This is a genomic window from Falsiroseomonas sp., assembly GCF_051860665.1.
Taxonomy (GTDB): domain Bacteria; phylum Pseudomonadota; class Alphaproteobacteria; order Acetobacterales; family Acetobacteraceae; genus Falsiroseomonas.
The window spans coordinates 56,536-110,566 of the sequence record NZ_JBHYDM010000003.1 but is presented as its reverse complement, the minus strand read 5'-3'; the positions used below and the strand labels follow the sequence as shown (position 1 = coordinate 110,566).

The 54,031-nt window shown below is 70.9% G+C and carries 56 protein-coding genes (2 of these 56 running past the window's edge); 22 read left to right on the top strand and 34 right to left on the bottom strand.

What is annotated here, in order from left to right:
• The 4 genes from gltA to ACTIF1_RS03985 all read right to left on the bottom strand — a co-directional run.
• A protein-coding gene (gltA, locus tag ACTIF1_RS04000) for a citrate synthase (protein ID WP_439595082.1) crosses the window boundary here: on the bottom strand, positions 1-1,197 show its 5' portion. It extends 111 nt beyond the left edge of the window; 1,197 of the gene's 1,308 nt are visible here — the first part of the coding sequence; it begins with the start codon at positions 1,195-1,197; its stop codon lies beyond the left edge, outside the window.
• Positions 1,198-1,411: 214 nt separating this feature from the next.
• Positions 1,412-1,978 (bottom strand): thermonuclease family protein, encoded by a 567-nt coding sequence (locus ACTIF1_RS03995; RefSeq protein WP_439595081.1) that lies wholly within the window; start codon positions 1,976-1,978, stop codon positions 1,412-1,414.
• Between the two features lie 103 nt (positions 1,979-2,081).
• The gene (locus ACTIF1_RS03990) at positions 2,082-3,578 is read right to left on the bottom strand and encodes a CHAD domain-containing protein (protein WP_439595080.1); all 1,497 of its coding nucleotides are present in this window, start codon (positions 3,576-3,578) and stop codon (positions 2,082-2,084) included.
• Complete coding sequence (locus tag ACTIF1_RS03985) at positions 3,578-4,120, bottom strand: SixA phosphatase family protein (protein ID WP_439595079.1); 543 nt, start codon at positions 4,118-4,120, stop codon at positions 3,578-3,580. The genes ACTIF1_RS03990 and ACTIF1_RS03985 overlap by 1 nt, the downstream gene beginning before the upstream one ends.
• A 114-nt stretch (positions 4,121-4,234) precedes the next feature.
• On the opposite strand from ACTIF1_RS03985, the gene ACTIF1_RS03980 reads away from it, so the two are divergent.
• Genes ACTIF1_RS03980 through ACTIF1_RS03970 form a run of 3 tightly spaced genes read left to right on the top strand, consistent with a single transcriptional unit; the run spans position 4,235 to position 7,121 of the window.
• Entirely contained in the window at positions 4,235-4,957 is a 723-nt protein-coding gene (locus tag ACTIF1_RS03980; RefSeq protein WP_439595078.1) for an SDR family NAD(P)-dependent oxidoreductase, read from the top strand.
• A complete protein-coding gene (locus tag ACTIF1_RS03975; RefSeq protein ID WP_439595077.1) occupies positions 4,957-5,559 on the top strand; it encodes a DUF6134 family protein in 603 nt (200 codons plus the stop codon). Before ACTIF1_RS03980 ends, ACTIF1_RS03975 begins: the two co-directional genes overlap by 1 nt.
• Complete coding sequence (locus tag ACTIF1_RS03970; protein WP_439595076.1) at positions 5,556-7,121, top strand: cryptochrome/photolyase family protein; 1,566 nt, start codon at positions 5,556-5,558, stop codon at positions 7,119-7,121. The genes ACTIF1_RS03975 and ACTIF1_RS03970 overlap by 4 nt, the downstream gene beginning before the upstream one ends.
• A gap of 13 nt (positions 7,122-7,134) precedes the next feature.
• Here ACTIF1_RS03970 and ACTIF1_RS03965 read toward each other — a convergent pair whose 3' ends face one another.
• Positions 7,135-9,006, bottom strand: a complete 1,872-nt coding sequence (locus ACTIF1_RS03965) for a putative bifunctional diguanylate cyclase/phosphodiesterase (protein ID WP_439595075.1) — start codon at positions 9,004-9,006, stop codon at positions 7,135-7,137.
• Positions 9,007-9,188: 182 nt separating this feature from the next.
• On the opposite strand from ACTIF1_RS03965, the gene ACTIF1_RS03960 reads away from it, so the two are divergent.
• The 4 genes from ACTIF1_RS03960 to ACTIF1_RS03945 all read left to right on the top strand — a co-directional run bounded on the left by ACTIF1_RS03960 (position 9,189) and on the right by ACTIF1_RS03945 (position 11,423).
• Positions 9,189-9,938 (top strand): YebC/PmpR family DNA-binding transcriptional regulator, encoded by a 750-nt coding sequence (locus tag ACTIF1_RS03960; protein WP_439595074.1) that lies wholly within the window; start codon positions 9,189-9,191, stop codon positions 9,936-9,938.
• A gap of 134 nt (positions 9,939-10,072) precedes the next feature.
• Positions 10,073-10,216, top strand: coding sequence for a hypothetical protein (locus ACTIF1_RS03955; RefSeq protein WP_439595073.1), 144 nt, complete (start codon positions 10,073-10,075; stop codon positions 10,214-10,216).
• Positions 10,216-10,377 (top strand): DUF3309 family protein, encoded by a 162-nt coding sequence (locus tag ACTIF1_RS03950; protein ID WP_439595072.1) that lies wholly within the window; start codon positions 10,216-10,218, stop codon positions 10,375-10,377. Before ACTIF1_RS03955 ends, ACTIF1_RS03950 begins: the two co-directional genes overlap by 1 nt.
• Positions 10,378-10,451: 74 nt before the next feature.
• Complete coding sequence (locus ACTIF1_RS03945; protein WP_439595071.1) at positions 10,452-11,423, top strand: Bug family tripartite tricarboxylate transporter substrate binding protein; 972 nt, start codon at positions 10,452-10,454, stop codon at positions 11,421-11,423.
• Positions 11,424-11,426: 3 nt separating this feature from the next.
• On the opposite strand, the gene ACTIF1_RS03940 is transcribed toward ACTIF1_RS03945, so the two are convergent.
• From ACTIF1_RS03940 to ACTIF1_RS03920, 5 genes are all read right to left on the bottom strand, one after another.
• The gene (locus ACTIF1_RS03940) at positions 11,427-12,404 is read right to left on the bottom strand and encodes a Bug family tripartite tricarboxylate transporter substrate binding protein (RefSeq protein WP_439595070.1); all 978 of its coding nucleotides are present in this window, start codon (positions 12,402-12,404) and stop codon (positions 11,427-11,429) included.
• Positions 12,405-12,421: 17 nt separating this feature from the next.
• On the bottom strand, positions 12,422-13,429 hold the full coding sequence (locus ACTIF1_RS03935; protein ID WP_439595069.1) for a Gfo/Idh/MocA family protein: 1,008 nt from the start codon (positions 13,427-13,429) through the stop codon (positions 12,422-12,424).
• A gap of 89 nt (positions 13,430-13,518) precedes the next feature.
• On the bottom strand, positions 13,519-14,610 hold the full coding sequence (locus ACTIF1_RS03930; RefSeq protein ID WP_439595068.1) for a type I restriction endonuclease: 1,092 nt from the start codon (positions 14,608-14,610) through the stop codon (positions 13,519-13,521).
• Between the two features lie 107 nt (positions 14,611-14,717).
• On the bottom strand, positions 14,718-15,698 hold the full coding sequence (locus ACTIF1_RS03925) for an ABC transporter substrate-binding protein (RefSeq protein WP_439595067.1): 981 nt from the start codon (positions 15,696-15,698) through the stop codon (positions 14,718-14,720).
• A 4-nt stretch (positions 15,699-15,702) separates the two neighbouring features.
• Complete coding sequence (locus tag ACTIF1_RS03920) at positions 15,703-16,677, bottom strand: tripartite tricarboxylate transporter substrate-binding protein (RefSeq protein ID WP_439595066.1); 975 nt, start codon at positions 16,675-16,677, stop codon at positions 15,703-15,705.
• Between the two features lie 120 nt (positions 16,678-16,797).
• Here ACTIF1_RS03920 and ACTIF1_RS03915 point away from each other — a divergent pair, with 120 nt between their 5' ends.
• From ACTIF1_RS03915 to phoB, 13 genes are all read left to right on the top strand, one after another.
• Positions 16,798-17,742, top strand: a complete 945-nt coding sequence (locus ACTIF1_RS03915) for a 4-hydroxy-tetrahydrodipicolinate synthase family protein (protein ID WP_439595065.1) — start codon at positions 16,798-16,800, stop codon at positions 17,740-17,742.
• Between the two features lie 13 nt (positions 17,743-17,755).
• Complete coding sequence (locus ACTIF1_RS03910) at positions 17,756-19,072, top strand: sulfite oxidase (RefSeq protein WP_439595064.1); 1,317 nt, start codon at positions 17,756-17,758, stop codon at positions 19,070-19,072.
• Between the two features lie 47 nt (positions 19,073-19,119).
• A complete protein-coding gene (locus tag ACTIF1_RS03905; protein WP_439595063.1) occupies positions 19,120-20,436 on the top strand; it encodes a sulfite oxidase in 1,317 nt (438 codons plus the stop codon).
• On the top strand, positions 20,433-20,843 hold the full coding sequence (locus ACTIF1_RS03900; RefSeq protein WP_439595062.1) for a hypothetical protein: 411 nt from the start codon (positions 20,433-20,435) through the stop codon (positions 20,841-20,843). The genes ACTIF1_RS03905 and ACTIF1_RS03900 overlap by 4 nt, the downstream gene beginning before the upstream one ends.
• A gap of 96 nt (positions 20,844-20,939) precedes the next feature.
• Complete coding sequence (locus ACTIF1_RS03895) at positions 20,940-23,693, top strand: autotransporter domain-containing protein (protein ID WP_439595061.1); 2,754 nt, start codon at positions 20,940-20,942, stop codon at positions 23,691-23,693.
• Positions 23,694-23,770: 77 nt separating this feature from the next.
• Complete coding sequence (locus ACTIF1_RS03890; protein WP_439595060.1) at positions 23,771-24,112, top strand: STAS domain-containing protein; 342 nt, start codon at positions 23,771-23,773, stop codon at positions 24,110-24,112.
• Positions 24,109-24,516, top strand: coding sequence for an ATP-binding protein (locus ACTIF1_RS03885; RefSeq protein WP_439595059.1), 408 nt, complete (start codon positions 24,109-24,111; stop codon positions 24,514-24,516). Before ACTIF1_RS03890 ends, ACTIF1_RS03885 begins: the two co-directional genes overlap by 4 nt.
• Before the next feature lie 152 nt (positions 24,517-24,668).
• On the top strand, positions 24,669-25,730 hold the full coding sequence (gene pstS, locus ACTIF1_RS03880; protein ID WP_439595058.1) for a phosphate ABC transporter substrate-binding protein PstS: 1,062 nt from the start codon (positions 24,669-24,671) through the stop codon (positions 25,728-25,730).
• Between the two features lie 90 nt (positions 25,731-25,820).
• Entirely contained in the window at positions 25,821-26,795 is a 975-nt protein-coding gene (gene pstC, locus ACTIF1_RS03875; RefSeq protein WP_439595315.1) for a phosphate ABC transporter permease subunit PstC, read from the top strand.
• A 3-nt stretch (positions 26,796-26,798) separates the two neighbouring features.
• Positions 26,799-27,701 carry a phosphate ABC transporter permease PstA gene (pstA, locus tag ACTIF1_RS03870; protein ID WP_439595057.1) on the top strand — a complete coding sequence of 301 codons (903 nt, stop codon included), beginning with the start codon at positions 26,799-26,801 and terminating at the stop codon, positions 27,699-27,701.
• A gap of 66 nt (positions 27,702-27,767) precedes the next feature.
• Complete coding sequence (gene pstB / locus ACTIF1_RS03865; protein ID WP_439595314.1) at positions 27,768-28,553, top strand: phosphate ABC transporter ATP-binding protein PstB; 786 nt, start codon at positions 27,768-27,770, stop codon at positions 28,551-28,553.
• A gap of 17 nt (positions 28,554-28,570) precedes the next feature.
• Positions 28,571-29,290, top strand: a complete 720-nt coding sequence (phoU, locus tag ACTIF1_RS03860) for a phosphate signaling complex protein PhoU (protein WP_439595313.1) — start codon at positions 28,571-28,573, stop codon at positions 29,288-29,290.
• 12 nt (positions 29,291-29,302) lie between these two features.
• Positions 29,303-30,016 carry a phosphate regulon transcriptional regulator PhoB gene (phoB, locus tag ACTIF1_RS03855; RefSeq protein WP_439595056.1) on the top strand — a complete coding sequence of 238 codons (714 nt, stop codon included), beginning with the start codon at positions 29,303-29,305 and terminating at the stop codon, positions 30,014-30,016.
• A gap of 9 nt (positions 30,017-30,025) precedes the next feature.
• Here the strand turns inward: phoB and ACTIF1_RS03850 are convergent, their stop codons facing one another.
• The 5 genes from ACTIF1_RS03850 to ACTIF1_RS03830 are packed head-to-tail and all read right to left on the bottom strand — an operon-like array spanning position 30,026 to position 34,110.
• Complete coding sequence (locus ACTIF1_RS03850; protein WP_439595055.1) at positions 30,026-31,750, bottom strand: ABC transporter ATP-binding protein/permease; 1,725 nt, start codon at positions 31,748-31,750, stop codon at positions 30,026-30,028.
• Positions 31,751-31,779: 29 nt separating this feature from the next.
• Positions 31,780-32,226, bottom strand: coding sequence for a DUF1499 domain-containing protein (locus ACTIF1_RS03845; RefSeq protein WP_439595054.1), 447 nt, complete (start codon positions 32,224-32,226; stop codon positions 31,780-31,782).
• On the bottom strand, positions 32,223-32,495 hold the full coding sequence (locus ACTIF1_RS03840) for a DUF3253 domain-containing protein (protein WP_439595053.1): 273 nt from the start codon (positions 32,493-32,495) through the stop codon (positions 32,223-32,225). The genes ACTIF1_RS03845 and ACTIF1_RS03840 overlap by 4 nt, the downstream gene beginning before the upstream one ends.
• A 53-nt stretch (positions 32,496-32,548) precedes the next feature.
• Positions 32,549-33,121, bottom strand: a complete 573-nt coding sequence (locus tag ACTIF1_RS03835) for a pyridoxamine 5'-phosphate oxidase family protein (RefSeq protein ID WP_439595052.1) — start codon at positions 33,119-33,121, stop codon at positions 32,549-32,551.
• The gene (locus ACTIF1_RS03830; RefSeq protein ID WP_439595051.1) at positions 33,118-34,110 is read right to left on the bottom strand and encodes an NAD(P)/FAD-dependent oxidoreductase; all 993 of its coding nucleotides are present in this window, start codon (positions 34,108-34,110) and stop codon (positions 33,118-33,120) included. Before ACTIF1_RS03830 ends, ACTIF1_RS03835 begins: the two co-directional genes overlap by 4 nt.
• Before the next feature lie 208 nt (positions 34,111-34,318).
• Between ACTIF1_RS03830 and ACTIF1_RS03825 the strand changes: the two genes are divergently transcribed.
• Complete coding sequence (locus tag ACTIF1_RS03825; RefSeq protein ID WP_439595050.1) at positions 34,319-34,684, top strand: response regulator; 366 nt, start codon at positions 34,319-34,321, stop codon at positions 34,682-34,684.
• Positions 34,685-34,707: 23 nt separating this feature from the next.
• Here the strand turns inward: ACTIF1_RS03825 and pcaG are convergent, their stop codons facing one another.
• The 13 genes from pcaG to mepA form a co-directional block, all read right to left on the bottom strand.
• Positions 34,708-35,253: a protocatechuate 3,4-dioxygenase subunit alpha gene (pcaG, locus tag ACTIF1_RS03820; RefSeq protein ID WP_439595049.1), complete on the bottom strand. Its 546-nt coding sequence runs from the start codon at positions 35,251-35,253 to the stop codon at positions 34,708-34,710.
• Complete coding sequence (pcaH, locus tag ACTIF1_RS03815; protein ID WP_439595048.1) at positions 35,250-35,957, bottom strand: protocatechuate 3,4-dioxygenase subunit beta; 708 nt, start codon at positions 35,955-35,957, stop codon at positions 35,250-35,252. Before pcaH ends, pcaG begins: the two co-directional genes overlap by 4 nt.
• A 3-nt stretch (positions 35,958-35,960) precedes the next feature.
• On the bottom strand, positions 35,961-37,118 hold the full coding sequence (gene pcaDC / locus ACTIF1_RS03810) for a bifunctional 3-oxoadipate enol-lactonase/4-carboxymuconolactone decarboxylase PcaDC (protein WP_439595047.1): 1,158 nt from the start codon (positions 37,116-37,118) through the stop codon (positions 35,961-35,963).
• A 137-nt stretch (positions 37,119-37,255) separates the two neighbouring features.
• Positions 37,256-38,464, bottom strand: a complete 1,209-nt coding sequence (pcaF, locus tag ACTIF1_RS03805) for a 3-oxoadipyl-CoA thiolase (RefSeq protein WP_439595046.1) — start codon at positions 38,462-38,464, stop codon at positions 37,256-37,258.
• Positions 38,465-38,516: 52 nt separating this feature from the next.
• Positions 38,517-39,842, bottom strand: coding sequence for a TRAP transporter large permease (locus ACTIF1_RS03800; RefSeq protein WP_439595045.1), 1,326 nt, complete (start codon positions 39,840-39,842; stop codon positions 38,517-38,519).
• Complete coding sequence (locus tag ACTIF1_RS03795; protein WP_439595044.1) at positions 39,843-40,355, bottom strand: TRAP transporter small permease; 513 nt, start codon at positions 40,353-40,355, stop codon at positions 39,843-39,845. It abuts the gene before it with no gap.
• A 47-nt stretch (positions 40,356-40,402) separates the two neighbouring features.
• Positions 40,403-41,446, bottom strand: coding sequence for a TRAP transporter substrate-binding protein (locus ACTIF1_RS03790; protein ID WP_439595043.1), 1,044 nt, complete (start codon positions 41,444-41,446; stop codon positions 40,403-40,405).
• A gap of 78 nt (positions 41,447-41,524) precedes the next feature.
• Complete coding sequence (locus ACTIF1_RS03785) at positions 41,525-42,133, bottom strand: 2-dehydro-3-deoxy-6-phosphogalactonate aldolase (protein ID WP_439595042.1); 609 nt, start codon at positions 42,131-42,133, stop codon at positions 41,525-41,527.
• Positions 42,124-42,999: a 2-dehydro-3-deoxygalactonokinase gene (locus ACTIF1_RS03780; protein WP_439595041.1), complete on the bottom strand. Its 876-nt coding sequence runs from the start codon at positions 42,997-42,999 to the stop codon at positions 42,124-42,126. Before ACTIF1_RS03780 ends, ACTIF1_RS03785 begins: the two co-directional genes overlap by 10 nt.
• 71 nt (positions 43,000-43,070) lie before the next feature.
• Positions 43,071-44,411, bottom strand: a complete 1,341-nt coding sequence (locus ACTIF1_RS03775) for a hydrolase (RefSeq protein ID WP_439595040.1) — start codon at positions 44,409-44,411, stop codon at positions 43,071-43,073.
• A 46-nt stretch (positions 44,412-44,457) separates the two neighbouring features.
• Positions 44,458-45,330 carry an ABC transporter permease gene (locus ACTIF1_RS03770; RefSeq protein WP_439595039.1) on the bottom strand — a complete coding sequence of 291 codons (873 nt, stop codon included), beginning with the start codon at positions 45,328-45,330 and terminating at the stop codon, positions 44,458-44,460.
• The gene (locus ACTIF1_RS03765; RefSeq protein WP_439595038.1) at positions 45,320-46,129 is read right to left on the bottom strand and encodes an ABC transporter ATP-binding protein; all 810 of its coding nucleotides are present in this window, start codon (positions 46,127-46,129) and stop codon (positions 45,320-45,322) included. The genes ACTIF1_RS03770 and ACTIF1_RS03765 overlap by 11 nt, the downstream gene beginning before the upstream one ends.
• Before the next feature lie 160 nt (positions 46,130-46,289).
• Positions 46,290-47,162: a penicillin-insensitive murein endopeptidase gene (mepA, locus tag ACTIF1_RS03760; protein ID WP_439595037.1), complete on the bottom strand. Its 873-nt coding sequence runs from the start codon at positions 47,160-47,162 to the stop codon at positions 46,290-46,292.
• A gap of 176 nt (positions 47,163-47,338) precedes the next feature.
• Here mepA and galE point away from each other — a divergent pair, with 176 nt between their 5' ends.
• Positions 47,339-48,340, top strand: coding sequence for a UDP-glucose 4-epimerase GalE (galE, locus tag ACTIF1_RS03755; protein WP_439595036.1), 1,002 nt, complete (start codon positions 47,339-47,341; stop codon positions 48,338-48,340).
• Positions 48,341-48,494: 154 nt separating this feature from the next.
• Here galE and ACTIF1_RS03750 read toward each other — a convergent pair whose 3' ends face one another.
• The 6 genes from ACTIF1_RS03750 to ACTIF1_RS03725 all read right to left on the bottom strand — a co-directional run.
• Positions 48,495-48,827 carry a hypothetical protein gene (locus ACTIF1_RS03750; protein ID WP_439595035.1) on the bottom strand — a complete coding sequence of 111 codons (333 nt, stop codon included), beginning with the start codon at positions 48,825-48,827 and terminating at the stop codon, positions 48,495-48,497.
• A gap of 11 nt (positions 48,828-48,838) precedes the next feature.
• Positions 48,839-50,275, bottom strand: coding sequence for an HlyD family type I secretion periplasmic adaptor subunit (locus ACTIF1_RS03745; RefSeq protein ID WP_439595034.1), 1,437 nt, complete (start codon positions 50,273-50,275; stop codon positions 48,839-48,841).
• Positions 50,272-52,029, bottom strand: a complete 1,758-nt coding sequence (locus ACTIF1_RS03740; RefSeq protein ID WP_439595033.1) for a type I secretion system permease/ATPase — start codon at positions 52,027-52,029, stop codon at positions 50,272-50,274. The genes ACTIF1_RS03745 and ACTIF1_RS03740 overlap by 4 nt, the downstream gene beginning before the upstream one ends.
• 14 nt (positions 52,030-52,043) lie before the next feature.
• A complete protein-coding gene (locus ACTIF1_RS03735; RefSeq protein WP_439595032.1) occupies positions 52,044-52,484 on the bottom strand; it encodes a hypothetical protein in 441 nt (146 codons plus the stop codon).
• A 103-nt stretch (positions 52,485-52,587) separates the two neighbouring features.
• Positions 52,588-53,601 carry a glycosyltransferase family 2 protein gene (locus tag ACTIF1_RS03730; RefSeq protein WP_439595031.1) on the bottom strand — a complete coding sequence of 338 codons (1,014 nt, stop codon included), beginning with the start codon at positions 53,599-53,601 and terminating at the stop codon, positions 52,588-52,590.
• Positions 53,598-54,031 carry the 3' portion of a GtrA family protein gene (locus tag ACTIF1_RS03725; RefSeq protein ID WP_439595030.1) on the bottom strand. Its footprint extends 16 nt past the window's final position, so the window shows 434 of its 450 coding nt (coding positions 17-450); the start codon falls outside the window, past its right edge; it ends in the stop codon at positions 53,598-53,600. The genes ACTIF1_RS03730 and ACTIF1_RS03725 overlap by 4 nt, the downstream gene beginning before the upstream one ends.

The window sequence follows — 54,031 nt, the reverse complement described above, 5'->3', positions numbered from 1 at the left end:
GACCCAGCCCACCGTGCGCGCCACGGCGAAGATCACCGTGAACATGCTGGTCGGGATGCCCATCGCCTTCAGGATGATGCCCGAATAGAAGTCGACATTCGGGTAAAGCTTGCGGGAGACGAAGTACTCGTCCTCCAGCGCCACCTTCTCCAGCGCCATGGCGAGGTCGAGCAGCGGCTCATCCTTGATGCCGAGCTCCGACAGCACCTCGTGGCAGCTCTGCTGCATGATCTTCGCGCGCGGGTCGAAGTTCTTGTAGACGCGATGGCCGAAGCCCATCAGCTTCACGCCGGAGTTCTTGTCCTTCACCTTCGCGATGAAGTCCGGGATGTTGTCGACATGGCCGATCTCGGCCAGCATCTTCAGCACCGCCTCGTTCGCGCCGCCATGCGCCGGGCCCCAGAGGGCGGCGATGCCGGCGGCAATGCAGGCAAAGGGATTGGCGCCGGTGGAGCCGGCCAGCCGCACGGTGGAGGTGGAGGCGTTCTGCTCATGGTCCGCATGCAGGACCAGGATGCGGTCCATCGCCTTGGCCAGCGTCGGCGAGACCTTGTATTCCTCGGCCGGGACCGAGTTCAGCATGTGCAGGAAGTTGGCGGCGTAGGACAGGTCGTTGCGCGGATAGACGAAGGGCTGGCCCAGGCTGTACTTGTAGGCCATGGCCGCGATCGTCGGCACCTTGGCGATCAGGCGGAAGGCCGCGATCTCGCGCTGATGCGCGTCATTGATGTCGAGGTTGTCGTGGTAGAAGGCGGCGAGCGCGCCGACCACGCCGCACATGACCGCCATCGGATGCGCGTCGCGGCGGAAGCCGTTGAAGAAGTTGCGGATCTGCTCGTGCACCATGGTGTGGTAGGTGACGCCCTTGCGGAACTTCGCGAGCTGCGCCTCGGTCGGCAGGTCGCCGTTCATCAGCAGGTAGCAGACCTCGATGAAGTCGGAATTCTCCGCCAGCTGCTCGATCGGGAAGCCGCGGTAGAGCAGCACGCCCTCGTCGCCGTCGATATAGGTGATCTGGCTCTCGCAGCTCGCCGTCTCGCCATAGCCGGGGTCGAAGGTGAAGACGCCGAGATCGGCGTAGAGCTTGCGGATATCGACCACATCCGGGCCGACCGTTCCCTTGAGGATGGGCAGGCTGGTACTGCGGTTGGACCCGTCGAGGGTAAAGGTGACGGACCCGTTGGCCGTGACGGTCATGGCGTGCTTCCTCGCAGGCAGGGGGCTCTCAGGCATGTTCACAGATAAAGGTGACGGTCGCCTTACTCGCGCCACCGTTATGGTGCGGCGCAAGATAGGAGCCACTTCGCCCGCTTGGCAACGTGCCGAAGGATCAAGACTGTTTTCCCGCGGAGGATGGCTGCGCGCGGCCGCGAGGACCGCCCGCGGGACGCCGGCCTTGCTGGCCAGGCCCTCAGTTGCGGCGGCGCCAGGCCTCCGGCCGGGTGAAGCTGCCGGCCCAGAGGCCGCGCCCGGCCAGGCGGGCCGCCGTCTCCACCGCCAGCAATTCGAGATCCTCCTCGTCATAGGCGAGCGCCCAGCCGGCGGTCACGAGTCCGGCATTCAGCTCCGCCCCGCCGGCGCTGCAGCGGCCCAGCCCCCGCCCGAAGCGGTCCCGCCCATGCACGCGGCAGAGCACGGAGCGGTTGTTGACCAGGCGGGACAGCGCCTCCGCCGCCGCCGCGCCGCAATCGAACCAGCGGCCGGCGGCATCGGTGCAGGATTGCCCGCGCTCCGGCGCATCGATTCCGGACAGGCGCAGGGTGCGGTCGCCCAGGCGCAGCGTGTCGCCATCCACCACCCGGACCTCGGCGGCAAGCGCCGACCAGTCCTGCTCCCGCGGCGCGGAGCCCATCAGGTCCGGCGGCAGGCCGATGCCGGAGAGGGCGGCGACGATGAGGGCCCCCGCCAGCGCCACCAAGGGGGCGCGCCAGCGGCGAGGGGTGGCGGCGGGGCGAAAGATGCGGCGACGTCGGAACACGGGAATGAATGCATGCTCGGCTGGGTACACCTACGGGTAACCCATGCACCCGGAGGGGCGCAACCCATTCATTATCTTAATATTTAGGCGAAGAAAATTCGTTTCACCTTTGATTCCAGAAGGCTTCCGCCGACAGCAGCGCAGCCCAGGCTTTCCCGGCCCGGGCGCGGGCACGACGCGACCGCGCCAGCACCCAGCCCTCCGCCACGCCGGCCGCCCAGGCACCGTCTCCCGCCGCGATACTCTCTACCAGGGCGCGTGCCACGCTCGAATCATTCGCCAGCCCGAACTGCTCCTGCATCTCCGCCAGGCGCTCCAGGAATCGCCGGCTGCGCTTGCGGCCGAACAGCGGTGCGAAGAGCTCGGCCAGGTAGCGCAGCCGCTTGCCGTCCAGCCGCAGCGCGTGGAACTCGGCATCCGGCAGATGCGCGATGTCCTCCCCCACCGCCTGCATGCGCTTCCAGGCCTTGCCGAGAAGGTGGCTCGCGAGATCCTCCAGCGGCGCCTCGCGCCGCGCCGCCGCCGCCTCATCCGCCTCGGCGTGCCATGGGGCGCGGATGTCGAGCGCCACCGCCTGCCACAGCAAGTGGCGATAGGCCGGGGCCGCCATCAGCCCGCGCAGCGTGGCATAGGCCGCTTCGCGCTTGCGCTGCCCTGCTGCCAGCAGCGCGGCGATGCGGGGCTCGCCGGGCAGCACCTCGGCCAGTTCGGCGCCGAGCCCGGCCAGGAAGACGTCCCAGTCCCGCGCCGGGCCCAGGGTCTGCGCCAGCCCCTTCAGCCCCTGGTCGAAATGCCGCAGCGCCGGCGCATCCGCGGCCGGGCGGAAGGCGCGGAGGGCGGAGCGCAGCCGGCGCAGCGCGACGCGCATCTGGTGCACGCCGCTGGGGTCCTGCCCGGCTTCCGCAACCGGGGCATGCCAGACCAGCACCTCCACCAGATGGCCCAGCAGCAGCCGCAGCGCCGCTTCCACGCCGAGATCGGTCGAGAGCCGCGGCGCACCGAGCCGGCGCGGGCGCAGCGCCGCCTGCTGCGCGAAGGCGCGCGCCTCCTCTGCCAGCGCGGCGCGCGGCGGCAGCAGGGGCAGCGCCTCGGCCAGGGCCAGCATGGTCTCCAGCACCGCCTCGGCCGGGCCGGAAAGCGTCACCCGGGCGATCGGACACTCGCCCGGCAGGCCGGGGCCGAGGCCGCGCAGCACGCCATGCAGCAGGCTGGCCTCCACGGCGCCGGCAAGCGGCACGCTGACGCGGCGCCCGGTGAAGCCGGCCTGTGGCAGCAGCGCGGCGCCCTCGGCGGCCTCCGGCGCCACATCGGGGGCGAGGGTCTCCTCCACCGCGACCGGGCTGCCCGGGCGCCAGGGCGCGCCGGCCTCAGGCAGGGTCCGCAGCAGGCGGCGCGGCGCCCGCGGGCCGGGCCCGGCCTCCAGCGCCAGCCCGGCCTCGGCCAGGGTTCCGCGGGCGGTATCCAGCCAGGTCAGCGCCACGGCGACGGAGCGCGTGCGCCCGGCGCGGCGGCCGGAGAGGGCGGGATGGCGGAAGAAGGTCTGCGCCAGCGCGGGGTCCAGCACCGCCTCCAGCACCAGGGGCGGCTCGGTGGCTGACATCAGGCGGGCAGCTCCTCGGCGGAGGGCAGGTCGGCCGGCTGCAACACGCGCAGCAGCCGCCCGCCGCCGGCCTCCAAGCGGTTCCAGGGCAGGGCGATGGAGAATTCGGTGAGCGTGCCGGTCGGATAGCCATCGGCCAGCCGCCGCGTCATCGGCGTGGCGGCGGCCATGGCGGCGGGGCCGGCCAGCGCCATGGCCAGGTCGTGCAGGCCGGGATTATGGCCCAGCAGCAGCACGCTGCGCGCCGTCTCCCGCACCCCGCGCAGCACGTCCAGCAGGCTGGGCCAGGCGGCGAGGTAGAGGTCGTCCATCGGCTCCACCAGCGGCGGCCCCTCCAGCGGGGCCAGCGCCTCCAGCGTCTGAAGCGTGCGGCGGGCGGAGGAGACCAGCACGATATCCGGCGCCAGGCCGAGGTCCCGCATCGCCGCCCCCATGGCAACAGCCGCCCGGCGGCCGCGCGCATTCAGCGGGCGGGCGTGGTCCGAAAGGCGCGGGTCGTCCCAGGAGGACTTCGCGTGCCGCAGCAACAGCAATTGGCGCATGGTGGCTACAGCATGCCATGCCGGGGGGCGATTGGCGACCGATGCGCCGGATGATGGCTTTTCCTTCACCGTGCCGGGGCCATCTGTGGCCCCTTTGGCTTGGGAATGGATCAAATGGTCGGTCAGGTGCTGGTCTTCGGGGCCACGGGTGGGGTGGGGGCGGCGCTGGCGCGGCGGCTGGCGGCGCGGGGTGCCAAACCCTTCCTGGTGGCGCGGCGGGAGGCGCCGCTGGCCGCGCTGGCGGCCGAGCTGGGCTGCGGCCACATGGCGGCCGACCTGCTGGACCCGGCGGCGCGCCAGGCGGCGGTGGCCGCGGCCGGCAGCCCGCTCGCGGGGCTTGCCATCTGCGTCGGCTCCATCCTGCTGAAGCCGCTGGCGCGGGTGAGCGAGGCGGATCTGGTCGAGACCTTCCGCCTGAACGCCGCCGGCCCGGCGCTGGCGGTGCAGGCGGCGGCGCCGGCGCTGGCGGCGGGGAAGGGATCCGTGGTGCTCTTCTCCTCCGTCGCGGCGCGCACCGGCTTTGCCAATCACGTGGCGATCGGGGCGGCCAAGGCGGCTGTCGAGGGGGCGACGGTGGCCTTGGCGGCCGAACTCGCGCCACATATCCGCGTCAACTGCATCGCGCCGAGCCTGACCCGCACGGCGCTCGCCGAACCCCTGACCCGGAGCCCCCAGATGGCCGAAGCCATTGCCAAGCAGCACCCGATCCCCCGGCTGGGAGAGGCCGAGGATGTGGCCGCGCTGGCCGATTTCCTGCTGTCGGAGGACGCCGGCTGGATGACGGGCCAGGTGATCGGCGTGGATGGCGGGCGCGGCGCCATCGCGGGGCGCGGGTGATGCGCCGGCGCGCGCTGCTGGCCGCGGTGCCGGCGATGCTGGCGGCGGAAGCCCTGGCGGCCCCGGCGGACCTCGCCTTCCGCATCCTGCGCGGCGGTTCCAGCGTCGGCACCCATCGCGTCCGCTTCCGGGAGGAGGCAGGGCTGCTGGAGGCCGTCAGCGACGTGCAGATCGAGGTGAAGCTGATGGGCTTCACCGTCTTCCGCTACAACCACCGCACGGCGGAGCTCTGGCGGGGTGACCGGATGGTCTCGCTTTCCTCCCGCCTCGAGAAGAACGGCACCACCACCGTCTGCGAGGCGCGGGCGGAGGGCGAGGCGCTGGTGCTGCGCGGGCCGGAGGGGGCGCAGCGCCTGCCGGCCCAGGCGGCGCCGCTGACCTGGTGGCGCATGGCAACGCTGCGCCCCGGCGTGCCGCTGATCGACCCGCGCCAGGCGCAGCTGGTGACGCCGGAGCTGCGCATCACCCGGCCGCAGGGCGGTACCCGCGTGGTGCTGGTGGGCGGCGAGGGGGCGGATGTGCTCTACGACGCCGCCGGCACCTGGGTGGGCTTCGCCACCACCGGCGAGGATGGCAGCGCGGTGCGCTACGAACGCGCGTGACGACGCTTCGCCTCGTCCTCGGCGACCAGTGCAGCGAAGGCCTCTCGGCGCTGGAGGGGGTTGCGCCCGGCGATGTGGTGCTGATGGCGGAGGTGCGCGCGGAATGCACCTATGTGCGGCACCACAAGCAGAAGATCGTGCTCGTGCTCTCCGCCATGCGCCATTTTTCCGAGTTGCTGCGCCAGCGTGGCATCAACGTGGACTATGTGAAGCTGGACGATCCGGCGAATACGCAAACCCTGGCCGGGGAGGTGGCGCGGGCGGCGGCGGCGCATGGCGCGAGCCGCATCGTCTGCACCCATCCTGGCGAATTCCGGGTGTTGGCGGATATGCAGGGCTGGGAGAAGGCCACCGGCCTGCCGGTCGAGATCCGGGACGACACCCGATTCCTTTGCAGCATCGATCGCTTCCGCGCCTGGGCGGGGGAGAAGAAGCAGCTGCGGATGGAGTATTTCTATCGCGAGATGCGGCGTGCCAGCGGCCTGCTGATGGAGGCCCCGGACGAGCCCGCCGGCGGCCAGTGGAATTTTGACGCCGAGAACCGCGCCGCGCTGCCCGCCGGGCTGGTGCCGCCCAAGCCGCGCCGCTTCGCCCCCGATGCCCTGACGCGCGAGGTGATGGAATTGGTCGAGCGCGAATTCCCCGACCATTTCGGCAAGTTGCAAAAATTCGGGTGGCCGGTGACGGCGGCGCAGGCGGGGCAGGCGCTGGAGGATTTCATCGCCCATCGCCTGCCGCGCTTCGGCGACTACCAGGACGCCATGGCGGAGGGCGAGGCGACCCTGTTCCACGCCCTGGTCGGCGCCGCGCTGAATTGCGGGCTGCTGCGGCCGATGGAGGTGTGCCGCGCGGCGGAGGCCGCCTGGCGCCGCGGTGATGCGCCGCTGAACGCCGTGGAGGGATTCGTCCGCCAGATCCTCGGCTGGCGCGAATATGTCCGCGGCCTCTACTGGCTGAAGATGCCGGGCTACCGGGACACGAATGCGCTGGAGGCACACCGGCGCCTGCCCTGGCTCTACTGGTCCGGCGAGACGGCGATGGCCTGCATGGCCGCCGCCATCGGCCAGACGCGGGACCTGGCCTATGCGCACCACATCCAGCGGCTGATGGTCACCGGCAATTTCGCCCTTCTGGCCGGCATCGAACCGGCCGAGGTGAATGACTGGTACATGGTCGTCTATGCCGACGCCTATGAATGGGTGGAGCTGCCCAATGTGCAGGGCATGGCGCTGCATGCCGATGGCGGGGTGATGGCCTCAAAACCCTATGCGGCAAGCGGGGCTTATATCAACCGCATGTCGAACCACTGCCGCGGCTGCGCCTATGACGTGAAGCGGCCGACGGGGAAGGGCGCCTGCCCCTTCAATTTCCTCTACTGGGACTTCATCGCCCGCCATTCGGCCCGCTTCGCCAAGAATCCGCGCATGGCGATGCCGCTGCGGACGCTGGCGCGGATGGACCCGCAAAAGGTCGCGGCGATGCGGGCGGAGGCGAAGGCCTTTCTCGATGCGCTGGAGGGTGGGGTGGAGCCGATGCGGGCGGCATCCGGGCGGCTGTTGTAGCGCCCCAAGACAATCACGCCGCGTTGCGCGAGGCCCGGCCCGATTCCTCGGCGATCAGCCGCCGCGCCGCCTCGGCCGGCATGGGGCGGCCGAAGAGCCAGCCCTGGCCCTGTTCGCAACCCTCCGCCGTCAGGATGCGCGCCTGGTCCTCGGTCTCCACACCCTCCGCCACCACCGTCATGTCGAGGATCCGGCCCAGGCCCACGATGGTGGCGACGATCGCCGAAAGCTTCGGGTCGCGCGTCAGCTCCGTGACGAAGGCGCGGTCGATCTTCAGCTTGCCGAAGGGGAAACGCCAGAGATGCGCCAGGCTCGACCAGCCGGTGCCGAAATCGTCCATGGCGATGGAGACGCCGAGCCCCCGCAGGTCGCGCAGCAGGCGCACCACATCCTCGGTATCCTCCTGCAGCAGGCTCTCGGTGATCTCGAGCTCCAGCCGGTGCGGCGAGAGGCCGGAGCGCGCCAGCGCATCGGCCACGGTGCAGACCAGGTCGCCATGGCGGAACTGGGCGGGGGAAAGGTTCACCGCCACGCGGTAATCGCCGGGCCAGCGCGCGGCCTCGGCGCAGGCGGCGCGGATCACCCAGGCGCCGAGCGGCACGATCAGCCCGTTCTGCTCGGCCATGGCGACGAATTCGGCGGGCGGGATCATGCCGCGCGTCGGATGCGGCCAGCGCAGCAAGGCCTCGAAGCCGGTCAGGCGGCGGTCGCGCAGGCGGCGCTGCGGCTGGTAGTGCAGGAGCAGCGCCTGGGCCTCGATCGCCTGCCGCAGGTCGGATTCGATCTCCCGCCGTGCGCGGATCGCCTCGTCCATCGCCGGTTCGAAGCCCCGGATGGCGGGCTCCGGCTGGCCGCGGGCGGCGGAGAGCGCGGCCTCGGCGCGGGCCAGCAGCAGTTCCGCCTCCTCCCCATCCTGCGGCGCCACGGCCAGGCCGAGCTCGACGCCCAGCGTCAGCCCGCCGCCACAGGCCAGGGGCAGCGGCTCGGCCAGCGCCGTGGCCAGGCGCTCCGCCAAGGTGATGGCGTCCTCGTCGCCGATGATGGCGGTCTGCACCACGGCGAAGCGGTCGGCGGAGAGTCGCGCCACGGTATCCTCCCGCCGAACCAGGGTGCGCAGGCGCAGCGCCAGCGCCTCCAGCACCGCATCGCCGGTGGCGCGGCCATGCACCGCATTCACGTCCCGGAAGCCGCGGAGGTTGAGCACGAGCACGCCGACCTGCAGCCCCGCCGGCCGGGCCACGGCCAGGGCGAGGGCCAGGCGCTCGCGCAATTCGGCATGGGTGGCGAGGCCGGTCAGGCTGTCGTGGCGCAGCAGGTAGCGGGCCCGGGCGGCGGCCGCCTCCTCCTGCCGGCCGCGCCGGCCGAGCCAGACCAGCAGCAGCAGGGTGGTGGCGCCGAAGGCGGCGATGCTGGCCTGGGCCAGGCGGAAGGCCTGCCGCAGCGCGGCGCGGCGCCCGGCATCGCGCAGCGAGACCACCAGCCGACCGGCCACGCCTTCGGCATCGCGCACCGGCGCCTCCGCCTGCGGCAGGCGCCCGGGCGGGCCATCGGGCGGCGGGCTCTGGAAGAGCACCTGGCCCTCCGGCCCGAGCAGCTGGAAGCCGGCGATCTCCACCACTTCCGGCACGCCGCCGAGATGCGCGAAGACGGCGGGGTCCGTGCCGCCGGCACGCAGCAGGGCGGGCAGGCCGGGCTCCCGCCGCAGCATCCCGGCCACCAGGGATTCGGTCCAGAGCACCGCGCCGCCATGCAGCACGCGGTCCAGCAGCACCTGGTTCACCCCGATGGCGGCCAGGGTGAGCAGCAGGGCGCAGGCCATCAGCCGTCGCACCAGGCGGTGGACCGTGTCCGTCGGTGGATCAGCCGAATGCGCGGGTCGGGCCATGCGGGCAGTCTGGACCGCATTGGTGAACCTGGGATTGAGAAGCCGGCCGGCCAGGGCGCCGATCGGGGCGGATTTGCCGCCTTGGGGGGCGGCCCGGTATAGCGAGGGCGCACGGAGGCGCGAGGCGGCCCAGGCCGCGGCCCGGGCGCCCGCCGCAGGATCGACAGACGGAGAGTGAGGCCATGGCCGGCCATAGCCACGCGAAGAACATCATGCACCGCAAGGCGGCGCAGGGGGCGAAGAAGGCGGCCGCCTTCGGCAAGCTGATCCGGGAAATCTCCGTCAGCGCCAAGCAGGGCCTGCCTGACCCGGCCATGAACCCGCGCCTGCGCGCCGCGGTGAAGGCGGCGCTGGTGGCCAATATGACGCGCGACACCATCGACCGCGCCATCAAGCGCGCGGTGACCGCCGGGGTGGGCGAGGACTACCAGGAGATGCGCTACGAGGGCTACGGCCCCTATGGCATCGCCGTGATCGTCGAGGCGCTGACCGACAACCGCAACCGCACCGGCGGCGACCTGCGCTCCATCTTCGCCAAGAATGGCGGCGCCCTGGGCGAGACCAATTCGGTGGCCTTCCAGTTCGAGCGCAAGGGCGTGCTGCGCTACCCGACCTCCGCCGCGGATGCCGATACCATGCTGGAGGCGGCGATCGAGGCCGGCGCCGGCGATGTGGAAAGCGGCCCGGACGGCCATGAGGTGTCCTGCGCGGTGGAGGATTTCGCCGCCGTCCGCGACGCGCTGGAGGCGAAGTTCGGCACCGCGGAGGCCGCCAAGCTGGAATGGTGGCCGACCACCACCGTGGACCTGGACGAGGAGCGGGCGCGGGAGGTGCTGAAGCTGCTCGACATCCTGGACGACCACGACGACGTGCAGAACGTCTATGCCAATTTCGAAGTGGATGCGGCGGCGATGGAGCGTCTGAGCGCCTGATGGGTCCAGGTCGCGCTTGGTCAAGCGCCGGTCACGAAGCCGTGTCGGCCTGAACTTCGCGGCAAATCCGGCGATCTGTTCTCAACCGCGACGATGACAATGCGTCGCGCGAGACCAGACGGGACCATCGAGACATGAGCCGCAACCTTCTCTACCCGGTGCTCGGCGTGGCGCTGATTGCCGTGGGGGCCTTCGGATACTGGGCCTGGCAGGAACAGAACCGCAGCGGCGTTGAGATCAACCTGGGCGGCCGCAGCATCAGCGTGGAGACCCGCTGATGCTCGGCACCATCCTCCTCATCGTCCTGGTCCTCATCCTGCTCGGCGGCGTCAGCGGGCGCTTCGGCGGCTATGGCTATGGCTTCGGCCATGGCGGCATGGGCCTGGTCGGCACCGTGCTGATCATCGTCGTGGTGCTGCTGGTGCTGGGCCGGATCTGAGACACCGGTTGCATCCAGGCTTGGCCTGGCGCGGAATTGGGGCGATCATCCGGGCAACCGGAGGAGACAAAGCCATGACCCTGTTCCCGCGCCGGGCCGCGCTCGCCCTGCCCCTGGCCGCCCTGGCCAGCCCGGCCCTGGCCCAGCCCGCCTGGCCGTCGCGGCCGATCCGCCTGGTGGTGCCCTTCGCACCCGGCGGCACCACCGATGTGATGGCCCGGCTGATCACGGACCGCCTGGCGCCGAAGCTGGGCCAGCCGATCATCGTCGAGAACCGGCCCGGCGCCGGCGCCACCATCGGCGCGGCCATGGTGGCGCAGGCGGAGCCGGATGGGCTGACCCTGCTGATGTCGAACAGCGGCTCGCATGGCGTCTCGCCCAGCCTCTATCCGAACCTGCCCTATGACCCGATGGGCGATTTCACCCATGTGGCGCTGGTGGTCACCAGCCCCTCCGTGCTGGTGGTCACCAAGGCGAACCCGGCCCAGGACCTGGCGCAGTTCATCGCCAATGTCCGCCGCGCCGGGGAGATCGACTTCGCGGTCTCGGGCATCGGCAGTTCCAGCCACCTGACCGGGCTGCGGCTCGGCATGGCGCTCGGCGTGAAGGTCACGCCCATTCCCTATCGCGGCGCGGGGCCCGCGATGACGGATACCATCGCCGGCGTGGTGCCGGCGATGATGGACAGCCTGCCCTCCGCCGCGCCGCATATCGCCGCCGGCAGCGTCCGCGCGCTCGCGATCTCCGGCGCCGAACGCTCCGCCCGCTACCGGGATGTGCCCACGCTGAAGGAAAGCGGGGTGGATGTGGTGAACTATGCCTGGTTCGGCATCTCGGGCCCGGCCCGCCTGCCGCCCGCCATCGTGTCCAGGCTGGCCACCTCGATCCGCGAGATCATGTCCGACCCCGTGACCATCGCACGCTTCGAGGAGCTGACCGGCGCGCCGCCGCCCGAGAGCACGCCGGAGAGTTACACCGCCTTCGTCCGCTCCGAGATCGAAAGCTTCGCGCCGATCGTCCGCGCGGCGGGCATCGAGGCGCGCTGACCTTCAGCGGGCCGGCGCGGCATTCACCCGCCGGCCGATCTCCTCCGCCAGGCGGCCCTGGGCGGCGACGAAGGCGGTGAATTCGGCGGGGGGCATGGCGATGCCCTCCAGCCCCAGCGTGTCGAATTGCGCGCGCACCTCAGGCTCCGCCACCGCCGTGGCGATGGCGGCATGGATGCGCTGCACCAGGGCGGGCGGCGCGCCGGCCGGCAGCCAGAGGCCGAACCAGTTCACCACCGCAAAACCGGGCAGGCCGGATTCGGCCATGGTCGGCACCTCCGGCAGGCCCTTCCAGCGCCGCGCGCCGGTCAGGGCGATGGCGCGCAGGCGGCCGGCGCGGACATGCTCCAGCGCGATATTCGTGCCGACGAAGAACATGTCGACGCGCCCGCCCAGCAGATCCGCCGCTGCCTCCGCCACGCCGCGATAGGGGATGGAGAGCACGTCGATGCCCGCCATGGACTTCATCAGCTCCGCCGGGATGTGGCTGGCGGTGCCATTGCCGGCATTGGCATAGGTCAGCCGCCCCGGCTCCCGCTTCGCCAGCGCGATCAGCTCCTCCAGGTTGTTGGCCTGGACGGAGGGATGCACCACCAGTGCCTGGCCGAAATTCTGCACGGCCAGCGTCACATGGGTGAAGTCGCCGATCGGGTCGAAGGTCACATTGGGATTGAAGGGCGGCGTATTGACGTGGGAGGCCGTGGTGAAGAGCCACGTATAGCCATCCGCCGGCTGCCGCGCGACGTAGGCGGTGCCGATCACGCCGCCGGCGCCGGCGCGGTTTTCCGTCACCAGCGGCTGGCCCAGCAGCGCGGTGACGCGCGGCGCGATGGCGCGCAGGATCAGGTCCGGCGGCCCGCCGGGCGGGGAGGGGACGACGACGCGGATCGGCCGGCTGGGCCAGTCGGCCTGCGCCCTTGCCGGGGTGGCGAGGCCAAGGCCGGCGGCGCCCAGCATCCAGTGGCGGCGGGTGATCTGCATGGCCCGGAACTCCTGCGTCAGATGCGGACGGGACCCTGGGAGCGGATGGAGGCCATGATCGCCTCCAGCACCTCCACATTATGCACGGCATCGCCGCCCGGCTCGGCCAGCGGCGCGCGGGCCTGGGCCTGGCGGGCGAAATGCTCCAGCTCGGCGCGTTCCGTGCTGGTCCTGGGGAAGCTGATCACCTCCGGCCGCTGCTTCGCCGTGATATTGTCGGGGTCGATGCGGCAGATGGTGAGGTCCCAGGTGGTCAGGTGCTCGACATCGCCCACCGAGACCCAGGCCTTGCTGCCGAAGACCTGCATGCGCCAGGTCTCCGCCGTGGCGATGATGGTGGCGAGAGTGCCGGTGGCGCCGCTGGCGAAGCGCAGCAGCATGGAGGTGGTGTCGTCCATGCCGAAACCCTGGACGAGCCGGAAACTCTGCGCCGTGACCTGCTCGATGGGGCCGGCGAGGTAGAGCATGGCATCCACCACATGCACGCCGCGCCCGGTCATGCCACCCGCCGGCGCCTCGGCGCGGTCGTGGCGCCAATGGCCCTCGGGGAAGCGATAGGCGCTGGGGCCGCAGAAATTGCCCTCCAGATGCAGCACGCGGCCGAGCGAGCCATCCTCGATCATGCCGCGGATGGCCAGCAGCGCCGGCTGGTAGCGCCAGTTGTAGCCGACGCCGAGGGTGACGCCGGCCTCCGCACAGGCCTGGGCGGCGCGCTGCGCTTCCTCCGCGCTGACGCCGAGCGGCTTTTCCGTGAACACATGCTTGCCCGCGGCCGCGGCGGCGATGATCTGGCCGGTGTGCTGGCGGTGCGGGGTGGCGAGCACGACGGCATCGATCCCAGGATCGGCCAGCGCGGCCTCGTAGCTCGCGATCTCCCGCAGCCCATGGGCGGCGGCGAAGTCCCGCGCCTTGGCGGGGGTGCGGGTGGCGAAGGCGGTGAAGCGGATGAGCTCGCTCTGCCCCTGCACGCTGCGGACCAGATGCTGGCCCCAGGTGCCGAGGCCGATGATGGCGGCGCGGATCATGCCGGGGAGGTTCCTGTCTGGGATACAGGATCATTCACCATTTGGCATGGGCGGCATAGCCCGGCCAGCGCGATAGCGCTGCGGTCAGCTCAGTTGGTATCAGGGCTCAAATAGCCGGCGACGGCCTTTTGAAGCTCATCGCCGAGGCTGTAGATGTCCTCCAGACTTCCGATCTCGTGCCGCGTCTCGACCTTGTTGACGAAGATCCCGACGCGCTTCTTCCTCCCCTCCAGATACAGGCGTGCGATTGGACGGCGATTGTTATCGTCCAGCAGCACGGCGCAGTAGGAGGCGGCGTCGCGGATCATCACGCGACGCACATCCACGTTCTTGCGCAGGATCGCGCGGATCGTCCTGAAGGCCTCGAGCTCTTCCTCGGTCGTCTTGATCGCACCCGCGGTCTCCTCGGCGGGTTTCGCGTCGGCTACGGGTGGCGGAGTTGACGCGCCCAGCGCAGTTGTCGACGCGGCCGGACGATCGATTGCGTCCTTCAGGCGCTGATTTGCCTGATCCCTCAGTATATCCGCTATGCATGAGAGGATCATTGCGCCGTACCGCTGCCTGACCTCCGCAGTGAGATTGCCCTCATGTACGCGGCGCCCGATCATCCTGACGAATTCCTCCGTCGGTTGCGCGAACTCCTTCCGCAGTGCATCGGAGATCAGCGACTTCAGTTTCAGGTCGCTGGCGGCCGAGATGATGCCGTTGACTGAGAACTTGGAAGCCGAGAATTTCTCCAGTTCCGCAAGGTCGGCGTCAGCATACTCCAGCACCGAGAAGATGAAGAACGGCTTGTCATCCATCTTATTGGGCGCATCGAGGTCCGTAAAAAAACGCCACTCGCGGCCGTTGGTCAGTACTCCGAAGCGCGCCTTTGTCACCGAGAAATAACGATACAGCTGGGAAGCATGAACGGTCGCGAGGTCCGAGAGGATCGGCTTGCACTCGATCAGGATGGCAACCTCACCATCGACCATTATGGCGTAATCGACCTTCTCGCCCTTCTTGACGCCAAAATCGGCCGTGAACTCAGGAATCACGATGCTCGGATCGAAGACGTCATAGCCCAGCGCGCGTAGCATAGGCATGACCAGGGCGTTCTTGGTCGCTTCCTCAGTCAGAAGCCCACCCGCGTTCTCAGCGCGTGATCTGATCGGCACAAGTTGCTCTCGAAGTGCCACGCGTGTCTCCTCCCCGCTTTATGTTACGAGAGGCTATCGGAATAGCTGGGGGATTGGGAGTGGGTATTTATTGATCGGTTGCGATGGGCGTGGCTTACGGCGGCGCCTCAGCCTTCCCCCACCCCCTCCGCAAAAACCTCCGCCACCGCCAGCCGCCGCCGCGACAGGTGCTGGGCGTGGGACCAGCGGCAGATCGCCTCCAGCTCCGCGCGATTGGCCGCGATGCCATAGGTCCAGGGATCGGGGCCCAGCAGCGCCTTGGTCGCGGCCCATTCCTCCGCATGGAAGGGCAGCATCTGGGTGAGCGAGGAGTGGCGGAGGTCGGCCTCGATATCGGCCAGCGCCAGGCGCTTCGCCTCCGCGAAGGCCTCCATCAGCCGCGGCGCGAGGGAGGGTTCGCGGCCCAGGATGTCCTGGCGGATGCCGATCAGGTGCATGATGGGGTGGAAGCCGGTGCGGCGGTGCCAGTCCCGCGCCGCGGCGCGCGGATCGGGGAACAGCCGCACCACGCGCGGATCGCCGGCGGCGAAGGCGGCGGGTTCGGTGGGGGAGAGGATGGCATCCAGCTCGCCGGCCAGCAGCGCCTCGTTCAGCGTGCCGGGGATGGGCTGCACATCCATCCCTGGCGGCAGTTCCAGCGGCAGGCGTTCCCGCCGCCCCGCCGCATTGGTGCCGGCGGTGCGCCAGGCGATGCCGTTCACCTCGACGCCGTGGTCGTCCGAAAGAATGCCGCGCAGCCAGAGGCCGAGCGTCATCTGGTATTCCGGGATGCCGACGCGGCGCCCATCCAGGTCCTTCGCCGTGCGGATGCCCGCATTGGCGCGCAGATAGATGCAGCCATGCCGGAAGGCGCGGGAGACGAAGGCGGGGATGGCGGCATAGGCGGCCTCCCCGCGCGAGAGCTGCAACAGGTGGGAGGAGAGCGAGAGCTCCGTCACGTCGAACTCGGCCCGCGAGAAGGCGCGCGGAAAGCTCTGCTCGGAATGGATCGGCACCTGCACCAGGCGGACGCCCGGGATCCGCACGCGCCCATCGAACAGGGCGCGCACGCGGTCATAGGGGGCGCAGGCGACGGTCAGTGTCAGCAAGGCCTCAATCCGCCCGGATGCCGGCGCGGGCGATCAGCACCCGGAAACGCTCCAGCTCGCTGGCGATCAAGGTGCGAAAGGCTTCGGGCGTGCGGGGGGCGGCGTCGGCGCCCTCGGTCACCAGCCGCGCCTTGAGGTCGGCATCCCCCAAAAGTCCGTTCACCGCGGCATTGATGCGCGCCACCACCTCGGGCGGCGTCGCGGCGGGGGCGACGAGGCCGTGCCACTGCACCACCTCGAAGCCCGGCAGGGCGGTGGCGGCGATGGGGGTGAGGCCGGGCAGGGCGTCGGAGGGGGTGAGCGCGCTCATCCCAAGGCCCAGCAGCCGCCCGTCGCGGATCGAAGGCAGCACCACGGGGGCGCCGGCGAAACTCGCCTTCAGGCGTCCGGCGATCAGGTCCGCCAGCATCGGGCCATTGCCGCGATAGGGCACATGCACCAGCTCGATCCCCGCCGCGTCGCAGAAGGCGGCCATGGTGATGTGGGACGCCGCGCCATTGCCGGCGCTGCCGTATTCCAGCGTGCCGGGATTGGCTTTCGCCAAGGCGATGAACTCGGCGGCCGTACGTGCCTGGACGCCGGGATGGATGGTCAGGATGGAGGGCAGGGTGGCGACCAGCGCCACGGGCGCGAAATCGCGCAGCACGTCATAGGGGTTGTTCGGATAGATCCAGGGATTGACCGCCAGCGTGCCGACATGGCCCCACATCAGCGTATGGCCATCGGCCGGGCTGCGGGCCACCGCCACCGCCCCCACCGTGCCGCCGGCGCCGCCACGGTTCTCCACCACCACCGGATGCCCGCCCAGCGCCTGCTGCAGCTTCAGCGCCACCGGCCGGGCCAGCAGGTCGTTCGATCCGCCGGGCGGGAAGGGCACCACGATGGTGATGGGCCGCGACGGCCAGGGCGCCTGGGCCAAGGCGGGTGCGGCGAGCGGCGTAAGCAGGGTGGCGCGGAGCAGGCTGCGGCGTGTCGGCATTCGGACGATCCTTCCCGGCAATTGTCCCTACAATTGCCCGCCCTGCTGCGCTGCGAAAGGGGGTGTAGCAAGGGGCCGGCCGGACTTGCTAGGCTCGCCGCCTTCGCCTGGAGAAAGCCGATGACCAAGATGCGGATCGAGGGATCCTTCGTCGCCCTGATCACCCCCTTCAACGCCGATGGCAGCGTCGATTTCGGCGGCTTCCGGACGCTGATCGACTGGCAGGCGAAGAACGGCACCTCCGCCGTGCTGATCATGGGCTCGACCGGCGAGGTCTCCATGCTGACGCCGGAGGAACGGCGCGAGATCGTCGAGAAGACGGCCAGGATGAAGACCGGGAACATGAAGATGTTCTACGGCTGCACCGGCACCAGCACGGCGGCGACCATCGCCTATCTCAGGCACGCCAAGGCCGCCGGCGCCGATGGCGCGATCCTGGCCGCGCCCGCCTATATCTGCGCGCCGGAAGACGACATCGAGGCCTTCTTCGCCGAATGCGCGGATGCGGTGGAGCTGCCGATCGGCATCTACAACAACCCGCCGCGGGTGAAGTCCGACCTGCATTGGGACCATCTGCTGCGGCTGATGAAGCACCCGAACATCGTCGTGCTGAAGGAAAGCACCACGCGGGTCGGCCAGGTGGCGCAGGTCTGCGCCGCGCAGCCGGACGCCACCATCATGTGCTGCGACAGCCCGAACCTCGGCCTGGTGGTGCCCACCATGTCGCTCGGCGGGCATGGCACGGCCAATATGACCGGCAATATCGACCCGGCGGGCCTGGCGCAGCTTTCCACCCCCTGGACGACGCCCGAGCAGTCCGTGGTCTTCCGCGAGACCTATCTGCGGCTGCTGCCGCTGCTGCACTTCACCTATTCGGCGATCAACCCGGTGGCGGTGAAGTCCCTGATGAAGGCGGTGGGGCTGCCGGCGGGCGACCTGCGCCGGCCGCTGACGGGCCTGAAGCCGGACCACCTGGCGCGCGGCCTGGCCATCGTGCGGAACCTCGGCCTGGATGCGCGTTACGGCTGGAAGACCGCGCCGGCCCTGCCGCTGGCGGCCGAATAGCGGAAGGGCGCGCATGGCGCAGGAAAGATCGGCCCAGGAGCTCTACCGCGACGATCCCGAACGCGCCGATGCCGAGGTCTTCGGCCGGCGCGGCGCGCTGGAAGGGCCGGCCCGGCAGGCGATGGAAGCGGCGGTCGGGGCCCCCATCCCGGCGGCCGCCACGCTGCCCGCGGGCACACTGCCCGCAGTCATCGGGCGGCCCGGCGCGCTGCCGCGGCTGACCATGCCCGGCAAGGCGGCGCTGCTGCTGCATGACGAGCGTCCGCTCTGCGCCGAGACGCCGGAGGTGCTGCTGGATGAGGCGGTGACCTCCGCCCATGCCATGTTCATCCGCAACAATGGCGGCATCCCGCCGGAGGTGGCGGATCCGCTGTCCTGGCGTTTCGTGGTGGATGGGGAGGTGAATGCGCCGCTGTCCCTGACGCTGGGCGACTTGCAGTCCCGCTTCCCGGTGGTGACGCGGCAGTTGCAGCTGGAATGCGGCGGCAATGGCCGCGCCTTCCACCAGCCGGCCGCGCGCGGCAACCCTTGGGGCAATGGCGCCATCAGCAATGGCGAATGGACCGGGGTGCGGCTGCGCGACGTGCTGCTGGCGGCGGGCCTCAAGCCCTCCGCCCGCTTCACGGGGCATTACGGCGCCGATCCGCACCTTTCGGGCGAGGCCGGGAAGGTCTCGATCGCGCGCGGCATGCGGATCGAGAAGGCGCTGGACGAGGATACGCTGCTGGCCTTCGCGCTGAACGGCCGACCGCTGCCGCATCTGCATGGCGCGCCGCTGCGCCTGGTGGTGCCGGGCTGGCCGGGCAGCCTCAGCCAGAAATGGCTGACCCGGATCTGGGTGCGGGACGTGCCGCATGACGGGCCGGGGATGGGCGGCACCAGCTATCGCGTGCCGCGCCATCCCGTCATGCCGGGCAGCGCGCAGGATGGGCGCGACTTCGTGGAGCTGGAGAGCATGCCCGTGCGCTCCATCCTCACCAGCCACGCGCATGGCGCGGTGCTGCCGGCGGGCACCCGGCACCTGGATCTGCGCGGCGCCGCCTGGGCCGGCGATCTTTCGGTGCAGGCGCAGCATGTCAGCCTGGATTTCGGCGCCACCTGGCAGCCCATGACGCTGTTCCCGGCCGCCAATCGCCATGCCTGGCAGCGCTGGCAGGGCCGCGTGGCGGTGCCGCGGGATGGCTATTACGAGGTCTGGTACCGCGCGACGGACAGCGCCGGGCGGATGCAGCCGCATGCCGCCGCCAATTGGAACCCGCAGGGCTATGGCGCCAATCCCATCAGCCGTGCCGCGGTATTCATCGGCAATCCGCTTGCGGCCACCGCGTGACGGGGTGATCCTTTCTCCAGCCATCACGGGCGGGAGGAAAACAGGCCATGACGCGCAGGACCGAACGGTCGATCCAGGAATTGTATCGCGATGACCCGGAGCGGGCCGATGCCCTGGCCTTTGGCCGCCGCGGCGCGCTGAAGGGCGCGGCGCTGGCCGCCATGGGCGGGGCGATCGGGGCCGCCATCCCCTTTGCCGGCAAGATGCCCGCCGGCACGCTGCCCGCCCTCTTCGCCCGCCCCGCCGCTGCGCAGGGCGCCGCCCCGGCCACGCTCCAGATGGAGGGCAAGGGCCCGCTCATCATCCAGGGCGAGCGGCCGCTGAATGCCGAGACGCCGGAGACCCTGCTCGATGAGCCGGTGACCTCCGCCCGGAACATGTTCATCCGCAACAATGGCGGCGTGCCGGATATGCCGGCGGACCCGAGGACCTGGAAGCTGACGGTGGACGGGGAGGTGAATACCCCGCTCGAGATCACCCTGGGCGAGCTCGAATCCCGCTTCCCCGTGGTGACCCGCCAGTTGCAGCTGGAATGCGGCGGCAATGGCCGCGCCGCCTTCGCGCCGCAGACCCGCGGCAACCAATGGGGCAATGGCGCCATCAGCAATGGCGAATGGACCGGCGTGCGGCTGCGGGACGTGCTGCAGGCGGCGGGGCTGAAGCCTTCCGCCGTCGCCACCGGCCATTACGGCGCCGACCCGCACCTCTCGGGCGAGCCAGGGCGGCCCTCCATCGCGCGCGGCATGCGCATCGCCAAGGCGATGGATGAGGATACGATCATCGCCTTCCGCCTGAATGGCCAGCCGATTCCCCTGGTGAATGGCGCGCCGCTGCGGCTGGTGACGCCGGGCTGGCCGGGCAGCCTCAGCCAGAAGTGGCTCACCCGCGTCTGGGTGCGGGACAAGCCGCATGACGGGCCAGGCATGGGCGGCACCAGCTATCGCGTGCCGCAGCGCCCGATCGTGCCGGGCAGCAACAACAACGGCGCCGATTTCCGGGACCTGGAGAGCATGCCCGTGCGCTCCATCCTCTCCTCCCACGAGCATGGCGCGCGGCTGCCGGCGAGCACGCGGTCGCTCGACCTGCGCGGCGCCGCCTGGGCCGGGGACCTGACGGTGCGGGCGGTGCATGTCAGCGTCGATTTCGGCGCGACCTGGACCGAGATGCAGGTGGCCGCCCCCACCAACCGCCATGCCTGGCAGCGCTGGACCGGCCGGGTGGCGCTGCCCTCCGACGGCTATTACGAGATCTGGTATCGCGCGACGGATAGCGAGGGGCGCATGCAGCCGCATCTTCCGGCGAACTGGAATCCGCAGGGCTATGGCGCCAATGCCATCAGCCGCGCGGCGATCCTGGTCGGATGAGGCTGCCCATTCTTCTGGCCCTGGCGCTGCTGCTTCCCGCGGCGGCGCAAGCCCAGACCGCTGCGCCCAATGGGGCGCAAGCCCAGACCGCTGCGCCCAGTGGGGCGCAAGGCCAGGCCGATGCGGCGCGCGCCATCGAGCGGACGGCGGAGGAGGAGACGGTGCTGGCGGAAGGCGAGGGCCGGTCCGAGGTCTTCGGCTATTGCACCGCCTGCCACAATACCGCGCTGATCCGCCGCAGCCGCTTCACCCGCCCGCAATGGGACGGGCTGATGGACTGGATGACGGAGCGCCACGGCATGAACCCGCTGGAGGGCGAGTTCCGCGAGACCATCGTCGACTACCTCGCGCGCCATTACGGCCCCGCCCAGGCGCCGGCCCGCGGGCGGAACCCCTTCCTCAATTGAGGAAGGGGCGTCGCCGGCCCGCGCGGTCGTGGCCGCTTAACCGCCCGTTCATTCCGCTGCCCTAACCCTTCCGGCCTCACCGCCAGGAAGGCACCCATGACTGCAAGACGCCCCATCTCCGCCCGCACCCTGCGCCGGACGGCGGGCCTGCTGCTCTCGGTCTCCGCCGTCGCGCTGCTGGCCGCCCTGCCGCAGCGCAGCGCCGCGGAGACCGCGACCTTCTTCGACAGCATCTTCGAGGGGCGCGCCGAATTCGACCAGCGCGTGGCCACGGCCGGTGGCACGGTGAACATGGACCTGCTGTCCGGGCTGACCAGCAACCAGACGAGCTGGGCGCGCAGCGCCTTCACCATCAGCTCCGGCAATGGCGCGACGCGCAGCACGCGCACCACCAGCTTCCAGAACGTGCAGGGGCCCAGCGGCACCTTCAACAGCGGCGACAGCGTCCGCATGGTCGCGGACAACAGCGATCCCGCCGGCAATGGCCTGGTCTTCGCCTTTTCCTCTCCGATCAACGCCTTCGCGATCGAGCTGGAAGGCTGGGCGACCTGCTGCTTCCCGAGCGCGCTCTACATCGCCTTCGATGGCGGCACGCCGATCCTGATCGGGACGGCGAACAGCAATACCGACAACCCCGGCACCGCCCGCTACAGCCAGACGATGACCTTCGTCGCGGCGATCAGCGACAGCGCCACCTTCTCCACCGTCGCCTTCTACGGCGACGCCACCGGCGATACGATGTGGGGCGGCGGCACGGTGCGCTACGCGCTGGTGCCGCTGGGCGGGCTTTCGGGCGGCGGCCAGGTGATCGACGGCAGCCAGGCCTTCTTCACCCAGTCGGATGGCGCCGCGCAGGCCACCACCGTGACCTTCAACGGCGGCACCTTCCGCCCGACCGAGGCCGCCGCGCTGACGCAGCCGGTGGTGATCCAGTCCGGCAATGGCATCATCGATACCAGCCAGGGGTCGGTCATCCTGCTCGGCGATATCAGCGGCCTCGGCCAGCTGCAGCTGCTGGGCGGCGGGGTGCTGACGCTGCAGGGCAATGCCAATAACACCGGCGGCGCGCAGGTGCAGGGCGGCACGCTGGCCATCCAGGGGGTCTTCCAGGGCGCGGTGACGGTGCTGGCCGGCGGCACGCTGACCGGCGGCGGCAGCATCGGCGGCGCCACCATCGACGGCATCCTCGCCCCCGGCAGTTCCCCGGGCAGCATGACCTTCACCGCGCCGGTCACCCTCGGCGCCGGCTCCACCCTGCGGCTCGAGATCGACGGGCCGGGCACCGGCACGGGCGCGGGCTCGCATGACCAGGTGCTGGTCACCGGCAGCGGCAGCACGCTGACCGCGGGCGGCACGCTGCAGCCGGTGCTGCGCGGCATCACAGGCTCCGCCACCAATACCTTCACGCCCGTGCTCGGCCAGTCCTTCCGGGTGATCCAGGCGCAGGGCGGGCTGCTCGGCAGCTTTGCCGGCCTGACCCAGCCGGCGGAGGGCCTGCCGGCCGGGGCGCGGCTCGATGCGCTCTATGGTCCCAATACGCTGGACCTCATCACCACGCCGGCCAGCTATGGCAATCTCGCCCCGCTCGGCCTCGGCCAGCGCAGCAATGAGGCGGCGGCCGGCGGCGCGCTGGATGCGATCCGCCCCGCGGCCGGCCTGCGGATGGAAGGCGACGCCGCCACCAGCTTCGCCGCCCTCTATGCCCTGCCGGGCGGTGAGATCGCCCCGGCGCTGAACCAGATCTCGGGCGGCATCCATTCGGACGCCCTGGCCGCCGCGCTGGCGCATCGCCGCCTGCTGGGGGCGGGCGTCACGCAGCGCATGGCCGCGATCCGCGCCGGCGATCCCGCCTTGGTGGCCGCGCAGGGCGCGCTGGCGCCGCGCGTGGCGCTGGACAATGCGCGCAACGTGCAGATGAGCGCCATGCCCGGCGCCGGCACGGCGCCGGACTGGGATGCGGGCGCGGGCTTCGGCGATGGCGCCGATGGCGGGGAGGCGGGCTTTGGCGGCTGGTCCGTCTGGGGCCGGGCGCTGGGCAGCTGGGGCAGCACGGATGGCGATGGCCGCGCGGCCGGCTATTCCCGCCAATCCGGCGGCGCGCTGGTCGGCGCCGACCGGACCGTCGCGCCGGGCCTTTCGGCCGGCATCGCGCTGGGCTTCCTGCGCGGCACGGTGGATGGCGATGGCGGCACCGGGGAGGTGCGGCTCGACAGCTACCAGGCCAGCCTCTACGGCCTCTATGCGCCGCCCGTCGCCGGGCGGGCGAAGCCCTTCGTCGATGCCATGCTGGGCACCGGCCTGAGCCGCTACGACAGCCGCCGTAATATCAGCTTCGGCACGCTCTCCCGCCGCGCCAATGCCGATAGCGAGGGGACGGATGTGACGGCGGAGCTCGGCTTCGGCCTGACCACGCGGCTGGAGGATGGGGTGGAGCTGGAGCCCCGCGCCTTCCTGCGCTGGGACCGCATCGCCCGCGGCAGCTTCACGGAGACCGGGGCGGAGTCGCTGAACCTCGCCGTCGATGGCCGGGACGCGGATGCGTTGCGCGCCGGAATCGGCCTCAGCGCCGCGCGCACCTACCGGCTGGCCGATGGCACCCGGCTGCGGCCGGAGGCGCGCATCGGCTATGCCCGCGAATTGCAGGAGGGGCTGGGCCGCGGCACGCATCGCCTGGGCGGCGCCGCCTTCAGCGTGGAATCGGCCCGCACCGGGCGGGATGCGCTGACCGCCGGACTCGGCGCCACCGCCTATCGCGGCGACCACTTCGCCGTGGTGGCGGATTACGACCTGGCGCGCACCAGCGGCGGCACGGAGCATGTGCTGACACTGGGCCTGCGCTGGGTCTGGTAGCCACTGTCAGCAAACTGTCACGCCGCGAGGACGGGGTGCGGTCTAGACAACCGCGCCTCGTTTCACGGAGACCGTCAGTGCGCTTCGAAGTGGTTGAGATCAGCCCCACGGCCAACAAGGTGCTGCTGGTGGGGCGCCTGGACGCCACCACGGTGGGACAGGTGGAAACCCCCTTCACCGCGGCGGTCGCCGCCTCCGGCCGCAATGCCCTGCTGGACCTGACCGGGCTGGAATTCCTCTCCTCCCTCGGCATCCGCCTGCTGCTCTCCTCCGCCCGCGTGGTTGCGCGGCGCGGCGGCATCGTGGTGCTCTTCGGTGCCCAGCCCATGGTGGCGGAGGTGCTGGAGGCGATGGCGCTGGAGCAGGTGCTGCCGCTGGTGGCCACCGAGGCCGAGGCGATGGCCCGCCTGCCGGGATGACCCTGCGACTCGCGGTGCCGATCTCCCTCGCCGGGCTGGAGGCCCTGCAGGACGGGGTCGAGGCCTGGGCGGTGGGGCAGGGGGTGCCCGCCGGCCTGCAGCTGCGGCTGCGGCTGGTGATCGAGGAACTGGTCGCCAATCTGGTGGCGCATGCCACCTGGCCGGGCGCGGCCGCGGCGCGGCTGGAATGCCGCTGGGAAAATGACGCGCTGCGGCTGGTGCTGGAGGATACGGCGCAGCCCTTCGACCCGCGCGAGACGCCGGACCCGGCCCCTGCCGACCTGGCGGATGTGGCGGTCGGCGGGCTGGGCCTCGCCCTGGTGCGGCGGATGTCGAGGGAGCTGGCCTATGGCCGCGCCCCGGATGGCTGGAACCGCACGGCGCTGACCATCCGCCCGGCTTGAGGCGGACGGACAACCGCCCCGAGTTGTCGCAATCACTGTCACCGAACCTTCACGGAACTGCAATCGGGCGGTCGTCTCACGGGCCTAGAAGGCGCCCCGCAGGGCTGGCACCCACTTCGCCGCCTGCTGGAACAGGACCGGAGAGAGACACAGTGAACAGGCGCACCCTTCTGCTCGGCACCGGCGCGGCTCTTGGCGCTGGGCTCCTGAACGCCCGCGGCGCGATGGCCCAGACGGCGACGATCACCGGCGCCGGCGCCACCTTCCCCCGTCCGGTCTATGAGCGCTGGGCCAATGCCGCCCGCACCGCGGCCAATATCCAGCTGAACTACCAGTCCATCGGCTCCGGCGGCGGCATCAACCAGATCACCAACCGCACGGTCGATTTCGGCGCTACCGACGCGCCGCTGACGGTGGAGCAGCTGCGCACCGGCAACCTGATGCAGTTCCCCACCGTGATGGGCTCGATCGTGCTGATCGTGAACCTGCCGGGCGTGGCCGACCGGCAGCTGAAGCTGACGCCGGAAGTGATCGCGGACATCTTCTTCGGGCGCCTGACGCGCTGGAACGACAACCGCATCACCGAGCTGAACCGCGGCCTGCGCATCCCGTCGCTGCCGATCTCGGTCGCCTACCGGGCGGATGCCTCCGGCACCACCTGGGGCTTCACCAACTACCTGGCGCGCGTCTCCCAGGCCTGGAAGGACGGGCCGGGTGCCGGCACCTCCATCCAGTGGCCGGCCGGCCAGGGCGCCCGCGGCAATGAGGGTGTCTCGAACGCCGTGCGCAACACGCCGGGCGCCATCGGCTATGCCGAGAATGCCTATGCGGTGGTGAACCGCCTGGTGACCACGCAGATCCGCAACAAGGCCGGCAATTTCGTCGAGCCGGTGCAGGCCACCTTCGTCGCCGCCGCCGATGCGGCCGACTGGAACGTGCCGAACATGGCCCCCGATACGCTGGACCTGCCGGGTGCCAATGCCTGGCCGATGACGGTCGGCACCTATATCCTGCTGCCCACCAATCCGGCGGCGGACAAGGTCGAGGCCAGCCGCAACACCATGCGGTTCTTCGACTGGGCCTTCAAGAACGGCGCGACCATCGCCGGCCAGCTGGAGTACATCCCGCTGCCGGAGAGCGTGACCAATGTGATCCGCCGCAACTGGGCGAGCCAGGTGAAGACCCCGTCCGGCCAGCCGGTCTGGACCGCCTGAGCATCGCCCTGACTGAGCTTCCCCCCGGGCAGGCGCCCGGGGGTTCCGTCTGCCCCTGAACCCCTGATCAGGACCTTGCCGGTGAGCGATATGACAATGGGCGCGGGGGCCGCGCCAAGGCCGGCCGCTCGCCGCCGAAGTGTCGATATGGGGGACCTCGTCTTCGAATGGCTGTGCCGCGGCGCCGGCTGGCTGGTGCTGCTGTTGCTCGGCGGCATCATCGTCACGCTGTTCATCGGCGCCCTGCCGGCCTTCCGCGAATTCGGCCTGAGCTTCCTGACCAGCACCGACTGGAACCCGGTCGAGGGGCGGGAGAATTACGGCGGCGCGGTCGCCATCTTCGGCACCATCATGTCGGCGGTGCTGGCCATCGCCTTCGCGGTGCCGGTCGCCTTCGGCATCGCCTTCTTCCTGACCGAGCTGGCGCCCGAATGGCTGCGCCGCCCGGTCGGCACGGCGATCGAGCTGCTGGCCGCGGTGCCCTCCATCATCTACGGCATGTGGGGCCTCTTCGTCGTGGTGCCCTTCGTGCAGATGCATATCCAGCTGGCGCTGGGCGACTACCTGACCGCCATCCCGCTGGTGGGCTTCCTGTTCGAGAGCCGCTTCTTCGCCGGCACATCCCTGTTCACCGCGGCCATCGTGCTCGCCATCATGATCCTGCCCTTCATCGCCGCCACCATGCGCGACGTCTTCCTGCAGGTGCCGCCGGTGTTCAAGGAAAGCGCCTATGGCCTCGGTGCGACGCGCTGGGAGGTCGTTAAGGGGGTGGTGCTGCCCTATACCCGCATCTCGGTTGTCGGCGGCATCATGCTGGGCCTCGGCCGCGCGCTGGGGGAGACGATGGCGGTGACCTTCGTCATCGGCAATGCCAACCGCATGCCGCAGAGCCTGTTCGATCCCTCGACCACCATTGCCTCCATCGTCGCCATGGAATTCCCCGAAAGCCTGATGGGCAGCCTGAAGCAATCGGCGCTCTTCGCGCTGGGCTTCCTGCTGTTCGTCATCTCCTTCCTGGTGCTGGCGGCCTCGCGCTACCTGCTCCGCTCCCGCCTGAAGGCCTGACCGATGAGCAGCACGACATTCCAGCCGCAGCCGCGCAGCGTCGTGCGCCGCAGCCCGGCGCTCGCCGCGCGCCGCAAGGCGGTGGACCTGGCGGTGAAGTGGCTCTGCCTTGCCGCCACGCTGGTCGGCCTGTTCTTCCTGGCCTCCATCATGGCGACGCTGCTCTGGCGCGGCCTGGTGGCGATGGACTGGACGGTGCTGACCGAGGAATTCCGCCCGACCCGCTATGGCGATGACAGCGCGCCCAAGGGCGGGCTTGCGCATGCCATCCTCGGCAGCCTGATCCAGACCGGCATCGGCACCGCCATCGGCACGCCCATCGGCCTGCTGGTCGGCACCTACCTCTCCGAATATGCGCGGGGCTCTGCCTTCGGCAATGTGCTGCGCTTCGTCTCGGACGTGCTGCTCTCGGCGCCCTCGATCCTGATCGGCCTGTTCATCTACCAGCTGGTGGTGCTGCCCATGGGCGGCTTCTCCGGCATCGCCGGCGCGCTGGCGCTGGCCATCATCGTCATTCCCGTGGTGGTTCGCACCACGGAGGACATGCTGCAGCTGATCCCCAATACGCTGCGGGAAGCGGTGATCGGCCTCGGCGCGCCGAAGTGGAAGATGATCACGCTGGTCTGCTACAAGGCCGCGGCGTCGGGCATCCTCACCGGCATCCTGCTGGCCGTGGCGCGCATCGCCGGCGAGACGGCGCCGCTGCTGCTGACCAGCTTCGGCAACAACGTCACCAGCTTCGACCTCTCCACCGCCATGGCGAGCCTGCCGATCGCGATCTACCAGCAGGCCAATTCGGGCTTCCCGGACCTGATCCAGATCGCCTGGTCCGGCGCGCTGATCGTCACGCTGGGCGTGCTCGCCATCAACATCATTGCCCGCGCCGTGCTGCGCGGGCGCAGCTGAGCCAGGAAGGGACGCCCGATGGGCTCGACCACGGAACAGACCACCACCGCCCCCGGCTTCGGCGGCATGCAGGCCCGATCGGCGGAGGCGTTGAACGCCCAGTCCCGGATCTCGGTCCGCAACCTCGATTTCTACTACGGCACCAACAAGGCGCTGAAGGGCATCAACCTCGAACTGCCGGACCGGCAGGTGACGGGCATGATCGGCCCCTCCGGCTGCGGCAAGTCCACGCTGCTGCGCGTGCTGAACCGCATGTACAGCCTCTACCCCGGGCAGCGCGCGGAGGGCGAGGTGCTGATGGACGGGCGCAACATGATCGACGACAGCGTCGACCTGAACGAGCTGCGCTCCAAGGTCGGCATGGTCTTCCAGAAGCCCACGCCCTTCCCGATGACGATCTACGACAACATCGCCTTCGGCATCAAACTGCATGAGAAGCTGCCGAAGTCGGAGCTCGACGACCGCGTGGAATGGGCGCTGACGCGCGCGGCCATCTGGGGCGAGGTCAAGGACCGGCTGCAGGCCTCCGCCATGGGCCTCTCGGGCGGCCAGCAGCAGCGGCTCTGCATCGCGCGCTCCATCGCGGTGCGGCCGGAGGTGATGCTCTTCGACGAGCCGACCAGCGCGCTCGACCCGATCAGCACGCTGAAGATCGAGGAGCTGATCGACGAGCTGAAGCGCGACTTCACCATCTGCATCGTGACGCACAACATGCAGCAGGCCGCGCGCTGCGCCGACCAGGTGGCCTTCTTCTACCTGGGCGAACTGGTGGAAGTGGCACCCGCCGCGCAGCTCTTCACCGCGCCGCGCGAGAAGCGCACCCAGGAATACATCACCGGCCGGTTCGGCTGAGGAGCAGGCAGATGCCAATGGAAGCCCAGGGCGAGCACATCGTCCGCTCCTACGACGAGCAGCTCCGCAAGGTGCGCGACATGCTGGCCCGCATGGGCGGCCTGGCGGAGCGCCAGGTGAATGACGCGACGGTGGCGCTGGTGCGCCGCGATGCGACGCTCGCCGCGGAAGTCATCGGCCGCGATGCGGCGCTGGATCAGCTGGAGCGCGAGGTCGAGGCCTTCTGCATTCGCATCCTGGCCACCCGCCAGCCGATGGCGATCGACCTGCGCTTCATCGTCGCCGCCATGAAGGTGGCGCACGACCTGGAGCGCATCGGCGACTATGCCCGCAATGCCGCCAAGCGCAGCATCGTGGTGGCGCAGCAGCCGATGCTGGGAAGCCTGAACGGCTTCTCCCGCATGGCCCGCCTGGTGCAGGAGAACCTGAAGGCCGCGATCGACGCGCTGGTGAACGATGATGCCGAGGCGGCTGCCCGCGTCTGGGGCAATGACGAGCCGGTGGACGATGTCTACAACGGCATCTTCCGCGAGATGCTGACCTTCATGATGGAGGATCCGCGCAACATCACCGCGGCGACGCATCTGCTCTTCATCGCCAAGAACCTGGAGCGCATCGGCGACCATGCCACGAACATCGCCGAGACGGTGCACTATGCCGTGCGCGGCGACAGCCTGCCGGATGAACGGCCGAAGGCGGACAGCTCCGCCTATGCCGTGGTCCGGCCGCCCGAGTAAGGGAGCGCCACCATGCCCGAAGCCATCGGCAGCCTCGCCAAGCCGACCATCCTGGTGGTCGAGGACGAGGCACCCCTGCTGACGCTGCTGCGCTACAACCTGGAGAAGCAGGGCTTTCGCGTCGAGGAGGCGACGGATGGCCAGGAGGCGCTGATGCGCGTCGCCGAGGGCAAGCCGGACCTCATCCTGCTCGACTGGATGCTGCCGGCGCTCTCGGGCCTCGAGGTCTGCCGGCAGATCCGCCGGCGGCCGAATACCCGCGACCTGCCCATCATCATGGTCACCGCCCGCACCGAGGACCAGGACGCCGTGCGTGCGCTGGATACCGGCGCGGATGACTATATCTCCAAACCCTTCGTGATGGATGCGCTGCTGGCGCGCATCCGCGCCCTGTTGCGGCGGTCGGGCGCCGTGCCGGTGAAGGGGCGGCTGACCTACAAGGACCTGGTGATGGACCAGGATGCGCATCGCGTGACGCGCGGCAGCCGGTCGTTGCACCTGGGCCCGACCGAATACCGGCTGCTGGAATTCTTCCTGCAGCACCCCGGCCGAGTCTTCACCCGGGAACAGCTTCTGGACGCCGTCTGGGGCCGCGACATCCATGTGGAGCCGCGCACCGTGGACGTGCATATCCGCCGGCTGCGCAAGGCGGTGAACGGCGACAACGAGGCGGATATCATCCGCACCGTGCGCTCCGCCGGCTATGCGCTGGATGTGGAGGAGTAGCGGGAGGCGTCACGCCTCCCGCAGCGCGCCCTCCGCCACCCGCAGCTGCCGCCCATGGAAGGCGGCCACCGCCGGGCGATGGGCGATGGAGATCACGCCGGCGCCCGGCAGGCGCTCCGCCACCAGGCGATACAGCGCCTCCTCCGCCGCCGGATCCAGGCTGGCGGTGGCCTCGTCCAGGAACAGGAAGTCGGGCTTGGCCAGCAGGGCGCGGGCGAAGGCCAGGCGCTGCTGCTCGCCGCCCGAAAGGCGCCGCTCCCAGGCATCCTCCACATCCAGCCGGTCCTGCAGATGGCCGAGGCCCACGGCCTGCAGCGCCTCCCGCACCTCCGCATCTGGCACCAGGGCGGCCTCCAGCGGGTAGCAGACGGCGCGGCGCAGCGTGCCCAGCGGCAGATAGGGGCGCTGCGGCAGGAACAGCGCGCGGGCGCCGTCCGGCACATGCACCTGGCCCTCGCCGAAGGGCCAGATTCCGGCCAGCGCGCGGAACAGGGTGGACTTGCCGCTGCCGGAGGCGCCGGAGATCAGCGTGGCCTCCCCCTTCTCCAGCCGCAGCGTCGCGTCGCGCAGCAGCACGCGGCCATCCGGCAGGCTCAGCGTCGCGCCGGACAGCGTCACGGCCTGATCGGCGCCCGGCACCGGCCGGGGGCCGCTCGCGCTGGCGCGGGCGGCGGCGATGGCACGCTGGAAACCGGTCAGGCGCTCCACTGTGGCGCGCCATTCGGTCAGCTGCACATAGCTGTCGACGAACCAGGACAGCGCGCCCTGCACCTGGCCGAAGGCGCTGCTCGTCTGGATCAGCCCGCCGAGCGGGATGCGGCCGGCGAAATAGGCGGGGGCGGCCACCACGATGGGGAAGATACTGGCCACCTGCGTATAGCCCGCGGTGAAGAAGGTCAGCCGCTTTGTCGCGGTCATGATCGCCCACCAGTTCTCCGTCAGCGCCTGGAAGCGGGCCAGCAAGCCGCGCTTCTCATCCGCCTCCCCGTTATGCAGGGCGATGCCCTCCACATTGTCGCGCAGGCGCACCAGGGCGTAGCGGAAATCGGCCTCCACCCGCTGCTGCAGGAAGTTCAGCCGGATCAGCGGCCGGCCTATCAGATGCGCCAGCCAGGTGCCGAGCACCGAATAGACCAGCGCCACCCAGACCATGTAGCCGGGGATCGAGACGCCGAGGACCTCCAGCGGCCCGGAGAGCGACCAGAGCACGAAGATGAAGGAGAAGAGCGTGACGACGGAGGACATCAGCCCGAGGCCGAGCGTCAGGGTGTCGTCCACGAAAAGCCGCAGGTCGTCGGCCACGCGCTGGTCCGGGTTGTCGGTGGCGGCATCGGTCAGGGCGATGCGGTAATAGGCGCGGTCGGCCAGCCAGTTGTCGAGGTATTCACGGGTCAGCCAGCGGCGCCAGCGGATCTGCAGCGCCTGGCGCAGGTACAGCTGGTAGACCGCGATCAGGATATAGGCGGCGGCGACCACGCAGAAGCCGGGGAACCAGGTGCCATCCGCCTCGCCGCCCAGGAAGATCAGCGACCAGAAGGTGCCGGCATCCTTCGCCTCCAGCGCATTGTAGAAGGCGCGCTGCCAATAGGTCAGCACCACCGTCATGCCGACCAGCGAAAGGTTCAGCACCACCACCGCCGCCAGCAGCAGCCGGGCGCGCCCCTTCTCCTCGCTGGTCCAATAGGGGCGCGCCAGCGCCCAGGCATCGTGGAGGAAGGATCCGAGGCGGCGCATGCGGGGGGAGGTCCAGGAGGGAGGAGGTATCAGCCCGCGCGCAAGGCCTCATCCAGCCTGGCGCGCCAGGCGAGGATCCGGCTGCGGTTGGCACCGAAATCGTAATAGCCGAGCAGGCTGCGCGAATACAGGAAGACGCCGGAGCCGCCGACCAGCGGCACCACCTGGCCATTCAGCAGGTCCGGGAAATTGGCGAGGCGGGAGCGCACCACCCATTGCACCTGCCGCCGCTCCGGCCATTCGGCCATCTTCCAGCAGCGCTCCACCGGCTCTCCCAGCATGCGCAGCGCGGCCCAGGCGGCCTCCGGCGAGACCGGCAGCAGCGGCAGGCCGATATGTTTCTGCGCCGTCATGCCGGGCGGGGCCAAGAGCGCGGCATTGGGGGAGCTGGGCAGCACCAGGCGGCTGAAATCCACCGGCTCGGCCGGCGGAAGCCCGGCCGGACCCGGGCCGCGGAGCAGGGCGGCGGCGCTCATGCCGCGCCGCCTTCGCGCGGGGCGCGCAGGCGGATGACGCCGCGGATCTCCGTCTCCGGCCCCACCGGCTTGCCCTTGCGCAAGACCTCCAGCTGCCCGGCGCGGGCCAGGCGGATGGCGGCGGCGCGGATCGGGCCCATCAGCCGGCGCCAGGCCTCCTCCTCCGGCGCCAGGGCGCGGGCGACCTCGCTGGGGCAGATGCTTTTGTCCGGGCCGCGCAGGGCGGTCTGGCGAAGGATTTCGGTGGTGATGGCTTCGGGGGAGGTCATGGACGCCTAGCTAGAGCATTTTGCAGCCGGGCGGAAACGCCGCGCGCCGCCCGTCATGGGACCAGCCAGGTGGCGGTGGCGGGGCCTTCCGCCGGCCAGGTGAAGCGGGCCCGGCGATGGCCGGAAGCGGCGAGGTGCAGCCATTCCAGCCGGGACAGATGCAGCAGGACCGCGCAGAAATTCGGCCGCCCCGCCTCGCTGTCCGTGGGCGCCGCGGGCGGCGCGGGGCAGGGCGTGCCGGGGGCGGGGCCAATGGCGTAGCATTGCCGGCTGAATGGCCGGCTTTCCGCCCAGGCCGCCTCCGCCACCGCATCCGCCGCATGCAGCGTCACCCTGCCGGCCAGGCGCAGCTGCACCGCCGCGCCGGGGTCGTAGAAATGCAGCGCGGCGCGCGGATCGGCCGCGAGCTCCGCCACCTTGGCGGCGCGGCTGTCGCTGTGCAGGCGCAGGCGGCGGGCCTCGGCCTCGAAGCCGCGCAGCACCACGCTGCGTGCGGCGGGGAAGCCATCCGCACCCGTCGTCGCCAGGGTCGGCGTATGGAAGGCGTGGCGGCGATCCGCGACGCCGCGGGCAAGCAGCCCGAAGGCCTCGGCGAGGACCGTCTGCAGGTCGGGCGCCTCGCTCATGCGCTCCGGATCGCGGCCACCAGCGCGGCCGCGCTGTCCACCGCCGCTTCCGCCCGGGCGCCGATGCACCAGTCCCCGGCCGCGCCCAGGCCGAGCGTCGCGTCCCAGAGGCAGGGCGCGCCCAGCGGCGCCTCCACCAGCGGGTGGCGCCAGCGATGCGCGGCGCTGAAGAAGGGGGTGGGCAGCGTGGTCCCGGGGGCATGCAGCGCGGCGAGCTGGGCGAAGCCCTCCAGCAGCTTCGCCGCGGCCTCCTCCGGCGTCAGCTCCAGATGCTCGCGCGACCAGTCCGGGCCGCCCTGCACCACCCACAATTCCAGGCTGGAATCGCGGCCGGGCTTGGAGCTGTCCCGCGCCGCCCAGCCGATCGGCCCGACATCCGGCCGCAGCGTATCCGGCAGGTCCAGCCGTTCCGGGAAGGCCAGCATCAGGGCCCAGCAGGGCTCGAAGCGCACCGCCTGCAGCACGCCGGCCAGATGCGGCGCGGGATCCTGCAGCAGCGCCTGGGCCTGCGGCGCCGGCAGGGCCAGCACCACCGCATCGAAGGGGCCTTCGACCTCCGGCGGCTGGGTGGGGAAGGGGCGGCCCGGGCGCACCAGCCGGGCATCGAGGTGGTGCAGGTACCAGGCGCGCGGCGTGCCGGTGATGGCGCAGACATGGCGCATCAGGTCGATATCCAGCCCCTCCGCCAGCGCCCGCGGCACGGAGGACATGCGCGGCACCCCGACATGGCGCCCGGCATCCGGCCATTCCTGCGCCCGCGCGGCGTCCAGCACCGCGGCGAAGGGGGCGCCATGCGCCGTCAGGTACTGGGCGCCATGGTCGAAGTTCAGCACATGCCCCTCGACCTCCACCCGCCGCGTGGCCAGGCGGCCGCCGGGGCCGCGGCCCTTGTCGAAGAGCCGCAGCCGGACGTCATAGGCTGCAAGGGTCTTGGCGCAGGCGAGACCGGCAAGGCCGGCCCCCACGATGGCGATGTCTTGGGGAGGCATGAATCCCTGTATGGCGAGGCCTGCCGGCAAGGCAAGGGTCTTGTGCAGTGCGGAATGCGGCAAAGCGTGACAGGCGCGGGAGGGTGGCGGAAGCGCGGCGCGGCGGCCACGCCGCGGTGCATTGTCGGCAATCACGCAGACGTGCCGCAGCGGAGGCGACCCTTTTTCCCCGCTCTGTGCTTACCCTGGGGCGCTGGAGGATCCTGGCATGGAGGCGGGGCCACTGACGCTTTTGCTGGTTGAGGATGACGCGCTGGTCCGCATGACCCTGGTCGAGGGTCTGACCGATGCCGGCTATACGGTGCTGGAGGCCGAGGATGCCGAGGAGGCGCTGGGCCTGCTCGCGCGCCGGCCGGATATCGACGTGCTGCTGACCGATATCAACCTGCCCGGCGCGGATGGCTTCGACCTGTCGCATGCGGCGCGGCAGCTGCGGCCCATGCTGCCGGTGGTCTATGCCTCCGGCCGCTTCCGCGCGGCGGAGCCGGGGCGCGGCCTGCCCGACGCGCCCTTCCTGGCGAAGCCCTTCACCGTGGCCCGCGCGGCGGAGACGATCGGCGCGCTGCTGCGGTAGCGGCCCGCCGCGCCTGTCAGGCGTCAGACGTCCAGGAAGACCGTCTCGCCCTCACCCTGCAGACGGATGTCGAGGCGCCAGGCCGCCGCACCGGCGGGCTGCGCGATCAGCGTGCCGCGCCGGCCTTCCTCCACCAGGTTCAGCACCGGGTCCGCGGCATTCAGCGCCTCACCGGCGAAATAGGCGCGGGTGGTGACGTGCTTCATCAGGCCGCGGGCGAAGATGGTCACCAGGATATGCGGCGCCTGGGTCGCATTGCCGAGGCCGGGCACCGGGCCGGGCTTCAGCGTGGCGAAGCGGAAGGTGCCATCCGCATCCGTGGCGCAGCGGCCGAAGCCGTGGAAGCCGCCGTCATAGGTGCCGTCCGGGCCGGCCTGCCAGATCTCGACCAGCGCATCGATGCAGGGCGCGCCATCGCCATCGGTGATGCGGCCGGTGAGGGTGATGCGCTCGCCCGCCACGCCGTCATTCGGCCCGCCCGGGCGCAGCAGGTCCGCCCATTCGGGAAAATCGATCATGTGCCAGTAGGGGCCGGCGGTCTGGCTCGCGGTGGCCGGGATATGTGTCATGGCGCGTTCTCGAAGGGGGTGGCGGCCGGGCCGCGCAGCACGATGTCGAAGCGGTAGCCGAGCGCCCATTCGGGCTTGGTCACGTCGAGGTCGAAGCGGGAGACCAGCCGGTTGCGCGCCGCCTCATCCGCCGTGCAGTTGAACACGGGGTCGAGCGGCAGCAGCGGGTCGCCCGGGAAATACATCTGGGTGATCATGCGCTGCGCGAAGCCCGCGCCATGCAGGCCGAAATGGATATGGATCGGCCGCCAGGCATTGGCGTGGTTCCGCCAGGGATAGGCGCCGGGCTTGATGCTGACGAAGCTGTAGTTGCCCTCGGCATCGGTGAAGAGCCGGGCGCGGCCCTCGAAGTTCGGATCCAGCGGCGCGTCGTGCTGGTCGCGCGGATGGTGGTAGCGGCCGGAGGAATTGGCCTGCCAGACCTCCACCATGGCGCCCCGCAGCGGGCGGCCATCCTCATCCGTCACGCGGCCGGCGACGATGATGCGCTCCCCCATCGCGGCGCGGCCGCCGACCTGGGACATGTCGACCTGCGGCGGGTAGAAGGCCGGGTCGAAGCGAGGGGCGCTGGTCTCGGTCAGCGTATGCGGCACCGTGACCAGCGCCTGCTTCGGGTGGCGCTTATGGGTGCTGCCATAGGCCGGCGCGTCATAGGGCGGCTGGGTGCCGGGCTTCGGACGGCGGAAGGGGACGGGATCGGGCATTTCCTAATCTTCCTTGACGGCCGCATCTTCCTTCAGAACGGCCTTGGCGATCTTAAGCGCGGAATTGGCCACCGGCACACCGGCATAGGCGCCGACCTGCAACAAAACCTCGCCGATCTCCTCCGGCGTCACGCCGGTGTGCCGCGTGGCGCGGATATGCAGCGCCAGTTCCTCGTCGCGGGCGAGGGCCGCCATCAGCCCGATGCTGAGCAGGCTGCGCTGGTGGCGGGTGAGGCCCGGCCGGGTCCAGATGCCGCCCCAGACATTCTGGGTGATCCAGTCCTGGAAGGGGGCATCCAGCGCGGTCACGGCGGCCTTGGCGCGATCCACATGCGCGGCCCCCAGTACCGCGCGGCGCACCGCCTCGCCGGCCGCGGCGCCAGCTGCGGGGGCGAGATTGGCAAAATGGTCCCGCAGCACGGCGGTGGCGGCCTCGGCATATTCCAGCGTGGGCAGGTGGCCGGCCTCGGGGATCTCGACATAGCGGCTGCCTGGCACCGCGGCCTGCACCGCGCGCGCCATCTCAGGTGGCGTCGCGACATCGCGCGTGCCGACGGCCACCGTGGTGGGGCAGGCGATGCGCCCTTCCACCTCCTCGGCCCGCGCATCGCGCAGCGCGGCGGCGGAGCCGGCATAGCCGTGGCGATCCGTGCGCAGCAGCATCTGCCGCATCGCCTGGGAGGAGGCGAGGGAGGTATCGACCACCCAGCGCGGCATCACCACATCCACCAGCGCCTGGGTGCCGATGGCGCGCACCGCCTCGATGCGATCCTGCCAGGCCTGCACGGTGGGGAATTCGAGCGCGGTGTCCATCAGCACCAGCGACAGCACGCGCTCCGGCGCCATCGCCGCCATCTGCAGCGCGATGCGGCCACCGATCGAGAGACCAAAGACATGCGCGGCGCGGATGCCGAGCGCATCCAGCAGCGCCAGCCCATCCGCCGCGTGCCGCTGCATGGAATAGTCGCCCTCGGTCACGCTGGTCAGGCCATGGCCGCGCATATCCATGCGGATGACGCGATGGGTGCGGGACAGCTCCCTGGCCTGCGGGTCGAAGACATGCAGCCCGGTGCCGATGGAGTGCAGCATCAGCAGCGGCGGGGCCTGTTCCGGCCCCTCCACGGCGATATGCGCGACGATATCCCCCAGGTGCAAAAACATCCCGGCCCCCCACCTGATCAGGTTTATTTCTATCACCTGATCGCGGGGAGCGGGAAGCCAGCCGGGGGGCGGCGACGTGCCAAGATGCACAAATCAGGGCGCTTTTTGCGCCGCGGCCCAGCTTCGTCGCGTGGCGCTCAGACGCGCTCGAGCACCATGGCAATACCCTGGCCGACGCCGATGCACATGGTGACCAGCGCGTAGCGCTCGCCACGATTGTGCAGCTCCTGCACCGCGGTCTGCACGAGACGCGCGCCGGACATGCCGAGCGGATGGCCGAGCGCGATGGCGCCACCATTCGGGTTCACATGCGCCGCATCGTCCGGCAGGCCGAGGTCGCGCGTGACGGCCAGCGCCTGGGCGGCGAAGGCCTCGTTCAGCTCGATCACCGCCATGTCCGACAGGCTGAGACCCGCCTTGGCCAGCACGCGCTTCACCGCCGGCGCCGGGCCGAAGCCCATGATGCGCGGCGCGACGCCGGCTGTGGCCGCCGCCACCACGCGGGCGCGCGGCGTGAGGCCGTGGCGGCGCGCCGCGGCCTCGCTGGCCACCAGCATGGCGCAGGCGCCGTCATTGACGCCGGAGGCATTGCCCGCGGTGACGCTGCCGCCTTCCTTGCGGAAGGGCGTGCCGAGTTTCGCCAGCGCTTCCATCGTCGTGTCCGGGCGCAGGTGCTCGTCCTGGTCCACGATGATCGGGTCACCCTTGCGGCGGGCGATGCTGACCGGAACGATCTCCTGCGCGAAGCGGCTGGAGGATTGCGCCTTGGCGGCGCGCTGCTGGGAGCGCAGGGCGAAGGCGTCCTGGTCCTGGCGGGAGACCTGGAAATCCTGCGCCACGTTCTCCGCCGTCTCCGGCATGGAATCGATGCCGAAGCCGGCCTTCATCTTCGGGTTCACGAAGCGCCAGCCGATGGTGGTGTCGTAGATCTCGGCGGCGCGGCCGAAGGCCTCGGCGGACTTGCCCATGACGAAGGGCGCGCGGGTCATGCTCTCGACGCCGCCGGCCAGCATCAGATCGCACTCGCCGGCCTTGATGGCGCGCGCGGCGATGCCGACGGCATCCATGCCGGAGCCGCAGAGGCGGTTCACGGTGGAGCCGGGGATCGATTCGGGCAGGCCGGCCAGCAGGGCCGACATGCGCGCCACGTTGCGGTTGTCCTCGCCCGCCTGGTTGGCGCAGCCGAAGATCACATCCTCGACGGCCGCCCAGTCGAGGTTGGGATTGCGGGCCATCAGGGCCTTGATCGGCACGGCGCCGAGATCGTCGGGGCGGACATCCTTCAGCGCGCCGGCATAGCGGCCGATGGGGGTGCGGGCGGCGTCGCAGATGAAGGCATCGGCCATGGTCGGGTTCCTCTGTGCGTTGCCCGTGTCGTGCCGCCGAAGGATGACGGCGTCAACCGCTCAACAGGTTCACCAGCCACAGGCTGAGCGCCGGAAAGGCGACCAGCAGACCGAGCCGGACCAGGTCCATCGCCAGGAAGGGCAGCACGCCGCGATAGATGCGCGCCATCGGCACGTCGCGGGCCAGGCCGGAGACGACGAAGACGTTCAGCCCGATGGGCGGCGCCGTCAGCCCGATGCCGACCACCACCAGCACCAGGATGCCGAACCAGATCGCCGTCTCCTCCGTCGTCAGGCCGAAATCCAGCGCGGTGATGACGGGGAAGAAGACCGGCAGGGTCAGCAGCATCATCGCCAGCTCGTCCATCACCGCGCCGAGGACGATATAGGCCAGCAGCAGGATGCCGAGCACCACATAGGGCGGGAAGTCCTGCTCGGAGATCCACATCCCCAGCAGGTCCGGCGCCTGGCTCAGCGCCAGGAAGGCATTGAAGACCTCGGCGCCGAGCAGGATGGCGAAGATCATGGCCGTGGTCTCGGCGGTGGCGAAAAGGCTGTCACGGATCTGGCGCGGGTGCAGCGTGCCGCGCGCGACGCCCACGGCCAGCGTGCCGATGCAGCCGATGGCGGCGCTTTCTGTCGGCGTGAAGACGCCGCCATAGATGCCACCCACCACCACCACCGCGATCAGCAGCACCGGGATGACATTGAGGAAGGCCGTGCGGCGCTCGGCCGGGCTCGGCGGTTCGCCGGCCGGGCCCAGCGCCGGGTTGCGGCGGACGATCAGCGCGATGGCCAGGATATACAACGCCATGGCCAGCAGCCCCGGGATCAGCGCCGCCATGAACAGCTTGGCGATGTTCTGTTCCGTGCTGATCGCATAGATCACCAGGATGACGCTGGGCGGGATCAGGATGCCGAGCGTGCCGCCCACGGCCACGGTGCCGGTGGCGAAGCCCGGATCGTAGCCATAGCGGCGCAGCTCCGGCAGGGCCGCGCGGGCGAAGGTGGCGGTGGTGGCGACGGAGCTGCCGCAGACCGCGCCGAAGCAGCCGCAGGCGCCGATCACGCCCATCGCCATGCCGCCGGGCTTGCGGCCGATCAGCGCATTCGCCGCCGCGAAAAGGTCCCGCGCCAGCCCGCCGCGTTCCGCCAGCGCGCCCATCAGGATGAAGAGCGGAATGACGGAGAGCGTGTAGTTGGCGAACAGGTGGTAGGGCGTGGTCTTCAGGTAGTTGCCGAGCGCGGTCCAGTCCAGGATATGGACATAGCCGCCGATGCCGACCAGCAGCATGGCGAGGCCGACCGGCGCGCGCAGCGCGATCAGCGCCAGCAGCACGCCGAAGCCGGTGAGGGCCAGGGCGAATTCAGACGCCATCTAGAAGCGCCCCCGCAGGAAGCGCAGCGCCCAGACCAGCGCGGCGACGCCGGTCATGGCGAAGGCCAGCGCGCCAATGGCGACCGCCCACCAATAGGGCAGGGCCAGCAGCCCGATGGTCCGCATGCCGTTGTTCAGCGTCTCGATCGCACCCAGCGTCATGCGCTCCGCCAGCCAGAGCGTGACCGCCACCCAGACCAGCATCCAGAAGCCATCCACCACCCCGGCGACGCGGCGCGGCAGCCAGGTGGAGAAGGTGTCGACCAGGATATTGGCGCGCATCAGCGTGCCATAGGCGAGGAAGCCGAAGACGGCGACGCCGCTGGCAATGGAGACCATCTCGAAATCGCCGCGGATCGGCTGGCTGGTGGCCCAGCGCAGGGCGACGCTGACGGTGGTGATCAGCGCCGCCACCAGCAGCGCGACGCCGCCGAGGAAGGCCAGCGCCCGTGCGGCCATGCCGATGGCGCCACCCGGCGGCTGCCCCCAATCGGGGGTCGCTTCATCCTGCATCAGCCGGCGCTCCTCTCTCTCTCGGGCGCGCCGGCCCGTGGTCTCGATCAGGCGCCGTGCTTGGCGATCAGCGCGCGCGCATTCTCCAGCAGCGCCGCCCCGTCGAAGCCGCGCTCGCGGGATCCGGCGATCCAGCTATCCACCACCGGGCGCGTCGTCTCGATCCAGCGCTGCTTCTCCTCCGCGGAGAGCTGCACGATGGTGTTCTGGCGCCGGCGCTCCACCTGGGCGCGGACGATCGGGCCCTGGTCGTCCCAGGGCTTGGCCGCCATCGCGGCCGCCGCCATGCCGGAATTCGCATCCAGCACGGTGCGGAGTTCCGCCGGCAGGGCGGCGTATTTCGCCTTGTTCATCGCCAGGATGAAGGTGGCGGAATAGAGGGTGGGAGTGCCCAGGATCTCGGTGTGATGCGTCACCAGCTCCTGCAGCCGGATGGAGGGCACGACCTCCCAGGGCACCACGGCGCCGTCGATCACGCGCTGGGACACCGCCTCCGGCACCTGCGGCACCGGCATGCCGATGGGCGCGGCGCCGAGCGCCCGCAGCGCCTCGCCGGCCTGGCGGGTCGGGAAGCGCAGCTTCAGGCCGCGCATATCCTCCAGCCTGGTGACGGAGCGGTTGGCATGGATGACGCCGCCATCATGCGCCCAGATGACGATGGGATGCACATCGGCGAATTCCTCGCGCAGATGCGCCTCCGCGAATTCCTGGCAGGCCAGGGCATTGGGGCGGGCGCGGGCATCCGCCACGAAGGGCAGTTCGAAGACCTCGACGCGCGGGAAGCGGCCGGGGGTATTGCCGGGAAGCGTCCAGACGATATCCACCACGCCGTCCCGCGCCTGGTCGAAAAGCTGCGGCGGCGCGCCGCCCAGCTGCATGGCGGGAAAGATCTGCACCCGCAGCCTGCCCTGCGACTCCTCCTGGACCTTCTGCGCCCAGGGCATCAGGAAGTGGCGGTGCACATTGGAGACGGCGGGCAGGAAGTGGTGCAGCCGGAGCGTGGTCTCCTGCGCCTGGGCGCTGCGCACCAGCGCCGGCGCGGCGAGCGCCGCGGCACCGAGCAGCACGAAATCGCGGCGATTCAGGCTCATGGACACAAACCCCCCAATGCGGTCCTTGCGCGCCGTCGCGCCGGACCCTTTGAGGGCAATCATGCCCGAGCCGGCGGTTTAGGCAAGGCGCAGCTTGGCGGCCTTGGCGCTGACCGCGGCGGCATCGTCGCCGGGGCGGTAGATGGCGCTGCCGATGCCGAATCCGGCCGCACCCGCCGCGCGCCAGGCGGGAATATTGGTGGCATCGATGCCGCCCACCGGCAGCACCCGCGTACCCGCGGGCAGCACCGCCAGCAGCGCCTTCAGCATGGCGGGCGAGCCTGCCTCCGCCGGAAACAGCTTCAGGCCATCGGCCCCGGCCCTGAGGAGCGAAAAGGCCTCGCCGGGGGTGAAGAAGCCGGGGATGCAGATCATGCCCTCCGCCTTGGCGGCACGCACCACGGCCGGGTCGGCATGCGGCGTCACGATCAGCCTTCCGCCGACGGCGGCGATGCGGGCGCAATCGGCGGGGTCCGTCACCGTGCCGGCGCCGATCAGCGCATCCTCCCCGAAGCGGGCGGCCAGGATGCGGATGCTCTCCAGCGGCTCCGGCGAATTTAGCGGAACTTCCAGCACGGCGAGGCCGGAGGCGACCAGCGCCTCGCCGATTCCCACCGCCTCCTCCGGCTTCAGGCCGCGCAGGATCGCGACCAGGGGGCAGGCCGCCAGCCAATCCTTCAGACCCATTGCAGGCTCCTGCCGATATGCCGCAGACCGGCGGCCACAAGGTCCGGATCGTGCCGGGTCACCGCGATGCCGTTCTGCGCCAGCGCCGCGGCATAGAGCCCGGCGAGGCCGGCGGCACCGGCCAGATGGACATGGGCGACGCCTTCCGCCGCCGCCGCGATCTCGTGCCCGATCAGCAGGCCGGAGAGGAAGCTGCGCGTCTCCGCCTGGGCCAGCCGATCCATCAGATGCAGGGTGCGGGCGCCAAACAGATGGTGCAGCAGACCGCCGGGCTGGCGGGCACGGGCCACGCCGCGGGCGAAGGCCTCCGGCATATCCGGACCCTCCGTACTGGTCCGCGCCAGGATGGTGTGCTGCGACAGGGCGGCGAAGGTCTCGCCGGTCATGTGGGTGGTGAAGCCGGTGACGCGGCCGCCTTCCAGCCGGGCCCATTTGCTGTGGGTGCCGGGCAGGCAGGCCAGCGCGGTGCCGAGGGTCTCGGCCAGCGCGACCAGCTTGGTCTCCTCGCCGCGCATCACATCGGGGATGCCGGCGGAATCCTCGGTGGTCAGGCCGGGGATGAGGCGGATCTCGGCAGCCTCGAAGGGGATGGGGGTGGTGGCGGCGGCGATTTCGGCCGGGCCGGCGGGGCAGCGCAGATAGGGCGCCTCGACCCAACCCTGGCGGCTGCCGACCATGCCGCAGAGCAGGACCCGGGTCTCGCCCTCGGCCAGCCAGGGCCCGATCGCCTCCCGCAGCGCCGCGGGGAAGCCGCCTTCCGGCACGGTGAGGATGCCGCCGGGGCGATCGATTCGCGCCTCCGGTGCGCCGACCGCGCCGATGCGGTAGGCGCGCAGGCTCGTGGTGCCCCAATCGACGCCGATCATGCCTGGTTCCGTGTTCCGTCCCGGGCAGGGGGATGCGCCGGGCGGGACGCGGGCGCAAGCCCCCGATGGGATCAGCCGGTCAGCTCGGCCACGCTGATGCGGCCCTCGGATGCCGGCCAGGCGCGGGCCACCACGCGTTCCTCATTGCAGATGCCGACCACGGCGCGGCCGGATTCGGCGGCGGGCAGGCGGAGCGTGGCCGTGGCGGTCACGGCGACGCCCGGCCGCAGCTCCGGCGGCTGGCGCCCGTCCAGCAGCACGATGTCGCGCGGGATGCCGAAATAGCCGCGCGGCCGCTGCAGCAGCACGACGCAGCCACCCGCCTCACGCTCCGCCGGCGTCAGGGCGCGGGCGGGGCGGAGATGCACGATGTCCGAGCTGCGCGGGAAGGGGCCGCGGTAGAAATGGGTGGTGGTATGGCCGGGGGCGGTCACCACGATCTCCAGCGTCCAGTCCGGCGCCACCGCCACCGGGCCCCAGGCGCCGTCCGCGCCGGTGGTGCGGCGGTGCAGCGCCTCGCCGATGCGGGCGCCGGTGGCGGGGTCGGTCCGAAAAACCTCGACCTCGGCCTCGGCCAGGGGGCGGTTGGTGGGGGCGGGGCGGGTTTGCGTCACCAGGCCGGAGAGCGCGGGGCGTGCCTCGGGCAGGGGGGCGATCCGCTCCGGCTCGCGACCCGCGATGAAGCGGAACTGCTCGCGGAAGGCGCGCCAGTGATAGGCGACCTCGCGGTGGTCCAGCGCGCCGAGCACCAGGTTGGTGGCGCCGCGCAGCTCCGGCCCGTCCACATCCGTGCCGGTCGGGCGATCGGGGGTCGCGGACCATATGGCGCGCGGCTGGGCATAGACGTCGTTCCACTCGCTGCGGAGCGTGAGGAAACGGGTGCCGGGCACCACGTCGCTCGGGCCGCCGTTCATGCGGCTGAAGAAGGGGCCGGTGCGGTTGAATTCCCGGTTGCGGAACTCCGGCCAGTCATAGACGCCGCGATTGGGCGTGCCGCAGAGAATGGCGTGGGAGACCTGCTCGGACCCGTCCTGATGCACGACGAAGTCGCGGATCGGATTGCCCCCGCGGGAATTGCCGATGAGGGCGACGCGGGCCGCGCCGGTGCGGGCGCGCAGCGCGGCGACGGCCTCCGCCACACGCTGGGTCTGCTCGGCGCTGCCGCTGCGGCCGGGTTGCGGCACCGTGTCGTCGTCGCGGGCCAGCGGGTCCGGCAGGTTCAGCGCCAGCAGGCGGTCGCGCGCGAAGCCGTTGGATTCGAAGCGCCAGAGGGTGGTGAGCCACAGCGCGGCGTGGTCGCCATTGCCATGCACGAAGACAATGGGCGGCGCCTCCGCCGCCTGCGACCGGGCCAGGCGGGGCATTGCGAGAAGGGCGGCGGAGGCCAGCAGGCCACGGCGAGGGAGGTGCATGCGGCAAGCCTGCCCGCCCCGAATGAGGCGGGCAAGCGGCCGAACATCACACCCCCGGGACGCTGACCTGCTGCTGATCGTTCTGGCCGCGCATCGCCCAGCCCGTGGTGCGGTTCTCGATGGCCACCGCCGCCACATACATCGCCACGCCCATCACCGCGGTCACGATCAGCCCGGCGAAGACCAGCGGCACGTCGAAGCGGGAGCTGGCCAGGATCATCAGGTGGCCGATGCCTTTGTTGGCGGCCACCGTCTCCGCAATGATGGAACCGACGAAGGCCACCGTGATGGCGATCTTCAGCGAGGCGAAGAAATACGGCATCGCGCGCGGCAGCCCGACCTTGCGGATGATGTCGGAGGGTTTTGCCCCCAGCGCCCGCAGCACATCGCGGAGTTCGGGTTCAACCGTCGCAATGCCAGTCGCGACGTTCACCACGATGGGAAAAAAACTGATCATGAAGGCGGTGATCACGGCGGGCACCGTGCCGATGCCGAACCAGATCACCAGGATCGGCACCACCGCCACCTTGGGTACCGAATTGAAGCCGATCAGCAGCGGATAGAGGCCGTGATAGAGCAGGGAGGAGCTGCCGATGGCGACCCCCAGCAGCAGCCCGAAGATCACGGCCAGGAAGAAGCCGATCAGCGTGGTCATCAGCGTCTGCCAGCTATTGTCCAGCAGCGGCACCCACCACTTGATCATGCTCTCCGCGATGGCGGTGGGCGCCGGCAGCACGAATTGCTGCACGTTGAAGGCGCGCACGCCCGCTTCCCAGATCACGAACATGCCGATGATGACGAGCCAGGGCAGCCAGGCCTGCAGCCGGCGACGGCGGCGCTGGGCCAGCGCCATGGCCTGCAGCCGGCGCAGCGCCTCGGGCGACATGGTGGCGTCCGACACGGCGGTGTCACTGGCCATGGACGACCTCCTCGCCCTTGCGGGCGGCACTGATGTGTTCGCGCAGGTCATGCACCAGGGAGACGAATTCGGGCCGGTAGGTGGTCTCCAGCGTGCGCGGCCGCGGCAGGTCGACGATCCGCTCCGCGATGATCCGCCCGGGGCGGGAGGACATGACCAGCACGCGATCCGCCAGATAGGCAGCCTCCCGCAGATCGTGCGTCACCAGGATGACGGTCGGCTTCCGCGCCATCCAGACATCCTGCAGCACCGCCCAGAGATCCTCGCGGGTGAAGATGTCGAGCGCGGCGAAGGGCTCGTCCAGCATCAGCAGGGCCGGCTCATGGATCAGCGCGCGGCAGAGGCTGGCGCGCTGCTGCATGCCGCCCGAGAGTTCGTGCGGGAATTTCTTGTCGAAGCCGCCCAGGCCGACCAGCTTCAGCAGGTCCTGGGCGCGGGCCTCATACATGGCGCGCTGGGGGCGCAGCTGGCGGCGATGCGGCTCCACCACCTCCAGCGGCAGCATCACGTTGTCGATGATATTGCGCCAGGGCAGCAGGGTCGGGTTCTGGAAGGCCATGCCGGCGATGGAGAGCGGGCCGTCCACCTCCTGCCCCGCGACCAGCAGCGTTCCGGCGGTGGCGGGCCAGAGGCCGGTGACCAGCTTCATCAGCGTGGACTTGCCGCAGCCGGAGGGGCCGACCACGGCGATGAACTCCCCCTTGCCGACGGAGAGCGTGGCGTTCTGCAAGGCCAGCGTGCCTTCCACGCCGCCATACCGCATGGCGACGCCGCTGATCTCGACGAAAGGTCGCTCCATCAGAATTCCCCGGCCCTTCCCTGGCGCGACGGGTCGCGCACGGTCCTGTGTGCGACAGGCGGAGGGGCGGGCGCAAGACGCGGACCGGGCCGCAAGCCGCCCCGCGGCCAGGGAATGGGCGTTTTTTGGCGCGCGCTTGGGCAGAATGCCCAAGCCGAGGTCATGGCGCGGCCATGACGGCGCTGCAGGCGAGCGGCAGGCGCGGCGGCGGGCCGGGCGGGCCGGGGGGCCGCGGCCGCGGATTGCGGGCCTCCTCGGAGAACCACCAGTCGAGGCTGGCATCGCAGCCATCGCCGGGCGGCGGCGGGGCAATGTCGCGGCAGTCGGGACTATCCGCCGGGCAGCGCAGGCGCAGGTGCATATGGCTGTCATGGCCGCGCCAGGGCCGCACCCGGCGCAGCCAGGGGGCGCCGGCATGGTCGGCGCAGAGGCGGCGCTTGATGGCGGGGTTCACCAGCAGCCGGTCCAGCCCCGGCGCTTCCGCCGCGATTCGGATCAGCGTGGCGTGGCGGGCGGTCCAGCGCGCCGGGTCCACCGCCAGCCCATCCGGGCGGACCAGGGAGGGAATCGAGAGCTCCTCCCGCATCGCCGCCGGCACCCGGGGCTTTGGGCGCAGGTCGAGCCAGATATCGGCGTCCAGCCCGGATTGATGGCTGGCATGGCCCCAGGGCATCGGCCCGCCGCGCGGCTGCGACAGGTCGCCGATCCAGAGGTCCGGCAGTCCGGCGGCGCGCGCCTCGCCGGCCACATGCCCGACCAGCGCAAGGGTGGCCGGATGCCCCCAATGGCGGTTGCGGGAGGTGCGGATGGCCTGCCAGCCCGGCCCTTCCGGAGCCAGGGCCTGGCCGCCGGCGAGGCAGCCGAGGCCGGTGCCGCCGATGGCCCGCGGCGGCCCGAGCGTCGGCCGGGGCAGCGCCGCCCAATCCGCGGCGCGCGCCGGCGGGCCGGGCTGCGCGGCGGCAGGCGTGGCCGGCAGCAGCGCCAGCAGGCCCAGAAGCATCGCGGCGCGGCGGAGGGGGGCGGTGCGGATCATGCCCGGGTGATAGGCGCCGCGACCGGCCGGCTCAACTTGCCCCCGCGCCGCTCAACCCATCGCGATCCCGCAGGGCGCCGCCGCGATTTCTGACACATTTGGCCGCCAGTCTGCGTTGTGGCCGGCAGCGGCCCGCCCGGACCGGGTGCCGTGCCGGCGGAGTGGGAGCAGGAATCTTGGGTCGTTATCTGGTGACCGGCGGGGCCGGCTATGTCGGCAGCCATACCGTGCTGGCGCTGCGCGATCGCGGCGACGAGGTGGTGGTGCTCGATGACCTCTCGAAGGGCCATCGCGCGGCGGTGCCGGCCGGGGTGCGGCTGGTGGAAGGGCGCTGCGAGGACCGGCGCGCCCTGGCGGAGGCCTTTGGCGGCGGCCGGTTCGATGCGGTGCTGCATTTCGCGGCGCTGTCCCTGGTGGGCGACAGCATGCGCGACCCGCTGCGCTACATGTCGGAGAACCTGGCGGGTCTCGCCGCCGTGGCGCAGGCCGCCGTGCAGCACGATTGCCGCCGGCTGGTCATGTCCTCCACCGCCGCGCTCTTCGGCTTCCCCGAGCGCATCCCGATCGACGAGGAACAGCGCCTCGGCCCGGTCTCGCCCTATGGCGAGAGCAAGCTGATGTGCGAGCGGGCGCTGGACTGGGCGGAGAAGATCCACGGCCTGCGCTTCGCCTCGCTGCGCTACTTCAACGCCGCCGGCGCCGACCCCGAGGGCCGCGCCGGGGAGGATCACGACCCGGAGACGCATCTGGTGCCGCTGGCGATCGATGCCGCGCTGGGCCAGCGCCCGCCGCTGATGGTCTTCGGCACGGACTACCCGACGCCGGACGGCACGGGCGTGCGCGACTATGTGCATGTGACCGACCTGGCGGATGCGCATCTGCGCGTGCTGCCGCTGCTGGAGGAGCGGTCGGTGCGCTACAACCTCGGCAATGGCACCGGCTATTCGGTGCGCGAGGTGATCGACGCGGTGCAGCGCGTCGGCGGCCGCCCGGTGCCGCATGCGCTGGGCCCGCGCCGGGAGGGTGACCCGGCGGTGCTGGTCGCCTCCTCCGCCAGGCTGCGGGCGGAGACCGGCTGGTCGCCGCGTTTTCCGAAGCTGGAGGATATCGTCCGCACCGCCTGGGATTGGCGGGTGGCGCATCCGCAGGGCTATGCGGGGCGGCGCGCGGCGGCTTAGAGCATTTTCAAGCCATGCGGCTTCGCATGGCGACTCGGAAAATGTGTCAAAACAATAAGCTAGAGCCGTTTCAGCGTCTTCGCTTACGGTGAAACGGCTCTAGCAGAGGGCCTTCCTCTGATGTTCCGCCGCCTGTCAGGGCCGCCGCGGCGGCTCAGCCGTTGAAGCGGAAGGCGCCGGCCACCTGGTCCTGCGGCTCCGCCTGGCCCTGATTGGCCTGGCCCTGATTGGCCTGGGACTGGGCGCCTGCCTGGCTCGCCAGCGTCTCCTTGGCCTTGGCCTCGATCTGCCGCGTCACCTCGGCCAGCACGCGGGCCAGGTTCGGCAGCTGCAGCACCGGCACCACCAGCATGGCGGAGGGTTCCGGCTTGCCCTCCTTGGCGGCGGTGGAGGCGGCGGTCTGCACGCCGAGGGTGATGCGTGCGACGCCGCTGGCCACATGCACGTCGATGATGCCGTCGCCGAAGACGGTGGGAATGCCGGTCATGGAAGGGGCCCTTACTGTTCGCGGAAGGCGCGGTGGAAACTGTCGATCACCGGCTGCAGCAGGTAGCGGGCGAAGGTGCGCTCCCCGGTCTGGATCTGCGCCTCCACCGCCATGCCGGCGCGCAGCGTCAGCCCTTCCACCGCGTTGAGCTGGCTTTCGTCCAGCAGGATCTGCACACGGTAGTAGCTGAGCCCGCGCCGCTCATCCTCGGTCACGTCGGAGGCGACGAAGGTGACGTGGCCATGCAGGTAGGGCACCAGGCGCTGCTTGAAGGCGGGCAGCCGGATCTCGGCCTGCAGGCCGGTATGGACCACGTCGATGTCGTTCGGCTGGACATGCACCTCGGCGATCAGCCGGTCCTCGGCCGGCACCAGGTCCATCACCGGATCGCCGGCGCGCACCACGGCGCCCACGGTGAAGACGCGCAGGTTCAGCACCGTGCCGCGCTCGGGCGCCACGATCTCCATCCGGGTCGAGACATTCTCCGCCGCGCGCAGCCGCTCCTCGGTCTCCGAGAGCTTCAGCCGCACCTCGCGCAGCTCGGCCGAGGCTTCCTGGCTGCGGGTGGTATCGACGCGCTCCATCTCGCGCTGCGATTCCTCGATCTGGGCGCGGGAGCGGACCATCTGGTTGGTGATGTCCGTGATATTGCCCTCGACCGAGGCCACCTGCCGCTGCAGCGCCAGCAATTGCGGCAGGCGCGCCAGGCCCTGGCGCAGCAGCTGGGCGGTGTTCACCTCCTCCGCCCGCAGCAGCACCAGCATGCGGCGCTGCGCGTCCATCTGCCCCTCGGCGGAGGCGATGGTGGCGCGGTGCTGGTCGATGCGGGCGCGCAGCACCTGCATCTGGCTTTCCAGCGCCAGGCTGCGGGCCTGGAACAGGGCCTGCTGGCCGGTGATGACCTCCGCCGCGCGCGGCTCCTGCGAGGCCAGCAGGTCAGCCGGGAAGCTGATGGTGCGCGCGCGGGCCAGCTCCGCCTCCAGCCGTGCATCCTGCGCCAGCAGCGCCCAGCGCTGGCTGCGCAGCGTCTCGGTCTGCTGCGCCGCCTGGGGCTGGTCGAGCCGCATCAGCACCTGGCCGGCCGCGACCGTATCGCCGTCGCGCACCAGGATCTCGCGCACGATGCCGCCCTCGAAATGCTGGATGGTGCGGCGCGTGCCCTCCACCTTCAGCAGGCCGGGCGCGATCGAGGCCTCGGCCAGCGGCACCAGGCTGGCCCAGACGCCGAGGCCGATCACGAAGATGCCGACGATGAGATAGCCGAGCCCCATCGCCACCCCGGTGCGCGGCTTGGGCGCGTCCAGGATGGAATCGGGCTCCGGCGGCTGCCAGAGGGCGGGCGGCTGCGCGGCGGGGCGCGGGGCGGGGGCGGCATTGGCCGGCATGGGCAGGATGCTGCCGATGGGCTGCGGGCCGGAATTGGGGCCCATGGGAATGGCGCCGCTCATCGTGCTCCCTCCGCCCGCGGGGGCTGCTGGACGATCTCCGCAGGACGGCCCCCCGGGTTACCCCCTTGGGCCAGCCGCTTGAGGACTTCCGCCCGGGGCCCGAAGGCCTCGGCCGCACCGTCGCGCAGGAGCAGCACCTTGTCCACGCCCTGCACCAGCGTCGGCCGGTGCGAGACCAGGATCACGGTGGCGCCCTGCGCCTTCAGCGTCTCCAGCCCGCGGATCAGCGCCTGCTCGGCATCGCCATCCAGGTTGGAATTGGGCTCGTCCAGCACGACGAAGCGGGGGTTGCCGTACATGGCCCGCGCCAGGCCGATCAGCTGGCGCTGGCCGCCCGAGAGGTGCTGGCCACCATCGCCGATCTCGGTGTCATAGCCCTGCGGCAGGCGCAGGATCATCTCGTGGCAGCCGGCAAGCTGGGCGGCCTCGAAGACACCCTCTGGCGGCTCGTCGCGCATGCGGCTGATGTTCTTCATCACCGTGCCGTCGAACAGCTCCACATCCTGGGGAAGGTAGCCGACATAGCGGCCGAAATCCTCCCGCTGCCAGGTGAAGACATCGGCGCCATCGAGGCGCACCGTGCCGGCGGCGGGCGCCAGCGTGCCGATCAGCAGGCGGATCAGCGTGGTCTTGCCGGCGGCGGAGGGGCCGATGATGGCCATGCTCTCGCCCGCCGCCAGGTTGAAGCTGACGCCCTTGATGATGGCGACCGGCTGGCCCGGGAAGCCGAAGGTCACGCGTTCCGCGGCCACGCGGCCGGTCGGCGCCGGCAGCGCCATGCCGGCGGGGCGGATGCGCGGCATGGCCAGGAAGGCGAGCAGGCGGCGATAGGACTGCCGGGCCTGCACCAGCTGCTTCCAGCCGCCGATCATCTGCTCCACAGGCGCCAGCGCCCGGCCCATGATGATGGAGGCGGCGATGGAGGCGCCGGAGGTCAGCTGCTGTTCCAGCACCAGCCAGGCGCCGACGCCGAGCACGCCGACCTGCACGGCAAGCCGCGTGAAGCGGGTGATGGAGAGCAGGATGGCGGCACGGTCCGCCGCGCGTTCCTGCGGCGGGATGGAGGTGGACAGCCCGTCCCGCCACCGCGCCAGCACGGCGGGCGCCATGCCCATGCTGTCGATCACCTCCGCATTGCGGACCATGCTCTCGGCGCGGCGCTGGTTGGTCATGCTGGCGGTGCTGGCCTGGCGCACCAGCTTCGCCGTCGCCCATTCATTGGCCAGCGTCAGCAGGAACAGGATGCAGGCGCCGCCGAAGGCGATCCAGCCGAGCACCGGATGCAGCGCGAAGATCACCGCCAGGTAGATCGGCACCCAGGGCACGTCGAAGACGGTGAGCGAGGCGGGGGAGCCGAGCCAGGCGCGGCAGGCGCCGAGGTCGCGCAGCGCCTCCATCCGATAGGGGCGGCCGCGCAGCTGGCTCTCGATGGCGCGAAGGAAGGCCTCCGGCGCCACCTTGCCCTCGATCCAGCTGGCCAGGCGCTGCATCACCTGGCCGCGCAGCCCGTCCAGGATCGCCATGACCATCAGGGCGAAGAGCGCGATCGCCGTCAGGTAGTACAGCGTATCGATGCTGCGGGAGCCGAGGACGCGGTCGAAGACCTGCATCATGTAGAGCGAGACGGTGAGCTGCAGCAGGTTCACCACGCCGCTGAACATGGCGACGCCGACCAGCTGCCGCCGGCCCGCCGCGATGGCGCGCGACAGCACCGTCTCCGGCACGGATTCGGCCGATCCGGGCATCAGGGGCATGGGGGGGCGCATGCTCAGAGCACTCCCGCCGGCAGCAGGTCCGGGCGCAGCCAGAGCGCGGCGGCGAGGCCGCCCAGCAGGCCGAGCGCCACCAGATTGGCCAGCACCAGCTTCAGGAAGCCGGGGCCGCCGCGCAGCCGCGCCAGCTGGTCCCGCGCCGCCTCCATGCGGATCGCCTCCGCCTGGTTGTGCAGGGTGCGGAAGGCATGCGCCTGCAGCTCCGCCTCCGCCTTGCCGCGCAGCGCCTCCCGCTCCGTCGGGCGGCCGGCCTCCACGGCCAGCGCGAAGGCCAGCAGGTCGCGCAGCCGGTGCTCGGCCCCGTCGGTCACGAAATCCTCCAGGCAGGGCGCCGGCGGGGTGGCGAGCGCCACCGGCGGCACCGGCCGCGGCGCCTGGTCGGCGCGGCCCGGGCTGGCGCCGTTCTGGGGCAGGCCCGTGATCTGACTTCCAGACATTTTTTGGTCCGTACGGATGGCCGGCTGACGGCGGAGAACTCAGTCCCCCAGGCTCCTAGCATGCGGTCGTCAACGAACAAACAAACGTGAGGGTTAAACTTCCCTAGGAAAGCTGTCGGCCCACGCTTGTTTGATCACCGGAAGGATCGCCCGTGTAAATCGCCTCCGGCCCGAAGTCCGGCGCCGGAATCGCCAGATAGGCCATGCGCTTTGCTTCCATGCGGCCGCGCGTTACGGTGTCCAGGATCAACCCGCAGGCGAGTGCGAGGAAGGCCAGCAGCACCAGGCCCATGGAGAGCACGGCGGTGGGCAGCCGCGGCACCAGCCCGGTGGCCAGGAATGTCTGGAGCACGGGGATGGACAGGACCACGCCGGTGCCCGCCAGCAGCAGGGCGGCCAGCGCGAAGAAGGGCAGCGGCCTTTCCCGCCGCACCAGCAGCAGGATGGCGCCCAGGATGCGGAAGCCGTCGCGCCAGGTATTGAGCTTGGAGGTGCTGCCGGGCGGCCGGGCGCGATAGGGGGTGGGCACCTCGCCCACCGGCATGTGCAGCTCCAGCGCATGCACGGTGAATTCGGTCTCGGTCTCGAAGCCCTCCGCCAGCGCCGGGAAGGATTTCGCGAAGCGGCGGGAGAAGACGCGGTAGCCCGAGAGCATGTCCGTGATGCGGTTGCCGAAGATCACGCGGACCATGCCGGTCAGCACCAGGTTGCCCAGCACATGGCCGGGGCGGTAGGCGGCGCCGTCCTGGTCCTGCGTCACGCGGGTGCCGGTCACCATGTCCAGCTTCTGCTCGATGGCCAGGCGCAGCATCGCGGGCGCGGCGGCGGCCTCGTAGGTGTCGTCGCCATCGACCAGCACGTAGAAATCGGCCTCGATATCGGCCAGCATCCGCCGCACCACATGGCCCTTGCCCTGCTGCGGCTCCCGCCGCACCAGCGCGCCGGCAGCCTGCGCGGCGGCCACCGTGCCGTCCCGGCTGTTGTTGTCATAGACATGGATGGCGGCGTTGGGCAGGGCGGCGCGGAAGGCGGCCACCACGCGCGGGATCGCCACCTCCTCGTTGTAGCAGGGGATCAGGACCGCGACGCGCGGGGCAGCGCCCGATTGGGGGCTCATGCCGCCGCGGCCTGGAAGACGAAGCGGCGCGAGAGGAAGAAATTGCCCGCCAGACCCGCAATGGCGCCGGCCGCGACGCCCAGCACCGGATGGGCGGCGACGAAGGGCAGGAAGGCGACGAGGGCGGCATAGGTGCCGTAGTTGCAGGCGAAGCCGACCAGGTTCACCAGCAGGAACATCACCCATTGCCGCGCCAGGGGCGCCCGAGGCGCGTCGCGAAAGGTCCAGGCGCGGTTCAGCGCCCAGGTGGTGCTGGCCGCCGCGACATAGGAAAGGGCGCGGCCGGAATAGAGGCCGAGGCCGAGCGCCAGCCCGGCATAGAGCACGGCCGTGTCCACCAGGAATCCCACGGTGCCCACCACGCCGAATCGCAGGAACTGCAGCAGCCCGTCCCGCCGCTGCGACCCCAGGCGCGCGATCAGGGTTCTGG

What these genes read in the sequence shown, in the direction of transcription:
- ACTIF1_RS03920 (WP_439595066.1), bottom strand. Translation starts at nt 16,677, where the DNA reads ATGCCGACACGCCGCAGCCTGCTCCGCGCCACCCTGCTTACGCCGCTC.
- ACTIF1_RS03780 (WP_439595041.1), bottom strand. Translation starts at nt 42,999, where the DNA reads ATGATCGGCGTCGATTGGGGCACCACGAGCCTGCGCGCCTACCGCATC.
- ACTIF1_RS03900 (WP_439595062.1), top strand. Translation starts at nt 20,433, where the DNA reads ATGAGGCTGCCCATTCTTCTGGCCCTGGCGCTGCTGCTTCCCGCGGCG.
- ACTIF1_RS03905 (WP_439595063.1), top strand. Translation starts at nt 19,120, where the DNA reads ATGACGCGCAGGACCGAACGGTCGATCCAGGAATTGTATCGCGATGAC.
- ACTIF1_RS03750 (WP_439595035.1), bottom strand. Translation starts at nt 48,827, where the DNA reads ATGACCGGCATTCCCACCGTCTTCGGCGACGGCATCATCGACGTGCAT.
- phoU (WP_439595313.1), top strand. Translation starts at nt 28,571, where the DNA reads ATGGAAGCCCAGGGCGAGCACATCGTCCGCTCCTACGACGAGCAGCTC.
- ACTIF1_RS03980 (WP_439595078.1), top strand. Translation starts at nt 4,235, where the DNA reads ATGGTCGGTCAGGTGCTGGTCTTCGGGGCCACGGGTGGGGTGGGGGCG.
- ACTIF1_RS03765 (WP_439595038.1), bottom strand. Translation starts at nt 46,129, where the DNA reads ATGGAGCGACCTTTCGTCGAGATCAGCGGCGTCGCCATGCGGTATGGC.
- pcaG (WP_439595049.1), bottom strand. Translation starts at nt 35,253, where the DNA reads ATGACACATATCCCGGCCACCGCGAGCCAGACCGCCGGCCCCTACTGG.
- pcaH (WP_439595048.1), bottom strand. Translation starts at nt 35,957, where the DNA reads ATGCCCGATCCCGTCCCCTTCCGCCGTCCGAAGCCCGGCACCCAGCCG.
- ACTIF1_RS03915 (WP_439595065.1), top strand. Translation starts at nt 16,798, where the DNA reads ATGACCAAGATGCGGATCGAGGGATCCTTCGTCGCCCTGATCACCCCC.
- ACTIF1_RS03910 (WP_439595064.1), top strand. Translation starts at nt 17,756, where the DNA reads ATGGCGCAGGAAAGATCGGCCCAGGAGCTCTACCGCGACGATCCCGAA.
- ACTIF1_RS03795 (WP_439595044.1), bottom strand. Translation starts at nt 40,355, where the DNA reads ATGCAGGATGAAGCGACCCCCGATTGGGGGCAGCCGCCGGGTGGCGCC.
- ACTIF1_RS03800 (WP_439595045.1), bottom strand. Translation starts at nt 39,842, where the DNA reads ATGGCGTCTGAATTCGCCCTGGCCCTCACCGGCTTCGGCGTGCTGCTG.
- ACTIF1_RS03775 (WP_439595040.1), bottom strand. Translation starts at nt 44,411, where the DNA reads ATGCACCTCCCTCGCCGTGGCCTGCTGGCCTCCGCCGCCCTTCTCGCA.
- pstB (WP_439595314.1), top strand. Translation starts at nt 27,768, where the DNA reads ATGCAGGCCCGATCGGCGGAGGCGTTGAACGCCCAGTCCCGGATCTCG.
- ACTIF1_RS03940 (WP_439595070.1), bottom strand. Translation starts at nt 12,404, where the DNA reads ATGCAGATCACCCGCCGCCACTGGATGCTGGGCGCCGCCGGCCTTGGC.
- ACTIF1_RS03850 (WP_439595055.1), bottom strand. Translation starts at nt 31,750, where the DNA reads ATGCGCCGCCTCGGATCCTTCCTCCACGATGCCTGGGCGCTGGCGCGC.
- phoB (WP_439595056.1), top strand. Translation starts at nt 29,303, where the DNA reads ATGCCCGAAGCCATCGGCAGCCTCGCCAAGCCGACCATCCTGGTGGTC.
- ACTIF1_RS03735 (WP_439595032.1), bottom strand. Translation starts at nt 52,484, where the DNA reads ATGTCTGGAAGTCAGATCACGGGCCTGCCCCAGAACGGCGCCAGCCCG.
- ACTIF1_RS03960 (WP_439595074.1), top strand. Translation starts at nt 9,189, where the DNA reads ATGGCCGGCCATAGCCACGCGAAGAACATCATGCACCGCAAGGCGGCG.
- ACTIF1_RS03885 (WP_439595059.1), top strand. Translation starts at nt 24,109, where the DNA reads ATGACCCTGCGACTCGCGGTGCCGATCTCCCTCGCCGGGCTGGAGGCC.
- ACTIF1_RS03945 (WP_439595071.1), top strand. Translation starts at nt 10,452, where the DNA reads ATGACCCTGTTCCCGCGCCGGGCCGCGCTCGCCCTGCCCCTGGCCGCC.
- pcaDC (WP_439595047.1), bottom strand. Translation starts at nt 37,118, where the DNA reads ATGTTTTTGCACCTGGGGGATATCGTCGCGCATATCGCCGTGGAGGGG.
- ACTIF1_RS03965 (WP_439595075.1), bottom strand. Translation starts at nt 9,006, where the DNA reads ATGGCCCGACCCGCGCATTCGGCTGATCCACCGACGGACACGGTCCAC.
- pcaF (WP_439595046.1), bottom strand. Translation starts at nt 38,464, where the DNA reads ATGGCCGATGCCTTCATCTGCGACGCCGCCCGCACCCCCATCGGCCGC.
- ACTIF1_RS03745 (WP_439595034.1), bottom strand. Translation starts at nt 50,275, where the DNA reads ATGAGCGGCGCCATTCCCATGGGCCCCAATTCCGGCCCGCAGCCCATC.
- mepA (WP_439595037.1), bottom strand. Translation starts at nt 47,162, where the DNA reads ATGATCCGCACCGCCCCCCTCCGCCGCGCCGCGATGCTTCTGGGCCTG.
- pstA (WP_439595057.1), top strand. Translation starts at nt 26,799, where the DNA reads ATGAGCAGCACGACATTCCAGCCGCAGCCGCGCAGCGTCGTGCGCCGC.
- ACTIF1_RS03985 (WP_439595079.1), bottom strand. Translation starts at nt 4,120, where the DNA reads ATGCGCCAATTGCTGTTGCTGCGGCACGCGAAGTCCTCCTGGGACGAC.
- ACTIF1_RS03730 (WP_439595031.1), bottom strand. Translation starts at nt 53,601, where the DNA reads ATGAGCCCCCAATCGGGCGCTGCCCCGCGCGTCGCGGTCCTGATCCCC.
- ACTIF1_RS03825 (WP_439595050.1), top strand. Translation starts at nt 34,319, where the DNA reads ATGGAGGCGGGGCCACTGACGCTTTTGCTGGTTGAGGATGACGCGCTG.
- ACTIF1_RS03790 (WP_439595043.1), bottom strand. Translation starts at nt 41,446, where the DNA reads ATGAGCCTGAATCGCCGCGATTTCGTGCTGCTCGGTGCCGCGGCGCTC.
- ACTIF1_RS03895 (WP_439595061.1), top strand. Translation starts at nt 20,940, where the DNA reads ATGACTGCAAGACGCCCCATCTCCGCCCGCACCCTGCGCCGGACGGCG.
- ACTIF1_RS03935 (WP_439595069.1), bottom strand. Translation starts at nt 13,429, where the DNA reads ATGATCCGCGCCGCCATCATCGGCCTCGGCACCTGGGGCCAGCATCTG.
- ACTIF1_RS03845 (WP_439595054.1), bottom strand. Translation starts at nt 32,226, where the DNA reads ATGAGCGCCGCCGCCCTGCTCCGCGGCCCGGGTCCGGCCGGGCTTCCG.
- ACTIF1_RS03770 (WP_439595039.1), bottom strand. Translation starts at nt 45,330, where the DNA reads ATGGCCAGTGACACCGCCGTGTCGGACGCCACCATGTCGCCCGAGGCG.
- ACTIF1_RS03830 (WP_439595051.1), bottom strand. Translation starts at nt 34,110, where the DNA reads ATGCCTCCCCAAGACATCGCCATCGTGGGGGCCGGCCTTGCCGGTCTC.
- ACTIF1_RS03950 (WP_439595072.1), top strand. Translation starts at nt 10,216, where the DNA reads ATGCTCGGCACCATCCTCCTCATCGTCCTGGTCCTCATCCTGCTCGGC.
- ACTIF1_RS03740 (WP_439595033.1), bottom strand. Translation starts at nt 52,029, where the DNA reads ATGCCCCTGATGCCCGGATCGGCCGAATCCGTGCCGGAGACGGTGCTG.
- ACTIF1_RS03835 (WP_439595052.1), bottom strand. Translation starts at nt 33,121, where the DNA reads ATGAGCGAGGCGCCCGACCTGCAGACGGTCCTCGCCGAGGCCTTCGGG.
- ACTIF1_RS03840 (WP_439595053.1), bottom strand. Translation starts at nt 32,495, where the DNA reads ATGACCTCCCCCGAAGCCATCACCACCGAAATCCTTCGCCAGACCGCC.
- ACTIF1_RS03975 (WP_439595077.1), top strand. Translation starts at nt 4,957, where the DNA reads ATGCGCCGGCGCGCGCTGCTGGCCGCGGTGCCGGCGATGCTGGCGGCG.
- pstC (WP_439595315.1), top strand. Translation starts at nt 25,821, where the DNA reads ATGACAATGGGCGCGGGGGCCGCGCCAAGGCCGGCCGCTCGCCGCCGA.
- ACTIF1_RS03990 (WP_439595080.1), bottom strand. Translation starts at nt 3,578, where the DNA reads ATGTCAGCCACCGAGCCGCCCCTGGTGCTGGAGGCGGTGCTGGACCCC.
- ACTIF1_RS03955 (WP_439595073.1), top strand. Translation starts at nt 10,073, where the DNA reads ATGAGCCGCAACCTTCTCTACCCGGTGCTCGGCGTGGCGCTGATTGCC.
- ACTIF1_RS03785 (WP_439595042.1), bottom strand. Translation starts at nt 42,133, where the DNA reads ATGGGTCTGAAGGATTGGCTGGCGGCCTGCCCCCTGGTCGCGATCCTG.